Raw genomic sequence first — 57,671 nt, 5'->3', positions numbered from 1 at the left:
CCTTGTACCAGTTGCCGACAGCGAATGCGCTAGACGTGATGGAGCGGGTGAAAGAGGCCATGAAAGAGTACGAGAAATCGTTCCCAGATGATTTGGTCTACGACATCGCGTATGACTCTACCGAATACGTAGAGACGTCTATTGATGAAGTGTACGAGACACTGGTGATTGCGGTACTTCTTGTCACCTTCGTTGTGTACGTTTTCTTGCAGAACTGGCGAGCGACCATCATTCCAACCTTAGCGATTCCGGTTTCCATCATTGCGACGTTCGCAATCATGGGCGTGATGGGCATGACCATTAACACCATCTCGTTGTTTGGCTTGATCCTCGCCATCGGTATCGTGGTGGACGATGCGATCATCGTGGTGGAGAACGTGGAGCGGGTTATCCATGAAGAGCATTTAGACCCGATTCCGGCCACGATCCAAGCCATGAAAGAAGTGACGGGTCCTGTATTGGCAACAACGCTTATTTTGTTGGCGGTGTTCGTACCGGTTGCGCTATTGCCGGGTATTTCTGGTCGAATGTTCAACCAGTTCGCGGTCACCATCTGTGTGTCGGTGCTGATCTCTGCGATCAACGCATTAACGTTAACGCCAGCGCTTTGTGCGTTGATGTTGAAATCAACTCACTCACAACCTATTGCGCCTTTGCGTGCGTTTAACCGAGGTTTTGAAGCAATAACGCGCAAATACCAAGGTTTAGTTGGCTTCTTGAGCCGTCGCATTGTGCTGAGTATCGGTGTTTATGGCGCGCTTATTGCGGTGCTGGCATTTGCGTTCATGACCGTACCTTCCTCTTTCGTACCGAACGAAGATAAAGGCGTGTTCATGGTCGAAATGCGTTTGCCAGACGCAGCAGCATTGCAGCGTACTGCACCATTAATGAAGCAGTACGTTGATGAGCTAAAACAGATGGAAGGTGTGGAGAACGTGGTTTCGGTTGCGGGCTTCTCGGTAATTAACATGGCGTCGATTCCAAACTCGGGCATGTTGATCATCAAACTGGATAACTGGAGCAAACGTAAAGACCCTGAGCTACACCAACGCGCATTGATGAATAAAGTTAACCAAATGCTGAACTCAACGCCAGATGCCGCTTCGTTCGTTTTCGCGACACCGGCAATCAAAGGTATGGGTGCGGTGGATGGTTTCAACCTTGTGCTGCAGGACAACTTGGGCCGTTCTCCACAAGAGTTGGCAAAAACAACCGCTGATTTTGTTGCCCAAATCAACCAACTGCCTGAAGTGGCACGTGCGTTCTCGATTTTCCGTGCGAATATTCCGCAACGTTACATCGATATTGATCGCGATAAAGCGATTTCGATGGGCGTACCGTTGAATGAAATCTTCAGCACACTGCAAGCACAGTTGGGCGGCGCCTACATTTCTGACTTCAACTTGTTTGGTCGTTCGTACCAAGTGAAAGTGCAAGCAGAAGAGCAATACCGTGACAATATCGACGACATCAACCATCTGTTTGTTCGCTCAAGCTCTGGAAAAATGGTGTCACTGGCAACGCTAGTGAAAGTGAAGCCGATCTTCGGCCCAGATACCTTGTCGAACTACAACATGTTCAGTTCTGCAACCGTGAACGGTGCGCCAGCGCCAGGTTACAGCTCGGGTGATGTTGTAAAAGCCATTGAAAAACTGGCTGCGGAATCTTTGCCAAGTGGTTACTCATACGAGTGGTCAGGCATGACTTACCAAGAGATGAAAGCAGGCAACATGGCGCCGATCGCGTTCGCATTGTCTTTGCTGTTCACATACTTGTTCTTGGTGGCTCAGTACGAAAGTTGGACCATTCCTGCAGCGGTAATGATGGCGGTTCCAGTCGCGATTCTCGGCGCAATGGGCACGCTACTGCTGGTGGGACAACCGTTCGACTTGTACGTGCAGATTGGTGTGGTCATCTTGATCGGTATGTCCGCCAAAGTGGCGATTCTTATCGTGGAATTTGCCAAAGTTCTGCGAGAAGAAAAGGGCTTATCCATCATTGATGCTGCCAAAGAAGCTGCTCGAATCCGTTTCCGTGCAGTACAGATGACCGCATTTGCCTTCATCTGGGGGGTATTCCCGTTGGTGATTGCATCGGGTGCCGGTGCGGCATCTCGTCACTCACTGGGCTTTGCAGTATTCGGCGGCATGATTCTCTCTACGTTTGTAGGCACGTTACTGACGCCAGTGTTCTTCGTGATGATGCAATCTCTGCGCGAGAAGTTTAAGCGAAAGAAACCCACTGAACTTGAGGTGAGCGAGCAATAACGCTGATTTCAACTGACTGACTCCACAACACCCCCACGCTGTGTGCGATTGGCCAATGCCTTTCATTGATATACAACCACCGTCGCAGCGTGGGTTCCCCTAACAATAATAGGTTTTAGCATGAAAAATCTTTCAAAAATCGTCGTAGCGAGCTCTCTACTGACGTGTGCTGCTGCGCAAGCGGGTGGGTTATACCTTTATGAAACTACAGCATCGGATATTGGTTTGGCATCCGCTGGTATGGCGGCTCGTGCGCAAGATGCCTCAGTAATGGCAGCAAACCCGGCTGGTCTGGCGAATGTTTCTGGTAAATCTTTCTCTGGTAACCTGATTGGCCTTTACGGTGACGCGCAACTAGACACGATGACTAGCGATGCGGGCAACGTGATTGGTTTTGTTCCTATGGCGTCGGCATTTTACAGCCAACAAGTGAACGACAAATGGACGCTGGGTATTGGTCTGTATGGCAACTACGGCCTTGGCCTCGAGTACGAAGGTCTTTTGAATAATCATTTAGATATTCCTACAGCAACGACACAAGCGTTGACCATTCAACCTTCCGCTTCTTACCGCATCAATGATCACTGGTCTGTGGGTGCGGCGCTTGGCATTCAGTACGGTATGTATGAAGTGGAAACGAAGGGAGCCCTGAACTTCAATGACGAAGACCAAGATACTCAGGTCAACGGTCGAGTAGGTGTGCTTTATGAGGCAACACCAGGCACTCGTCTTGGCCTGTCTTACTCTTCTGAAACCGAATTTGAATTCGACAAGAGTAACTCCATTGCTCCACAACAACTGATCTTCAGTGCTTACCATGAAGTGAATGATGACCTAGCGGTGATGTGGAACGTGAACTGGCAAGACTGGAGCGAATACACAACCACGCTGGGCGTAGAGACACAAGACACTTACCAAATCGCATTGGGTACTCAGTACAAACTGAATGAAAAAATGATGTGGAATGCAGGTTTTGCATTCGATACCAGCATGTATGAAAGCCAATCAAACGGTGACATTACCGTTCCTACTGGCAAGGCGTACCGCATTGGTACAGGCATTGATTACAAATTGGATTCAGAAAACTCAATTGGTTTCGCGTTTGAAGCGATCTTGATGGAATCGTCAGAAACGCCACGCTTCCAAGCGGGCTTTGATGAGCCTGCACTGTACTTCATGAGCATGAGCTACAACTGGAAAAACTAATCATTCCTAATCGCTAAACGCCTTCCTTACAGGCCATTCTACCCTAACTACCTGCACTGGATGCTGTCACGCCATCTAAGGTAGTTAGGGCGCTTTTGTCACATCCAGTGAGTGATGATTCAAAAAATATCTGCGCAGCTAAGTGCGGGTATTCAACATCTCAAAGGACTAAAAAATGAAAAATAAACTAGCGTTAGTGTGTATAACTTTGTTGGTTAGTACGCTGGCTCATGGTGCCGAGCATCGAGTAAAAGACAATAAAAACAAGTTGGCGGATGACCCAACAAAAGTCATCACGAAATTTGGCGCGTCTTACGCAAACAACTACGATTTTGATGATCAAAACATCTCATTCTCGGGCTCACTTGCGCTTGACCAAGCGCGCAAAATTAACCTGCGTATCAATGATGATGCGAGCGAGTGGCGTATTGGTGGCTCGTGGTTGTTTCCGGTCGGTATCGTGAACTTCAACTTCGGTAAAAATGAATACGTAAACGGCGCGGATCAAACCAACTACAGCGTTGGTACCTTTATGCCGCTAAGCTATTTCGGGATTGAGCCAGCAGGCTTCCAAATTTTCCCAATGGCAGGCTATACGTACAACACTGGTGATGTTCCTGTTTGTGACGGTGCAGAAAGTAGCCACTGTAGCGAGCCTAACTTTACGGGCACTCCAAGTGCAGAGAATGGCTTCAATATGATGAGCTCTTCAGGCAGCAGCGGTTACGTTGGTGCATTTGCGCTGAAATCGTTTACCAAAGAACTGACGTTAATCAGCTTCGCAGCAGGCACTTACGGCTCAGAAAACAGTGAAGGAGAGAACTACAAAGGCTTCTTTGGTGGTATCGGCCTTGGTTACCTCGTGAGCAAACGCCACTCGTTTAACGTAATGACGTTTGTCATGGACAACAACACCTATTTGGATGAAGCAGACAAGCGCATCGTATTATCATATCAATATCAATTCGAATAAATAAAAACGCAGCTCAAATAGCTGCGTTTTTACTTTGATAGAATGAACTAGTGAATTGAGTTGTTTTCTTCGATCTTTTTCTGGTATTGGTGTTTTAATATATACATGCGCTTAACATCGCTGTAAGCGCCGTTAATAAAGTATTCTTCTACAAGGTGACCTTCTTCGATAAAGCCGCATTTTTTGTATAAGTGAATAGCGACTTCGTTATCCACTGCGACTAATAAGTAGATTTTACGTAGATTAAGAATTGAGAATGAGTAATCTAACGCACGATTAATCATCTCTGTCGCATAACCTCGGCCTTGATGCTCTGGGGCGATGATTATCTGAAATTCCGCGCTGCGGTGAATGTAGTTAATCTCGATCAGCTCAACTAAGCCAATTACGATGCCGTCTTCATCTTCGACGACAAAACGCCTTTCAGCGTCATCATGTATATGTTTTCGATAAAGTTCTTCGAGCTCGTCATAAGACTCGTAAGGTTCTTCGAACCAGTAGGCCATGATATTTCGGTTGTTATTCAGTTCATGAATAAAGCGCAAATCAGAACGCTCTAATGCACGCATTTTTAGGCCTTTCTTCATCATTTTTCTCCAATGAGGGCGGAGAATACCTCCGCACTTGATGCTAGAAAATATTACCGTATTTCACAAGAATAGCGCATCTTTTTTTGGAAAATATCCTGTGATTTTCAATGTGGAAACTTAGAGTTCACGACAAATATAAATTAATCTTTACGATAAAAAACTCGATTAGGTGCTTTGCCTAATATCGTATTAAATACCGCGCAACGACTTAGTGTCTTAATCTAAACAAACAAGGTATTCAATATGTTTTCAATCGGTGACGTAGTAGTAGCGACTAAAGGTATCGATCTTGGCGAAATGGTTGTTACAGGTTTAAGCAGTGGCGGTTTTTACACACATGTAAAAGCAGGCGAAAAAACACTAACTTACCCAGCTAAAGATCTTAAGAAAGCATAATTAAATTTGCTCATTCTTATTTTTAACTCGCTTAAAGTTCGTATTAGTTATTTTAAGCGGGTTAGAATCGATAAAAGGTAGCACAATGAGTCGCTACCTTTTTTTATTTTTTCTACCTTTCTTCACCAATATGAAACTCAACGCGATTTCTTCCGGTTTCTTTTGCCTTGTAAAGTGCTAAGTCGGCGCGTTTAACGAGTGGTTCAAATGAGTCGTCGAGACGACAGACTTGAGTTACCCCAATACTCGCGGTGAAGCTCATATCACAACCTGAATGTTGAACGGTCGTCGTTTCTAGTGCATTACGAATCGTTTCTAATGTGTCTAGAGCTTGCTGTGATGAGCGACTTCTTAATACGATGGCAAACTCTTCACCACCAACTCTGGCAAGTAAGTCACAATCAAGTAGATGACTTTTAATAGTATTAACTGCATGGATCAGTGATTTATCGCCTGCGTCATGACCAAATCGGTCATTGAGGCTTTTAAAATTGTCGAGATCTAAAATAGCAACATGGAAGTCAATGCCCTGGGTTCGGTATTCATTTAGGCGGCTTTCGATTTGTCGTATGAACTCTCTGCGGTTTGGAATACCTGTTAGATCATCCGTCGTGGCGAGGTGCTCCATTTTCATTATCTGTATATGAAGGGCAATGTTTAAAGCAATCCAATTAGCGATGCACTGAAGCTGTGCCGCTTGTTCGTTTGTGTAAATGTGCGTTTGATGATGCGCAACATTAAGCGTTCCTAGGCAGACTTTACCGTGCATTAAAGGCGCGTCCATACACGTACCCATACCATTGGATGCGAGCATCACACAATCAATCTCATCAGATTGTGTAACATCATCGCAGATCATCAGTTGTTGCTTTTTGAACACTCGGCCAACAAACGCTTGATGAATGGGCACTAAAAATTCAGCGGGAATAGCTTTACTACCAGAGAAAGAGTAGACCTTTAGATGATCATTGTTTTCATAAAGTGTGATACTCGCACGGTCAGAATTAAATATACGATTTATCCATTCTGCCACCGTATCAAGTACTTGCTGTAGTGTTTCCGATTGAGCTAAAAAGTGAACAAACCCTATCGGCATACATATCGGACTTTCCATGTTTTGCATCGATAAGTCATCAGGGTTAAAAGTTCTTTCAAGTCTCAATAGACATCTCCTTGGCAATGTTGCAAATACCAACAATAAATTACGTGAAGCTATTTTGTAGAAAATGTGCTTCTTGGTAAGAGTATGGTTTAATTATCGCCATTTGTGTGTGTTTGGTTGCTCAATGTGGGCGTTAACTCACCCTAAATAAGTAAATCTTATACCTATTTATAAGTAAGTCATTACTCAATAAGTGGTGTTTTAAGATGGAAGTACAGAATGAGCCCTTCTGGAAGAGAAGGGCTAGAAAAGGATAAAAATGGGGTCAGGTGAGTAGAGACTTAATTGTCTTTGTACTTTTGTAAAATCAACTGACTTATCTGCGCAACGAGTTGGTCCCTAGCTTGAAGTGAGAGCTCGGTTTCTGTGACATAAATACTAATGTAAACAGGTCGATGATTTTCCTTCCATATAATCGCGTTAATGCCACGCGAACCATGACCTCCCGCACCAGAACGGTCTGCAATAGACCAACCTGTTGGTAATACAGAACGCATTAACGAGTCTGAAACTTTGTTGTCCTGCATCCAGATTTTTAATTGTACACGAGACTCATAAGACAACGTTTCGCCTTCGACCAAAGTTCGAAGAGTGTTTAGTATGGCGTTAGGTGTGGTTGTGTCGCGGCTGTCGCCTGGTGTGGCTTCGTTCAAGCGAGGTTCTATTCTGTCTAGGCGCGTTGCTTTATCTCCAATTGTTCGCAGAAACATTGTTACGGCCTTAGGGCCGCCAATTTCATTTAATACTAAGTTGGCTGCGGTATTATCACTCATTAACATAGCGGCTTCACACGCGTGCTCTATGCGTGTGTTTTGGCCTGCGAGCTTATCCATCACTGGAGACCATACAACGATACTGCGCTCATCGACTTTTGCGGTCGCATTTTTACTTAGCTTACCGCTGTCCATATCACTTAGCATTTTGGCACAAGCTAGGGTTTTGAATGTGCTCATGAGTGGGAAGCGTTCATCGCCACGGTAATCCCAACGCTCGTCTGCTTGGGTATCCCAAACTGACACCCCAATTCTGCTTGAGGTTTGTTGCTCGAGGAGAGAAATGTCCTCATTCAGTTGGGACGCGTAACTTAGGGTTGAGCAAACCATTAGCCCAGCCAACAAAAATAACTTTTTCATGGATCGTGTTCTTCAATTTTAGTTTTAGTTCGCACGGTAGCGATGTCACGTAAACTATAACGAGCCAATACTCTAAACACTGTTAAATCTATGTCTATTTTATGTAGGATTCTTTGCAATACGCTTAAACGGTCTCAATATGGGGAGAAGAGTGTTGCTATCAAGGCCTGTAGTTTGGCTTATATATTACGTCGGTGATTCGGTCACAAAAATATCTTAGCGAGAGACACTGGCTCAGAATTTCTTATCATGAGCTAACGAATAGTTTGATCCAGAAATAAAAGGAGCTGAATCATCAGCTCCTTTGTCTATTTGGATAATTACTTACAGTTCAATCTTTTTAACCATGCCTGCTTCTGCATGGCCCGGGATGTTACAAGCGAACTCAACCTTGTTGTCTCCGTGGAAATGCCACAACAACTGCTTCGCTTTACCCGGTTCTACCGTCACAGAGTTGCCCGAGTCGTGCATGTGATCACCACTCATTGTCTTCATCATTTCGCGATGTTCTAGCTGCTCTTTAGCCGAACCAATCGTAAACTCGTGGTTGATCTTACCTGTGTTCATGACTACAAACTGCACCACATCGTTTGGCTCAATCTTAACGTCTTTTTTGAACTTGATGGTCATGTCATCACCCAAGATAACGTGTACCACCTTGTCTGGCTTTGCCCCTTTTGCTGGCATACCTACTGCCGACATGCCCGGCATATCCATCATGTTTGAATGGTCCATTTTACTGTGGTCCATCTTCATGCTGCCGTGGTCCATGTTTGAATGATCCATTTGGGCAAACGCAGTCGTTGTTGTTAGGGCTAGAGCAAGAGTGATTAGTGTCTTTTTCATTTTTATATCCTTGTTTTAATTCATTAATAACTTGGTTGCTTCCCCCCAAACGAATTGATTGAGGGGAAGGTAGGGATTAAGCCTTGTTGCCAGTGCGATCTGTGCTGTCGGCGTTTTCGATTTGGTTGCCAGTTTGCGTGCTTGTTTGGCTCGGAGTTGAGTTGTTTGGGCGCAACTCACGTTGTTTCCACAGCTTGAAGATGGCTGGAAGTACCAACAGCGTCAGCAGCAGTGCCGATGCCATACCGCCAATCATTGGTGCGGCGATGCGTTGCATTACTTCTGATCCTGTACCTTCGCCGTACATGATCGGAATCAGACCAATAATGACCGTCAGTACCGTCATCATTACTGGGCGGACACGCAGGCCTGCACCTTCACGAATGGCATCGGTTAGGTCTTTCGCCTCAAGCTTCTGTTGGCTCTCTTCCGCATCCAGCTTTTTGAAGTGCCATGCTTGGTTGAGGTAGACGAGCATGATGACCCCAATCTCAACCGCGACACCTGCTAGGGCAATAAAGCCGACCCCAACGGCAATCGAGAAGTTGTAGTTGAGGATATGCATGAGCCACAAACCACCAACCATAGCGAGTGGTAGGGTAAGCATGATGATCATTACTTCGCCGACACGACGGAAGCTGAAGTAAAGCAGCAGCATAATGATGGCGATGGTGATTGGTACCACGACACTCAAGCGGTCTTTCGCACGTTCCATGTATTCGTATTGACCAGACCAAGCCAACGAGTAACCCGCAGGAAGCTCCAACTGATCGGCCACGACTTGCTGTGCTTCCACGACGTAAGAGCCAAGGTCACGACCATCGATGTCGACAAACACCCAGCCGTTCGGGCGTGCGTTCTCTGTCTTGATCATTGGAGGGCCGTCTTCATAACGAATGTCCGCGACATCAGCCAGTGCGATACGAGCGCCATTTGGAGTCACTAACGGCAGGTTTTGCAGTTTTACTACCGAGTCACGGTAGTCTTGTGGGTAACGAACGTTGATTGGGTAACGCTCCAAGCCTTCAATGGTTTCACCCACATTCATGCCGCCCACCGCAGTAGAGATCACTTGCTGAACGTCTTTGATGCTCAGGCCATAACGCGCTGCGGCACGACGTTTAATGTCGATCGTGACATAACGACCACCTGCTACACGTTCCGCATAAACCGATGCTGTACCTTGTACGCCATTAAGAATTGGCTCCAACTGAGAACCGATCTTCTCAATCACTTTCAGATCAGGGCCCGCGATTTTAATGCCGATAGGGGTTTTGATGCCCGTTGCCAGCATGTCGATACGCGTTTTGATAGGCATTACCCAAGCGTTAGTAAGACTAGGGAACTGAACCAACTTGTCGAACTCTTTGCGCAGTGACTCGGTTGTTACGCCTTCACGCCATTGATCGCGTGGCTTCAACTGAATCACGGTTTCAATCATGGTGAGTGGCGCTGGATCGGTTGCGGTCTCAGCTCGACCAATCTTGCCCCATACGGTTTTCACTTCAGGAACGGTTTTGATCAGCTTGTTGGTCTGTTGTAGAAGCTCGCGCGCTTTACCAATCGAGATACCCGGATAGGTCGTTGGCATGTACATCAAGTCGCCTTCATCCAGCGGAGGGATGAACTCGCTACCCAGTTTACTGGTTGGGTAGTAAGCCGATGCCATCAGACCTAATGCGATAACAATCATGGCCTTAGGGTATTTTAAGCTAGTGTTCAACAACGGACGGTACAACGCGACCAAGCCACGGTTAACTGGGTTTTTGTGTTCCGGTAACACCTTACCGCGAATGAAGTAGCCCATAAGAACAGGGACGAGTGTGATTGCCAAACCTGCTGCCGCTGCCATGGCGTACGTCTTAGTGAACGCAAGCGGCGAGAACATCTTGCCTTCCTGACCTTCTAAGGCAAACACCGGTACGAAGCTAAGAGTAATGATCAGCAACGAGAAGAACAGCGGTGCGCCAACTTCTTCTGCGGCTTTGCCAATTATTTGCCAGCGGTTTTTGTCGGTCAGTGGCGTTCGTTCAATGTGCTTATGAACGTTTTCAATCATCACGATTGCACCATCCACCATGGCTCCGATGGCTATCGCAATACCGCCCAAGGACATGATGTTGGCGTTGATGCCTTGCCAATGCATCACGATAAACGCAGTGAGAATGCCAACCGGTAGGCTCAGAGCGATAACCAACGAAGAACGAATGTGGAACAGGAACAACGCACACACAATCGCAACGACGATGAACTCTTCTGCAAGCTTCTTCCATAGGTTTTCTACCGCTGAATCGATAAGGGTAGAGCGGTCGTAGGTTGCAACAATTTCCACGCCTTCTGGCAGGCTGCGTTGTAGGTCTGCGAGTTTGTCTTTGACTTTTGCAATCACTTCACTGGCGTTTTCACCATAGCGCATCACGATAACGCCGCCGACCGCTTCACCTTCGCCATTCAGCTCTGAGATACCACGGCGCATTTGTGGACCAAGGTTAATGTCTGCGATGTCTCCTAAGAGCAACGGCGTGCCTTTCTCGGTGACTTTTAGCGGCAGTGATTTGATGTCTTCGATGCTGGTTAAGTAACCCGTGGTTCGAACCATGTGCTCGGCTTCCGCCACTTCGATAACGGACGCGCCAGTTTCTTGGTTACCGTTTTGGATTGCCATGTTCACTTGTTGCAGAGTGAGGTTGTAAGCACGCAGCTTGGCAGGATCAATCTGCACTTGATACTGCTTCACCATACCGCCCACGGTAGCGACTTCAGAAACGCCATCAACGGTTTGCAATTCGTACTTCAAGAACCAGTCTTGCAGGCTGCGAAGATCGGCCAAATCATGCTTGCCGGTTTTGTCTTGTAATACGTAGCTGTAAACCCAGCCCACGCCCGTTGCATCAGGACCTAAGGTTGGTTTTGCGTTCGGTGGCAGCTTTGGTGCTACTTGGCTTAAGTACTCCAACACGCGTGAACGTGCCCAGTACATGTCGGTATCATCGTTGAAAATGATATAAACGTAAGAGTCACCAAAGAAAGAGTAGCCACGAACCGTCTCAGCACCCGGCACGGCAAGCATGGCGGTGGTGAGAGGGTAAGTAACTTGATCCTCGACGACTTGAGGAGCTTGACCCGGATAGCTTGTCTTAATGATCACTTGCACATCAGAAAGATCCGGAATCGCATCAACAGGCGTATTCTTTACACTGTAAAGTCCGCCTAATACAAGGGCTAAGGTCGCGACCAACACTAGGAATCGGTTGCTCAGTGACCAACGAATAATAGCATTGATCATAATTAACCCTCGACGGCTGTTGTTGCAGGAACTAGCTGTTTAAGAACGTAGTCAGATCCTTGTTTTTCAACTAGAAACCGAACTTTCTGTCCTTCTTCAAAACCCGATAGATCAACGTCTTCTCCCACAGAGAAGTTCATCTCACCTGCATCCCAGTTCCATTCTGCAACCGGTAGGTGGTTTAAGGTGATCATGCCAAAATCAGCCATCAGCATGCTAATGTCACCAGTTAGCCAAACTTCTGCTGCAATGACGCTGTTGTCTGCCTTATAGTCAACGATTTGGTACTGACCGGACTCCGTCTTTTGCATTTCAAATTCGATAGCCTGACCTTTTTTCAAGTCACCCATTTCAACGCCATCTGCGAAAGTGAAGTTCATTACCATGCCCGGCCAATCCCATTCTGGTACAGGTTGGTGGTTGATGGTCAGCATGCGGTGATCTTTCATCACATCCGTGATCTCACCTTTGGCCCATGCCGTTTCTACCGCTGCTTCTACACCATTGATGCGAGACAGATCCGCCGACTGACTTGATTCAGAATCGAGCATGAAGTGAGATGACGTAACGATCTTATCGCCTTGTTTAAGTCCTTGTAATACTTCGATTTGTTCGCCAGCTTCGCGGCCAACTTCAATTCGAGCAGAACGGTATTTGCCATCACCTTCCGCCAGAACAACGCGAGTCATACCGCCAGAGCGGATAACAGATGATTTAGGAATCGTTAATACTGCGTCATCAGTGACAGGCTGAAGGGCAATGTTGGCGAACATGTTTGGCTTCAATGCGCCATCTGGGTTAGGGAATTTAAGGCGCACACGCAACGTACGTGTTTTCGGATCGAGGATTGGGTACACGTAATCGACAACACCTTGCCATTCATTGCCCGGAATCGCGTCAAGGGTCATCGTGGCTTGAGAACCCGCTTTCATCCAGTGCGCTTGACGCTCAAAGACTTCTGCATCAACCCAAACATTGTCCAAAGGTCCTGCACTGATCACCGCTTGAGCAGGGGACAAATAGCCACCTTCACGCACGTTTAAGCTCGCGATAACGCCATCAGCAGGCGCTTTGATTTCAATGGTTTGCGATGCTTTACCACTACGAGTAATGGATTTGATTTGAGCACGGTCAACCCCAAGCGTTACCAAGCGTTCGGTTGCGCCTTTTACAAGACCTTTGCGGCCAGTGCGGTACGCATTCAGCAATTCTTCTTGTGCTTTAACCAGTTCAGGAGAGTAGAGAGTGAAAAGCACATCGCCTTTCTTCACTTTCTCACCCACGGCATTGATGTAGAGTTTTTCTACCCAACCCGCCACACGAACGTTGGTTTGCCATAACAGACTTTCATCAAAGGCAATATAGCCAACCGTTTCGATGCGTGGTGATAGCTGTTGTAGTGTCGCGTTTGCGGTTTTAACCCCGAGGTTGTTCTCTACTGAAGGGTCAATAGTCACTGTACCCGGTGCGTCTTGTTCACCGGATAGGTCTTCTGCGTAAACAGGAATCAAATCCATGCCCATTGGGGACTTACCCGGCTTGTCGCGTTTGTAATTCGGATCCATTGGGGCAACCCAGTAAAGCGGATCATTAGAGCTTGCAGCAGATTCGCCACCCATCGCACTCATGTCGTGAGTCGAGCCCGTAAGAAAATGATTAGCACCAAACCCTAAAGCACCACCAACAATCAGCGCGATGGTTGCAACTTGTAATGTTTTCATTCTTATACCTTATTTTCCCGTTTGCGCATGACGCTACAGCGTTGTTGACTGCTCTATATCGGTCACATACCTGTAGCCCCAACGTTTTTGGGAATCACAAATTAATATGTCGAGATAGAGCGAGCTTCTGGAGAAGCCACTTGATAATCGAAACCACCGAGTAGGGTGGCTAAATTGCTGTTTGCGATGTTGAGATCGGTCAGCAGACGTTGTTGCTCTAATTGCAGAGCCAACTCGTCAGTCGTGGCAGAAATCACATCGTTAAACTGCGCTGTGTTGTTTTGATAACCCCGCTCAACGGCTTGAATGCGCGCTTTCGCTTGAGGCAATAAGGTGGATTGATAACGTTCTAAACGCTGGGTTAAGTTGCCGTGATCAACCAGCAAAGTGTTCACCTTGGCATTCATCTGCGTTAGTAAGGTGTCTTTTTGTGATTGTGCCGCGCCAACTTGGTATTGAGCGGCAGCAAGATTGCGATCTTGGCGGTCACCCGTAAACAACGGAATGTCCATGGTTAGGTAAGCGCTGACCAAATCGGAGGCGGGCTCACCCATCATGTTGTCGGCTTGGCGGTAGGCGTACATTACTTCGACGCCAAATTGTGGGTTGTAGGCTTGCTCAGCAATTTCCACCTGAGTTTTATTGGCAGAAATACTTACGTCGGCCATCCTAACCATCGGGTGTTGGCTGAGTTGCTGATAATGCTTGGTGGAACCCTGACTGGCAGCAAGTTTGCTGTTCAGTGTGTCCCAATTAAGTTGATTGCTCGCGTGCAGAGCCTCTTCGTTTGCCAACCAATCTGACCCCAACCATTCGGAGAGTTGAGACATAAGACGACGTTGCATTTGTGCGTTGGCTTGCAGTTTCTCATCCAACTTGCTGACTTGAAGCTGGGCATTGAGCAGATCTTGCGCTTCACTCTTACCAATCGAATAGTTGGTTTGAATAAAGCTTTCCATCTCCTTCATCAACTTGCGATTCTCAAGCATGATTTGTTCAGCGCGTTGCTGGTAACCAAGTTCTAACCAAAGTTGAGTCATGCTGTTGGCTACTTCAAGCTCACGAGCATGGACTTGAAGCCCAAGGCCGTCGGCTTGTTGATTGGCTTTCTTCTGCTGTAAATCAAGCGTCGAGCCACGCTCAAACTGTTGCATTAAACCAACGGAGATGTTGGTCATTGGGTCTTCATCGAATTTGAAGCTGTCGACAGGCAAGCCACCAAAACCCACTTTCAGTTTTGGGTCCATCAAGGTCGCACTCGCGACGCCCGTTTCACGCATGGCAGCAGATTGCGCAGAGTATTGCTTACGATTGCCATCGTTACTCAAAGCGACGTTGATCAGTTGGGCAAGCTTGGTCGTTGAAGCTCGCTCACTTGATGCGGAATTTTGCGCTGCGTGCGTCTCTTTTCCTGCGGCGTTAACCAAGGTAGGCGCAGCGACCAGAGCCACCATAAAAATAGGTGCAGCTAAGCGGTATGGTTTGATATCCATAATCTAAATCCAGTGTTCGCCGGATCGATGGAGGTGCGGATTTTATTGCGGGAACAGTAAAGCCTTGTTACCTCATCGTTCAGGCGCATTAAAACAACCTGCGATACACGCGCAGGGTCGAATGCTAGGACGGATTTAGGCTATTGGAGGTCGGTATAGGTCGCGGCTGACGTGTACGACTGGGGAAGCAACTTCAGGAGTAATAGTTGCGCGATAGATGACGGGCATTGGGCTATTGGTAGGATTCGGTAGGGGGACGAAAACTATCGTACACGCGGCAGTACAGCAGGTATGAACCATGCCGGAGCCTCCACCACAGTTCATGCTGGTTTCTCTTGCATCGCCATCTTCGGACATAGAAGCGTCAGTCATGGAGACGTCCATCATACCAGGCATACCGCAGTGCTCGCTGTCACTCATCATAGAAGGATGGTGAGCCATGCCAGTAGACATCATTTGAATATTCATCAACGGCTCACTGTTCGCCACACTAGATACCAATAGCACTAGTGTCGTGAAGAGAGTTAACCAGATTGTATGCAGCGATTTTAAGTGCATACCCTTTCCCATGTGTTTGATGAAAATGATGAAAACCCTTCGATTCTAAAGGTTAACCTAAGGGTAAGGTCAATCATTTATTACTCTTATTATCAAAATAGTCCAACCCTTCTGTTTTCGCACTTTCGAGGGAGTAAAACGTTTGTTAAACACCGAGTGTTGAAAGTTAGCGAAAGAAGCCCTCGCTTTTTATGACACGTGAAAAATGTGGTTTATAAGTTTTACATCACACTAACTTGTCTTACAAATGATTATCCTTATAGAATGCATGGTTTTACTTGTGCAGATTTGGATTTGCTTTGCTGCGGGGGTTGCATGATAGAAATTGTCATCGATGGAAAATATAGAATTGTAGAAGAGGGTCTAACCCTTTTAGAAGCAGCAAAAGTGTGTGGGGTCGAGATCCCATCGCTGTGCGGAATGAACAAAAGTAATGAAAAAGTACCGTGTGACTTGTGTGTGGTTGAAGTCGAAAGCGGCGGTACTAAGCGTGCGTGTGAACTTGAAGTTTACCGGGGCCTTAATGTGGTCACGCAATCAGAACAATTAAGCGAGCACCGCAGAAAAGCACTCAACCGCATCATGACGGACCATTACGCCGATTGTGAAGCGCCATGTAAAACCGCGTGTCCAGCGGGCGTTGATATCCAATCGTACCTTTATCACATCGCACAGAACGATCATCAAAAAGCGATTGAAGTGATTAAGCGTACGCTTCCTATGCCGCTATCGATTGGTCGTGTGTGCCCGGCATTTTGTGAGAGTGAATGTCGCCGCTCGTTAGTCGATGAGCCTATTGCAATTCGTCAGCTAAAACGTCATGCCGCGGATGCGGATTTGTCTGCGCATGAAGCCTATGTACCAGAAAAGAAACCAAGCAAAGGTTTGAACATTGCCGTCGTCGGCAGTGGTCCTGGTGGTCTGACAGCTGGCTACTACCTATCGAACGAAGGCTACGACGTTACGGTCTTTGAATCCATGCCAAAAGCGGGTGGTTGGTTGCGTTATGGCATTCCAGAATACCGTTTACCAAAAGACATTCTCGATAAAGAAATCGAACTGATGTGCCGCAATGGCATGCAAGTTCACACCAATCAAAAGCTGGGTGTGGATTTCACGCTTTCTCAATTGAGCGAAGAATACGACGCAGTGTGTTTGGCTGTCGGCGCGTCTCAAGCGGTTGAAATGCATTACACAGGCAGTGACCTTGAAGGTTGCTACTTAGGCGTTGATTACCTAAAAGATTACGTTACCGAGCAAAACTATGTAACGGGTCAGAAAGTCGCGGTGATCGGTGGTGGTAACACGGCAATTGACTGTGCTCGTACTGCGCGTCGTGCTGGTGCAGACACCACGTTGATTTACCGTCGTACCCGTGACGAAATGCCGGCAGAAGACTACGAGATTGTCGAAGCGGAACACGAAGGGGTGAAATTCCACTTCTTGACCAACCCGGCAGAAAACCTTGCCGATGAAACTGGACGCGTGAGTGCGATTCGCCTAGAGCGCATGGCGTTGGGTGAGCCGGATGCATCTGGTCGTCGAAGCCCTAAACCAACTGGCGAGTTCTTCACCGAAGAGTTCGACACCGTGATTGCAGCAGTATCGCAAAAGCCAGACCTGAGCTTCCTCGAAGGTGAAGATTTGTCGATTCCGCTTACGCGTTGGAACACCTCAGATGCAGATGAAAAGACCATGCACACTGGCACGGGCAACATCTTCAGTATTGGTGATTTCCGCCGCGGCCCAGCAACGGCAGTTGAAGCGGTGGGTGATGGTCGCGTTGCGGCAAAAGCCATTGACCTGTTTTTGAATGGTGATATGGCAGACATGCCAAAGGCGGCGTTCAACTCGCGCAAAGAGAAGAAGCTCTCTCAAGTCGATCCGCTTCACTTCGAGAACATCCAGAAAGTTGCTCGATCTATCATGCCTGAGCTGACTCCAGCACAACGCGAGCAAAGCTTCGCTGAAGTGGAGTTGGGCTTTGATAACGAAGAAGCAATGAAGGAAGCTGCGCGCTGTCTAGAATGTGGCTGTCAGGCAAATACTGATTGTGCGCTGCGTGATTACTCCATCGAATATGAGGCTGAGCAAAGCTTTGACTTCTCTTTGCAGATTAAATCGCATCAAGATTGGTTAGATCTTCGTGCGAAAGACTTGCGTCATAAGTACGAAGTTGACCGCAGCTCTGAGTTTATTGAGTTTGATGCTAACCGCTGTATTAGCTGTGGTCAGTGCATCCAAGCGTGCCGCGACAAAGCCGTACACGGTGTACTGAACTTCGTGTGCGATAAACAAGGTCGTCCGGCATTACGTCCTGACGATCGTCCACACTTTGGAAGTAACAAGAATGGCTTAACCCTAATGGGTGATTCGAACTGCGTGCAATGTGGCGCGTGCGTTCAAGTGTGTCCAACGGGCGCAATGGTCGATAGTCGTGACCGTTCGCAAGGCCGTACTGAAGATCTGAAAGCGGTCGACACCATTTGTACGTACTGTGGTGTGGGTTGTAAGTTGACTATGTTCGTGGACGAAGCAACCAATACGATTCGTTACGTGAAGGGCGGTGACTCGCCAGTGAACCAAGGCATGCTGTGTGTGAAAGGGCGCTTTGGTTTTGATTTCATCGGCAGTGAAGAGCGTCTTACCACGCCTTTGATTCGTAAAGACGGTTGGTTGCAGCCTGCGAGTTGGGAAGAGGCGATTCAACTGATTGCAAGCAAGTTCTCTGGCATCAAGCAAGATTTTGGCAGCAACGCATTGGCGGGTTTCTCTTCAGCGAAAACCACCAACGAAGACAACTACGCGTTCCAAAAATTTGTCCGTCGTGAACTAGGCACCAATAACGTCGATCACTGTGCGCGCTTGTGTCACGCATCGAGTGTAACCGGTCTTGAGGCATCACTCGGTAGTGGTGCAATGACCAACGACATTCCAAGCATTAAGCACTCGGATGTGATCTTTATTATCGGTTCGGATACCACATCGGCGCACCCGATCATCGCTTCACACATCAAACAAGCAATTCGTCACCACGGCGCTCGCTTGATTGTGGCTGACCCGAAACGTGTCGATATGGCAGAGCATGCTGAGCTGTATATGGCGCATCGTCCGGGTACGGATGTGATGCTCCTAAACGGTGTCATGCAGCAGATCATTAAGAACGGCTGGTACGATCAAGAGTACATCGAAGAACGTGTCGACGGCTTTGATACCTTACTGCAAGAAGTGATGTCACCAGCTTATAACCTCGATAAAGTGGAGTTGGTTACGGGCGTAAAAGCCGAAGACATTCAAGCAATGGCGCGCATGATCGGTACAGCAGATCGTACGGCTGTTTACTACTCGATGGGGATTACTCAGCACACGACAGGTCATGACAACGTGCGTTCTATCGCTAACCTGCAATTGCTGTGTGGCAACATCGGTATTGAAGGTGGTGGTATTAACCCGCTACGTGGTCAATCTAACGTGCAAGGCGCGTGTGATATGGGCGCTTTGCCAAACAGCTTCCCGGGCTATCAAAAGGTATACAACCCAATTGTGCGACAGAAGTTTGCTATTGAATGGAACGCACCAAATCTGCCTTCTGAGCAAGGTTTAACCCTGACAGAAATCATTGACGCGGCTTGCCATCGTGACGTTCGTGGTATGTACATCATGGGTGAGAACCCAGTATTGAGTGACCCGAACCAAGCGCATGTGATTGAAGGTTTAGAAGCGCTCGACTTCTTGGTTGTTCAAGACATCTTCCTAACGGAAACCGCTCAATACGCGGATGTGGTTCTGCCTTCTTGCTCGTTTGCAGAGAAAGCGGGGCACTTCACCAATACGGAGCGTCGTGTTCAGCGTGTGAATCCGGTTGTCACGGCACCGGGTGAGGCAAAAGAAGATTGGTGGATTATTCAAGAAATCGCCAATGCCATGGGCAGTGATTGGGACTACCACTGTGTGTCTGATATCACTAACGAAATTGCACGAGTGACACCTCAATACGCGGGTCTTCGTTGGGACGCCATTACGCCAAACGGTGTGCAATGGCCGAGCAATAAGAACAACCCTGCGGGTACTCGCATCATGCACCAAACCCAGTTTACTCGTGGTAAAGGGCAAATGGTGGGCGTACCGTTCCGTTATGCGGCTGAGCTGCCAGATGAAGAGTATCCACTGGTGCTTACTACAGGTCGTGTACTTGAGCAATTCCACACTGGCACCATGACGCGTAAGACCAAAGGGTTGGATAATCTTGCTGGCCCTCGCGCGATGGTGAGCGTGGAAGACGCAGAAACGCTTGGCATCAGTAATGGTCAGCGTCTGACGGTGTCTACACGTCGCGGCAGCATTGAGATTGATGCTTTTGTGACTAAGCGTATTCAAAAAGGAGTGGTGTTCATTCCATTCCACTTTGTTGAATCGCCAGTCAACCGCCTAACGACAACGGCAACTGACCCGCATGCGAAGATCCCTGAGTTCAAGGTCGCTGCGGTTAAAGTGGAAGTGAGCGAAAAGACAACGCAGACAGAGTCTCTCGAAGATAGTTACCAACACGTTTAAATTCGGCGAGTCACGTTGTTGTGGGCACTGACAATTTGAGCCTAGTTGATGGGCGGATAATCTAATCTTGATTTCCGCTCTCACTACATTCACTCGATTGTCTTTTTCTTCCAACTCCTTTTACTTTTCTGTTATCACCGCGCTCCGGTTAGTTTTCCCTTCTTACTTCTTGCTGTCTCTGTGGCGTATTTTTGTTCAAGCCCATGATGAGAGTGCAATAAAGTTTGTTGTTGAGCTTGTCATAGAATTGACTGTCTCTGACTGTCCTCTGTTATTTGGGCAAGTTCTATAACCTAAACTTTGCTCGCTTCCTATACTGAATTAACGAAGCAAGATTTTTATAACAACAAGAGGAAGCTTGTATGACAAGAACAACCTCATTTGCACTCGTTTTATTACTTATGTGCGCATACTTTGGTTACAACCGTTATTATGTATACCCCCAGCAGTTGGAAACACAGGCGAAGTCCATGCTAATACAAATGGCAAATCGCGAAGAGTGGGTAGATGTGTTTGAGATGATGAATCGCGTAGACGCGCATAAGGGCCATTTGGAACTTGTTGCTGACGTGACATCCTCTGATGGTCAGCGTGCGTACAGTGAAGGTATTATCACGTACACGGATCGCGAAGGCGTTGTCTGTAAACAGGTAGTGTTCAACTTTAAAATAAACTCTTTGAAAAACTACAATATTTCCGATTTACGAGATTGTTCCTACGGTGAGTACTATTAATATTGTCTGAGAGTTGAGCTCGATAGCGCAGTGTATGAATACAGAAACAAAAAATAGCCCTTCGTTGGGGCTATTTTTGTTTTTAAGGAATAAACGCAATATCGTGGAATTAGTCGAGTGATTTTTTGAAGCGAAATGAAGCGACAATAAGGCCGATAACGGTGAATCCAAGTAACCAAACTGTATCTCGCCATAGCTCCATTAGGTCTGCACCACGCAGCACCACACCACGAATAATTCGCATAAAGTGGGTGGCAGGCAGCGCTTCGGATATCCATTGTGCCGCGATGGGCATTCCTTCATAAGGGAACATAAATCCGGATAGAAGAATCGATGGCAAAAGAATAAACACCGTCATCTGCATTGCTTGAAGCTGCGTCGTCGCAATGGTGGATATCACCAAACCTAAGGTTAAACTCGCGGCGATAAACAACAGCGTGCCAAACAGTATCTGACTAATGGCGCCGTTTATCGGTACACCAAATATCCAATGACCCAAGCCTAAAATGATAAACACCTGTATCAGACCAACAAAGATGTAGGGAATGATCTTCGCTACCATGAGTTCGATGGAGTGGATTGGCGTAGTAATCAGTAACTCTAAATTGCCACGTTCCCGTTCTCGAACAATGGCTGCGCTGGTGAACAAGATCATCGTCATGGTTAGAATCACGCCCAATAAACCGGGGACAATGTTCACCGCCGAGCGCCGACTCGGGTTGTAATACAGCGCAACTTCAAAGGTTTTGGTTGGGGCAGGGCGTATCTCAAAATCAAAATCCGTTAACGGCATGGTTTGCAGTGAGAGAATCGCTGAGCTGATCATGGTGTCTGAACCATCCACAATCCACTGGCCAAGCTCTCTACCTTGCACCATGCGTTGGGTTAGGTCGCTAGGTAGAATTAAAGCCGCTCGCACCAAACCGTCTTGAATGGCTTGCTCGGCTTCAGAAGCGGTAGCGAAGGTTTCGACCACATCGACCACTTGTGTGACTTTGACGGACTCAGTGATCACGCGCCCGGCAGTGCTGCCACTTTGATCGACGACGCCAACGGGAATGTTGCGAATATCCGTATTAATGGCAAAGCCAAATAGCAGAAGTTGAATCAGGGGGATCATTACGACCATGCCAAAGGTAATGCGGTCACGTGAAAGCTGACGGATCTCTTTGATCATCACCGCTTTCATGCGGGCAATAGATTTCATCATTGGCGACCTTCTCCCGTAACGCTGACAAACACATCTTCCAAGCTAGGACGAGCAATGTTCATCTCGCAGCCATCAAGCGCAGGAAAGGTTTGGGTTAACCATTCGAGCGGTTGTTCGATGTGCTGGTGGATCAAAATGCGTAAGCGAATGCCGAGCTGTGCGGCCGAGCGCACCTCTTCGCGTCGAATGACTTTCTCTTTTAGCTCGCGTAAGTTATCCGCTTTGACTTCAACGATGTTAACGCCCATTTGGGCCATGAGTTCTTCTGGCTCACCATCGGCGCGGATTTCCCCAGCTTCCATAATCGCCAGACGATGACAGCGCTCTGCTTCGTCCATGTAGTGCGTTGTGACCAAAATCGTCGTGCCTTGGTCAGAGAGATCAAACAACTGCTCCCAGAAATCGCGTCGGTTCTCTGGGTCAACCGCAGATGTGGGCTCATCGAGAAACAACAGTTCTGGTTTGTGCATAGTGGCTGCGGCGAGAGACAAGCGTTGTTTCTGGCCGCCACTCATTCCGCCGACGCGCTGTTTACGCAGCTGGTCGAGACCGTAGGTGGATAGTTGTTCTTCGATGCGAGCTTTCAGAGCCTTGGTTTCCATACCAAAGATTTGTCCAATAAACTCAAGATTCTCTTGAACTGTCAGGTCATCATAGAGGGAGAACTTTTGTGTCATGTAGCCAATCTTGAGGCGCAGAAGCTCAGATTGTTTTGGGATCTCTAGCCCAAGCACATCCACGTTGCCCTCACTTGGGCTAAGCAAGCCAGTCAGCACACGAATGGTTGTTGATTTACCGCAGCCGTTGGGACCAAGAAAACCATAAATACTGCCTTTGGGTACATTGAGCGTGATGTTGTTGATGGCGGTGAAGTCACCAAACTTCTTCACTACATTTTCAGCTTGAATCGCGTATTCGGTCATTGGCTTACTCCACCAAATCCACTTGCGCTGGAATGCCCGAAGGCAAGGATTGTGCTGAGTCTTGTAGGTCGACTTCTGCAAGGTACATCAAACGCGAGCGTTCTTCCTCGGTAAGCGCGAAATAAGGCGTAAATGAAGGCTCAGTCGCAACCCAACGAACGGTGCCGCTATATGGTTGCTCAACGCCATCTACATGCACGTTAACCGTTTTACCCGGCACAAAATCGACTCGGTAGTTGGCAGGAACGTAAACGCGAGCGTATGGGACGCGGCTGGCTTGTATTACAGCAACTACACCATTCACAGGAACGCGTTCGCCAAGGTTAAACGGTAGGTTATCTAACAAGCCATCTCGCGTGGCGGTGATGGTGAGTTCTGCCAGTTTCTGTTCTTGTAGTGCCACATCGGCTTTTGCTGCCATGAGTGCGGCTTTTGCTTGTTCAATATCTTCAGGACGAGAGCCAGCGGTCAGTTTGCTGAACTCTTCTTGTGAGGAGTCTAGCTCTGCACGGGCAGAATCTCTGGCTGCTAAAGCGGTGTCTTTTTCTGATTGGCTGATGAGTTTTTTACGAACTAACTCCGCCTTACGTTGGTAGTTCTTTTGCGCTTCAACCAATTGAGCTTCCGCTCTGGCAACGCGTGCTTGCGCTGCGGCAATGTCTTCTGGTCGCTCACCATTGGTCAATTTCAAAAGATAGGCGTCAGCCTTGGCTTGTTCGGCTACGGCGTGAGCTAAAACGGCTTCTTGGTTCTTTGTATCGAGCTGAACCAGCACTTCTCCTTCGGTGACTTGGCTGCCTTCCTTGATGGGTAGGGCACGAATTATCTCGCTAGAGGTTGCAGTAAAGGTTACGCGGTCACGTTCTAGTGTGCCAAGGGCTTGCTGTCCGTCATCTTTGGAACAGGCAGTTAAAAGAGTCAGGGCTAGGGTGCCAAGAATGATTCGCTTCATCATGCGACGCTTCCTCTAAGAAGGTGAGCTCGAATTCGTATCAAGCTATAGAAGAGTGTGGGACTGCATTCAGTGTAACGTGAGTCAGTTTTGTCCGGCTAGGAAGTTAATTCCTTCAATATTCATCAATTGATTAATTATTGAAACTGGCTTTATCCTGCTGAAGCCGTGCTTTACTTGGCTCTTTTAAGTTGATTACATGAATATCATTTAAACAAAAATCTGGCCTTTCATGTAGAGCACGCCGTCGCCAGATACTCTTACTTGTTCGCCAGTAACTTCACAGTGCAAAATACCTCCGCGCTGAGAAGCTTGGTAAGCGACCAGTGATGCTTTGCCTAACGCTTCTGCCCAGAACGGTGCTAACCCAGCGTGAATCGAGCCAGTTACGGGGTCTTCGTCACCACCATTTGCAGGCCAAAAGTAACGCGATACAAAGTCTTGTTGATCACCTTTCGCGGTAACGACCACATCGTAAGGAGCGAGTGTCTTGAGGTGCTCTGAACGGTATTGAACCTCAAGTACCTCCTGCTGGTTGCCGACCACCACGAAATACGCTTGAGGGCTAAGCAGTACGCGTTCCACATCGCAACTTAGGCCATCAATCAATGCCGAGGGAATATCAGAAACGGCTTTTGGAGGACGAGCAGGGAACGTCATCTCGATCTTACCTTGCGCATTCTTCTCTACGGTGAGGGTTCCTACTTCCAGAGTATGAAATTCAATCGTGCCATTAATGCCAAACTCATCAAACAGCACTAACGAAGAGGCCAGTGTTGCGTGTCCACAGAAATCGATTTCAGTAATCGGAGAGAACCAACGAATCTCATATCGGTTTGCGCCAATGGATTTTAGAAAAGCCGTTTCCGACAAGTTGTTTTCTGTCGCGATATTTTGCATCAATTCTGGGGCTAGCCATTCCTCTAACGGTACGACCGCTGCTGAGTTGCCTTTGAATTGCGTATCGGTGAAGGCGTCCACCACGTAGATATCCAATTCCATTTTCCTTCCTTGTTCCGTGAGCGATTAATTAGCATAAACCAAGTGCAATTAAGAGAGTAAGAAATTTGTGTTAGAATCTTAAAGTGTCAAAATTATAGATTATTTTGTGTTTTTTGATACTTACTGACAAGGATTCGGACTGCTGGGTACTTACACTAGTGTTGAATTCATTGAAAGGAAGAAAAACATGAAAGCGATCTACAAATCAGTTTTGGCATTGAGTGTTTTTGCGGTCGGTTCTGCCCATGCATTTGAACTCGTGAGTAGAGATATTCAAGAAGGCCACCCGATGGCGAAGACGTTTGAATACTCTGGTTGGGGATGTGATGGCGGGAATCAATCACCACAATTGATGTGGAAAGAAGCTCCAAAGGGCACAAAAAGTTTTGCGATCACCGTGTATGACCCCGATGCACCAACAGGCAGTGGTTTTTGGCATTGGATAGCGTTTAATATTCCATCCACCGTTAGCGAACTGCCTCGAGGCATTGATATGAACAAGTTAGGCGGCAAAGAATCTCGTATTGACTACGGCACAACGGGGTTCGGCGGCGCGTGTCCTCCAAAGAATGATGGGATGCATCGTTACCAGTTTACGGTGTGGGCATTGCCAACTGAAGAACTGAAATTGGATGAAAACACGCCACCAGCCATTGTAGGGTTTACTTTGAATAGTGTTGCTTTGGGTAAAACGACATTAACCACGACTTACACGCGATAATTGAATATAAGGGGAGAGAATGGGTCACCAATATCAGGTTACGCTGTTTCGTGCGGAGCAGCAGCAGAAGCTTCGTAATGTCAGGATTCACTCCCCAAGCCTTATTCAGATTGTTAAGGGGAGTAAACATCTTTTCTGGAAAGATGGAGTACTCGACATCCATCATCCAAATATCATGCTTTGTGAAGCAAATGCATCCCTAAATTTTGAAAATCTTCCTCTACAAGGGCGATTTCTTTCTCGAATGTTCAGTTTTCACTGTGTGCCTAGCGATGAAATGTTGGAGCTAAGCATGAGCAACGCATTAGGAAACTATGTACCCGTTGTTGAGACAGATAAAGCATTGCAAGCGACGTTAAATGCTTTGTTTTCGTTTGAGCGGGAAAGCTTAAGTGAAGCGACACAACGCTATTGGATTATGGGCCTATATCAGCAGCTAGCTGAGAGAGGGTTATTGCATCGGTTGTTCTCGAGTTCACATATCTCTTTTAGTCAGAAACTTAGTCGTTACTTATCGCGCTCTCCAGGGGAGGAGCATCCATTAGATATGGTCGCGGGGCACTTTGCTATGAGCCGAGCAACATTGATACGAAAACTGAAACAAGAAGGTACTCAGTATCGTGAAGTATTGGCAGAAGTGCGCTTAAATCACGCACTTTACTTGATGCAAAATGGCTCGTATAACGTTGCTATTCTCGCACAGTTGTGTGGTTATCAGTCAGAGGGGCGTTTTAGCCAACGCTTTAAAAGTAAGTTCGGCCTAACGCCCAGCGAGTATATTAAAACGGTAGTGAGTTAATGTTTTACCGCTTTTGTATTTTTTGTGCTTTTTAGGTTAGTCATAATATTTGGCCTTCATTCGCAATGCTACATTCACCAAAGCAATCAACACAGGCACTTCGATCAGCGGGCCAATGACACCAGCAAAAGCTTGGTCTGAGTTTAGGCCAAACACCGCGATAGAAACCGCAATTGCCAATTCAAAGTTGTTGCCTGTTGCCGTGAAAGCAATCGATGCGTTTTTGTCGTAGTCGATGCCCATTTTCTTACCAACGAAGAAGCTGACAAAGAACATCAACACAAAGTAGATAGCCAGTGGAATTGCTACACGGAATACATCCATTGGCAGTTCAAGAATCATTTCACCTTTCAAGCTGAACATCAGTACGATGGTCGCAAGTAGGGCGATAAGCGTAATTGGTGAAATGCGTGGGATGAACACGTCGTTGTACCATTGTTCACCTTTCGCAGCGACTAGCCATTTACGGCTTAGGAAGCCCGCTAGGAATGGGATACCAAGGTAAATCAGAACACTTTCCGCGATGTCCATCATCGAGATATCAACCACGAAACCTTCGTAACCAAAGACTGGTGGTAATACAGTGATGAATAACCATGCCATCACACTGTAAGTCACGATTTGGAAAGCGCTGTTTAGTGCAACTAGGGCTGCACCGTATTCTTTGTTACCGCCACCGATATCGTTCCATACCAATACCATGGCAATACAACGAGCAAGACCGATCAGAATGATACCAACCATGTAACCCGGATGATCACCTAGGAAAGTCAATGCAAGGATGAACATTAAAATAGGGCCGACAATCCAGTTCATGACTAAAGACAGCGTGATCGCTTTTTTATCTTTCGTCACTGTACCTAGCAGGTTGTAGTTCACCTTTGCTAGCGGCGGGTACATCATCAAAATCAAACCAATCGCGAGCGGTACGTTCGTGCTGCCGACTGACATTGACTCATTCCACTCAGCAACTTGAGGGAACGCTGCGCCAATACCTACACCGATTGCCATTGCAACAAAAATCCACACCGTTAGGTAACGGTCCAAGAAGCTCATTTTGTCGCTGGCACTATTTAAAACTTGAGTAGTCATAGTGTTCTCTTATTCGTTTATCGTCGAAAGGCGATAGTTGAAGGTATAGTTTATCTCTGCACGCCTGACCAGCGTGCAAAGGGAATTAATCAAAGAACTTGGAAAAGCCTAGATTGAACTGATCAAACGCGTCGCGTTGAATGCGGTAACACACCTTAGGTGGGTTTGGCTCGGCGCTGATAAAGCCTGCTTGCTTGAGAATACGCAAGTGCTCGGAAACAGTAGATTGCGCAAGACCCAGTTCAGAAACCAAATCACTGTTCAAACAACCGCCCATGGTATCGAGCGTGTGCAGGATATGCAGAATGCGCAAACGTGCTGGATGCGACAAAGCTTTTGCTTGCGCTGCGAGAGTTTGTTCTTTCTCGAGCTGTTGTTGCGTTGTCTGAAAAACAACTTCGCACGTGTCCTTGCACTTATCACTCATTCGCTGGCCTTAATAGTTAATCGTCGAATTGCGATAAAGTGTACGCCTGCTCTGTGGAAGATGCAACAACTCGATGAAAAAATTAATCGTAAAATAACGATGAATAAAAAATTGAAAAAATATATGTTTTAAAAACAGTGATATAATAAAAAATTAAGTAGGTTACTAAAAGTTAACTAATTGCACTATATTTCTAGGTTACCATAATAAACCACACCCGACGCACAATGGTTACTGCGTCATCTTGTGAACTTATTTAAAGGTAATCCCATGAGCAACGTACTGATCATCAATGCACACGAACCATCACCATATTCAGAAGGTCGTCTAAATGCTTCTCTTGTCGACAAAGCACAGACGCTTCTGCAAGCAAAAGGCCATGAGGTTCGCGTTGTGACAATGCAAGATGAGATCAACGTAGATGAGCAACTCGCACACTTTGAGTGGGCTGATCGCGTGATCATCCAAAGCCCAATCAACTGGATGTCTGTGCCTTGGTCATTCAAAAAATACATGGACGACGTGTTTACTGCGGGTATGGGCGGCGCACTATGTGCATTCGATGGCCGTAGCGCAGAAGAACCAAAGAAAAACTATGGTACAGGCGGCACTCAAACCAACAGCAAATACATGCTGTCACTGACATTCAACGCGCCAGAAGAATCGTTTGATGATGAGAACGAATACCTATTCCAAGGTAAAGGCGTGGACGATTTGATGTTCCACATGCACGCTAACTTCCGCTTCTTTGGTATGTCAGCACTGCCTACATTTGCTTGTTACGACGTGATGAAGAACGCAGATATCGAAAACGATTTTGTTCGTTTCGAAGCGCACATTAACGAAAACTTCTAATCCTTTTAGAAAGATAGTGCGAACTGAATGATGAATTGAGATGGACTGCTACATGCGGTCCATTTTTATTTGTTTGCGGCGAGGTGACGTTTTTATTACTCTAAAGCACTAAATGTATCTAGCTTACTTTTCATTACCTAGATTAGGTGCGTATCTTGAGGTGTATTGTGGAAAGCAGAATCAGTGTAGATAGCAAAGGTCGTAAGTCAGTGGCGAACGTATGTGCGGAGCCATGTGCTATCGAGAAAGGGATGCGTCTAATTGGTGGTAAATGGAAAGGTTCTCTGATTTATCATTTGAAAGACGGCCCAGTTCGTTTCAATGACTTAGCACGCATGCTAGGCGGTGCAAGTAAAAAGATGATCGACCAACGTCTTAAAGAGCTAGAAGCGGAAGGTATGGTGGTGCGTAAAGTGATCAGCGACCGCCCAATTGCAGTCAGCTATGAACTAACAGAGTTCGGCCGTACCGCACTTAAGATTCTTGATGATTTGCGAATTTGGTCTGAAAAGCATCAAATTGAGCTTCGTTAAGACCAAAGTAGTTAATCGCAAACGTCACTCTCTTTTGAAAGCTGATTAACAATACATCGCCGTTTATACCCAAGTAACTTAGATGTGCTTCATTAAAATCGTAATTTGTTTCGTAAAACAACGTACTCTTTCGAGTCAGGCATATCGAAGCTACTTGAGCATAATCGTACTTTTTAAGTTTTTGATTTTTAGTTATTATTTTATCATACTTAATAAGTTGTAGAATAAATCACTCACTTCAGTTGAATTTAAAAAAGCACTATTTAATTCCAGTTTCTTTTCAAAATCGGAATATTTATCGAATTCCTCTTTCTCAACTAAACCTATTGGTGAGTTGTCGTTAACGTGGCTTTCATATTTTTTGATGGTATATAATTTAGACTTTTCGTCAAAATATTGAATTATCTTAATGTTAACGTCAGGTCTCTCCGTATTATACGTGATCGTAATTTTTTCATAATCTTTATTAATCGGAGTCGTAAGTCCTGTAGGGTAGATGATTTTAAACCCATTAATGTCATTCTTCTTCGTGCTTTTATAATGTTTTGAGTATGAAAAGTTTTCAATTGCACTTTTAGTGACGATAATTGACTCACCTTTCTTTAAACCGTATTCGGTACATTCATAATCGTCAACAACCGTAGAATTTCTTTTCTTTTCAATCAGGTAGGACATGCTTGCAGATGTCCCTCCGTGTTCCAGTTTTTGTTGGTTTACAGAACAATAGAAATGACCTTTTTCCACCGTCATTGCGTTGATTTGTTCCGGATTTGAAATGGTGGGATGTATATCTTTTGCTGGATCGTTGTCGCTTCCTCCTGAACCGCATCCAACTAATCCGATACAAACGGCCATATAAAGCAAAGAGATTTTATTCATACTGTATTTCTCAATTAAGATGTGTGATTGCAAATAACGATTAATTATATTTATATAAAGTGAAAATTTTTATTTTTAATTGAACGGTGTTTTATTTGTAATTTAATCGTTTGCTTTTATTTTGTCTCTTACGGTATCTATGTTTTCATTTATGGTATGAATTATTAGAATTGCACAATTGTGGGCTGCAATAGGATAATAATCGCTAGCCAACTACTTGTGTAGATACCGTTATGATTTATATATCCGTTAAGTCTAAGTTTTTAGTCTTAATTTCATGTATTTATCGTGAAAGTGACTTAGAAGTAAATACTTAACGTCGTTTGAGGGGAGCCTGAGCTTCACTGATCTCGTTTTTCATCAAGGCGTTGTATAATGAACAAGGACTCTATTTCCAACTTGTTGATACATATCAGATCTCACGGATCTGATATGCATTCCAAGTTATTCTCACTGAGGCAAGAATCCTAGCTTATTTAAGGATAGAAAGTTTACTTGGGTGTAGAAGATATTAGTAATCCAATGTGCCACGGATAGGGTAGTTATTGTTTGGATCGCGAATCCATGCCAATCCGCGTGATAGCGCGCCAAGCTCAGGGCGAACAAACGGGTTGTTTGAAATATCCACCACGTGTAAGTCGCCGTGTTCATTCACCACAAACAGACCTGGTTCTGCGAAATTATGATCGGTTTCCTGTTCAGATCGAGGAATAGATACATACAAGCCTAGCGTTTTCATTTGTTCTTCGGTCAGGCCGTAAGCGATAGGGAAGCTGATTTCGAGTTTCTCTAGATGCCCCTCTAGCTGTGCTTTTGAGTCGCCAGAAACGGCAAGAATATCGACGCCAGCATCAGCGAAAGCCTGTTTGTAACTCTCAAGCTCGTTGAGGTACTTAGTACAAAGAGGGCAGTGTTTACCACGATAAACGAATACTGCTTGCCAAGTCGCATCACCTTGCGGCTGACCCAACGTCACGCTTGAACCATCTAGCAAAGTGGCTTGAAGATGAGGGAAGCTGTCGCCCGCTTTAAGTTTCACTGAAGTTGCCATATTGACTCCCGAATTGGTGGTGTATATCCATGAATGCCCCTTTCTCAACAAAGCGATTGGGGGATGAGACTTCAATGTAGACTCTGTTTTGCGGTGTTTCAACTAGTTAACTTTTAGTAACCTGAAATAAGGTAGTAGAGTGCAAAAGATGAAAAAGCAGAACTTAAGATACAACGAAGTGGGGGTGTAGTATCAGGAGCTAAGTTCTGCTTGAGGTTAGGCTATGACCACTGGAACATATCGTTAAGATAAACCAGAGTCATCACTTCTATTTTATTACTCGATTGAGCTAGGCGTTGGCGAAAAAAGTACGCCATCATTGGCTTCTTCATTTTTTCCTCCTTTAGCTGACGAGTAAATTATGTGTATAAAAGGGGATATAAAAAAGAGAGTGCTTTTGTTGGCTTTTTTCCTAATAACGTAAATATATGGGGCTTTAAAGCCGAATTTGGAGGTTAATTGTGGAAAAGGGGAACAGATAATTAGGAAGTTTTCTTATTTTATTACCGCCAACTTAAGTAAACTATTCCTATCCACAAACTTCACAGATCTAAGGTTGATTCAGTGTCTGATCTCAATTTGTTTCGCTATTACCAACGATTACTCTCGTTTAGCGTTGGTGATGAAACAAAAACCACGTTACAGGACATTGCCGACATCATGTTCACTTCTTCTCGGCATGCTCGTAGCCTGCTAACGCAGATGCAGCAGAAGGCGTGGTTGAGCTGGCACCCGAAAGCTGGGCGGAACCAACGATCGACTCTTATTCTGAATATGGAGTTAGACGTTTTAAAAGAGAGCTTGGCTCTTGAACGTATCAAGTTAGGCAAGTATGAAAAAGCACTGGCGATATTAGATGAAGACGAAATGGCATTTGGCCGTTTGTTAAAAACAACGTCTGGTGCTTCTGTTCAAGAAGGACAGCTCAATATTCAATTAACCTATAAGCGAATGTTTGAGCGCGTCGTTCCACATCAACTTCAGCGTAGCAGCGAACGTTTCTTATTAAGGCAAATCTATTGTTGCTTAGTTTCGAGTGATAACAATGGGAAAGTGCAACCAGAACTCGCACATCACTGGCGTTATGACGAAGACACCTACGAATGGACTTTCTACCTTCGTCCAGGTCTGACTTTTCATAATGGTAATTCCATTGATGCAGAAACAGTGGTTAGCTTGTTTGCAAAGTTGAGTTCACTACAGTACTACGAAAAAGAGTTGGCACATGTTGCTAACATTACTGCGCCAACGCCATTGAAAGTTGTTTTTAAGCTTAATCGAGCTGACTTGGGCTTTGCTGGACTTATTTCTGGAGTGAAATACGGCATTCAACCAGTAAGCCAAGTTAACGTAGCGAATAACAAGCTGGTGGTCGGAAGTGGCCCATTCTCTGTTGTCGAGCACAATGAAAGTCGTTTAAAACTGCAAGCATTTAATGGTTACTATGCATGTAGAGTTCTAACGGATTTGGTGACTATCTGGATTGTTAATGACGAGCAGATGGAGAACCCGTCATTGGCAGCAAATACGTTGCAAAGGGATGCGTCGCCCGCGGAGGATTTGTGTGGACACTATATGTCGACGCAAAACCGAGAAAACTCATCGGCGAGCAAGCGTAGCCGAGTAGAAGATGGTTGTTTATTCGCCTTATTTAATCAGCACGCTAAGCACAAACTCTCTTTAGCGCAGCGCCGTTATATTAGTGAGCTAATTCAACCTGAGCACTTGGCCGAAGTGATGCGCCGCGAGAATATTGTGTTTGGGAGTATACCCGCTTATAACCTGCTACCAGGTTGGAAGCCAGTGCTCCGTCCGTTCAGTGAGCCGCTTAAGTTACCTAAACACATTACGATAGCAGGATATAACTATACCGCATTGCGTCGCTGTGCGCGGGCTATTTCTAATCGTTTGGCGAGTGTTGGCAGTAAAGTAGAAATTGTTATGTATTCCTACCGTGAGCTGAACGAGAAGGCTAAGAACGGTGAGCTAAATGAGACAATGGTCGTAACGAACATAAACCTAGATGATAATCGTCATGCCTCAGCGTTCACGAACTTCTTCAGCAACGCTGTGCTATTCCACACTTTGGGAGAAAAGAACGCACAATGGTTAGATGAACAACTACAGAGAGTCAGATCTTTCGTTCCACTTGAGGACTACCTTAATGCATTGGAGCCAATTGCATCGACGTTGATCAGCGAATACTGGATTGCACCCATGTTCCACCATACACAAACTTTGCGTTTCCAAGGCGTTTTAGAAGACGTCGCTCTTACTAACTGGGGTTGGCCAGATATTCGCTCGGTGTGGTCGGCGGATTAACTGCTTTAGTTATTGAGCAAAGTGCTGCTTCACAAATTCAATGAAGGCTCTGGTTTTCGCCGATTGATAGATGAGCTGCGGATACACCAAGTAAACCGCGTTGTGCTGGTGGTCGGTTTCTTCCGATAGAACCTGCACTAGACGGCCGTGCTCAACGTCTTGTTCGACAAAGTAACTTGCTAACCGAGCAATGCCATTGCCAGACAGGGCTGATTCTTTGAGTAAGCGGTTTTCATTGCTTGAAAGCCAACCTTGGGTTTGAACTGTTCCCGTTTTTAACGGCCACTCTTTTTGATGCAATGTGGTTAAGCATTGATGCTCTTGTAAATCATCTAATGTCTCCGGCGTACCTTCTTCTTGCAGATACTGAGGAGAGGCAACCAGCCAGTGGTGGTAGTCCAAAAGGTGATGAGCAATCATATTCTCTGGCGGCGTTCTTGTCGCTCGAAACGCAAAATCAACGCTGGTTTCCGTCAGATTAAACGCTTGATAGCTAGAAAGAATCTCGAACTCTACGTTTGGATGTAAAGCGCGAAACGCTACGCACAAATCATGCAGCACCGCTTCAGCAAACATCTTGGGAGCGGTAAGACGAATCAGACCGTCTATTTGTTCAGATCGCTGACTTAAACTCTTTTCCATTTCCATTACGCGGCGTTTGAGATCTTCCGCTTGTGCAAAGATCGATTCACCTTCTGCTGTTAGTCTCACGCTGCGTGTGGTTCGAACAATCAAAGGCGTGGCGAGTTCCGATTCCAAACGCTTGATTTGTTCCGACAGGTAACTTTTAGAAATGCCAAGTTGCTCTGCTGCTCTAGAAAAGTTGAGTGTTTGAGCCACTTCAGCAAACAGCATCAGTTTTTCGATTCTCTTATAATCTGCCATCTTTATTGCTCGCTTTAATTGTTCGGTAACGAGGAAAATGAATTCGATTTTACGGTATTAAACTAATTTTTACGAACGGTAAGATGGTTCGAGTTAATTTAAGAAATTGAAGATGCAGAAATCGGAAAAGTGAGAATAACGATGAACAATCCAACACTACCGCTCGCCAAAACCTTACCTAACGTTAGCCGCTTGGTCTTCGGCTGTATGGGACTTGGAGGGGAGTGGAATCGCAACCCATTAACCGCCCAAGATGAAAACCAAGCTTATGCCGCTGTAGAGGCAGCATTAGAGGTTGGCATCAATCTCTTTGATCATGCGGATATCTACAAATTCGGTAAGGCTGAAGAAGTGTTTGGGCGCATCTTAGCCAATGACTCAACCTTACGAGAACGAATGTATCTGCAATCAAAGTGCGGCATCCGTCTAGGAGATGAGCAAGGTGTTAAGCAGTATGACTTCTCTGCCAAATGGGTGACGGCTTCTGTTGAGGGCATTCTTGAACGCCTTGGCGTGGAAAATCTTGATGTTTTGATGCTGCATCGTCCTGATCCTTTGGTTGAATTTGAAGAACTGGGCACAACGCTAAAAGCCCTGAAACAAGCTGGCAAAGTTAACCACTTCGGTGTTTCTAACATGAACAGTGCTCAAATTGACCTTCTTCAACAAGCAACGGGCGAAGTTGTTGTGGCGAACCAGTTGGAAATGAGTCTGGCTAAGTCTGACTTTATTAAGCAAGGCATGGGGCTTCCTTCGTCGGAATCTGACTACGTTGCGGGAACACTGGAACATGCCCGTAAGCATAATATCCAGCTGCAAGCGTGGGGCAGTATGGCGCAAGGAAGATTCTCAGAGCGTGGTTTACATTCTGATGATCACAACACCAGACAGACGGCGGAGATGGTAATGGCGCTAGCAGCTGAATATGGCGTGTCGTCTGAGGCGATTGTTTTAGCCTTCCTGACGCGTCATCCAAACCAAATTCAGCCTGTTATTGGTACTGCAAACCCACAGCGTATTCGCGCTTGTGCTCAAGTAGAGAACGTCACGCTATCACGTAGCCATTGGTATGGCTTGTTCGAGAAAACCCTTGGTCATGAGATCCCGTAGGAGAGAAAAATGAAATACGTACAAGTTCAAACTCTGATTCAAACGGCATTGGAAATTGCGACTGCTCGCAAGCAAAACATTGCGGTTGCCGTGGTTGATACACATGGAGAATTGCTCGGTTTTGCCCGAATGGATGATGTGAGTGTGCAAGCAGGTTTGTTGGCACAGAACAAAGCTTACACCTCGGCTAGAGACCGTCAGCCTAGTGGCAATCTGGGCGCTTGGGCTCGTGAGACAGGTAAGCAGTTGAGTTATTGGACTGACCCGAAGATCACAGGCTTTATGGGTGGTGTGCCTATAGAACAAGAGGAGAAAGTCGTCGGTGCAATTGGCATTAGCGGTTTGGCTGAGCAAGATGATGAAGCACTTGCGATGGAAGTATTAAACGCGCGTTGAGTATAATGTTTATCAGTAGGTGTGATGCTTTGTCCAGCTTTGTACTCACTGTAGGGACTCAAGTTCACAGGCTTCGTCGAGTCACAATGCTATCTAATAGCCTGAAGTAAGCAGAAGTTGAAATCGCGAACTATGATTAATTTATTTGAAAGCTTTGAGGCCTAAATATGTTTCATAAGGTATTCGTTTCGCTATTTTTTGTTCTCCTCTCAGGCTGTGGTACGAGTGACAGCGCGTTAAAAGAGAGCGGTTATGATGAAGCTTATATCCAAGGCTTTCATGACGGTCGGCATAGTGGTATGCAAGAGGCAGGGAATGATTTTGAACACTATATTAAGGATGAAACAAGGTATCAAACCGACTCAGATTATCGGCAAGGCTGGGATGCTGGTGAGGTAGAGGGTAACAAGTTACAAAAGCAGGCGACCGCGATAGGACAAGGCATGATTGATAATTCATATGAAGAACGTGATGTCTTTGATCCTGATAAAGTGGCGAAAGATGCAATAAAAGGCGTTGATACATCGGAACTGAAAAGCCTAGAGTAACGGACTGATATAAAGAATAAAACTCGTCATTTGACGAGTTTTATTTTTGTCTAAACGATTCATGTTTCAACGCTCAACAGGGCATTCATCGTTTGGGTATGAGTAATGTGGTTAATCACCTTTCTTGTTCTTTTGTTCAAGGATTAACGATAACAGGCGAACGAGCAGGGACTGAGCTTCCGGTGAGAGCAATCGCGCCACGGCCGTTAAGTCATTTGCTGTGACATGCTGAACATCACGTACATCTAAAGCAATATCTAGGTCAGTCAAATGAAGCGAACGCAATATGGCACGATATTGTGAGAGTTTAAGATCGGACTCTCCGCGCTCGATCCTTTGATATGTTTTTACGCTCATTCCAGCGATGTTTGCCATTTGCTCACGGGAGAGGCCATTCGATTTTCGTCTTGCGATCAGTGCTTGAATTATAGGGTCTACCTGCATGTGCTCTCCTGAAAGGACAGTTTTGACCTAAACGGAGCAAGAAGTGGACCAGTTTAACCACTACATATTTACCTGCTTTGCAATCAGTATAAAAATAACTGTCTTATAAAAACGTAAATATTTTAGTCAGTTATTAACTCAATGGAAAAGTATCAATCATACAAATCAATAGAAACGAAAGCTTCTATTCGCAAAATGCAACGCATTTTAGATCATTTATTTAGTGAAATTGATCAGCAACATCGTGAGACTAAAGAGAATGTTGTGACACTGATTCAACAGTCACAACAGCGATTGATGAACTACAAAGAGCTTTACCTTCACAAAGAATCGATAAGTGAAGTAGAGCTGCGGATGGCGCATGAAAATATGAGTGAGACTGAGAAGCAGGTCGCCGATATGGGTATTCCAGTGTTAACTTATATCATTGGCGCGCTAGATAAAGCGTATTAACACAGTCGTAAAGTCGGGCGATACAAGATTTATGCAATTTCGATCAATTGATGACATCTAAAAGAAAGGATGCAAATGCTGGGGAACCACACCCAGCATTCGGACACTCATTTACCTATATTTTCGAACCGTAAATCAGTGTTTAGAGGTATGTGAACCGAACAGTGTCGGTACGCAGCGAATAATAGCGATATTGTCCGATCTAGGCTACGTCCTTGGAATCTAACACCTTCACTTAAACTGTAAATTAATCTGTACACCCAGCCAAATTGAGCCATTGAGCACGTTCTTCCTTCTCTTTAAGCGATAAAAGACTAATTAGTGACGAAAAAAACAACACATCTTAGGTAAAAGATAAGAGTTGTTAAAATATATCGCTATAAGATTGACCTTTTGCTTTTCAATCGTCCTGCTTATGCCTTACAATCTTTTCGAACCAAATCCATTCATAACGAATGGGGTTGATGAATTAAGATGAACAATTTTGCTTCGAACCCAAAGTTGCGCACATTTCATCAACGATGACATCGCCAAAAATGACTCTCAAGTGTTCATGTGCAAATGATTAACCACCTTTTGTTGCATGTTTTCTTAGCCATACAGGGCTCTTGTAACATAGTGCTCTTGTAACCAAATTTTGACTAAGTCGGAGCGTTTTGTTGTGTGCTTTAGATAAAGCACAACTGGCGAGAAATTAACGGATTGAATTTAGAGGTATTAACCGTGAACCTAAAACTTGTCGGCAGCTCCCTGATCGTTGCAGGTACTGCTCTTGGCGCTGGTATGCTTGCTATACCAATGGTGCTTGCTCAATTTGGCCTCCTTTGGGGCACTCTTCTTATGTTGTTCATCTGGGCTGGAACGACTTATGCTGCGCTGCTCCTTCTTGAAGCCAGTTGCAAAGTAGGTGGTGGTGTGAGCATGAATGCAATTGCTCGCGAAACGCTTGGTAAAGGAGGTCAGTTGGTAACCAACAGCTTGCTTTACGCCCTGTTAGTTTGTCTATTAATGGCTTACATCATTGGTGCGGGTGATCTGGTACAAAAAGTAACAGCCTCAATTGGGCTTCCAACATCTACGATCTCAAGCCAAGTCGGTTTTACTCTTTTAGTTGGTATCATTGTTTCGGCAGGTACAGGGGTAGTAGATAAGCTGAATCGCGGTTTGTTCCTAGGCATGATCGTAGCGCTGATCCTGACACTTTTTGCGCTTGCACCAAGCGTCTCGTTTGAAGGACTTGATGAGGTTGTGAGCGACGATAAAATGGCACTTATCAAAACCAGTTCGGTGCTTTTCACCAGTTTCGGTTTTATGGTCGTGATCCCATCGCTTGTAACTTACAACAAAGAAGCGAGTAAAACACAGCTGCGTAATATGATTATCGTGGGCTCAACTATTCCGCTTGTTTGTTACCTATTATGGTTGTTAGCGGTTGTCGGCAACCTACCACCTCATGAGCTTGTTCAATACTCCAACGTAACAGAGTTGATATCGGTACTAGGTCAGCAATACGAGGGCTTAGAGTTCATCCTATCCATGTTTACTGGTTTGGCACTACTAACGTCGTTCTTAGGTGTTGCAATGGCGCTATACGATCAAAATGCAGACCTACTGAAAGCAAGTAAGCCAGTGATTTTTGTTACTACTTTTGTGCTACCACTATTAGGTGCTGTATTTGCGCCAGAACACTTCCTAGCTATTCTCAGCTACGCGGGGATTATTCTCGTGTTTCTCGCGGTCTTTGTCCCATTATCAATGACCATGAAAGTGCGCCAAGTGCCGGTAGAAGATGACAATATTTATGAAGCTGGTGGCGGCGCAATGGGAATGAGCATGATCTTCCTATTCGGCTGTTTCTTGCTGTTTGCCCAAGCAGTATAAAATCACGCTAGCTTATTTAAAAACTGAGCCGCTCGTAGTCAAACGGGCGGCTTTTTTGTATTCATAGCCGAACCCAGGCCACTCAAAGTCATCAGCATTTGTGATGTTTGACGTTTCTCTGATAATCACGGTTAGCGCTGACTTTTTAGTAAAACTCCTTAGCGAAAGGCTGACATGTACAGTGATTCACCCTTCTATTATATCGATGTTGATATGAATAAGAGGCTCTGTTGTGTCAAAGCAATTATCTTTTGCCATGGTTGGCGTTATGTTGTCTTTAGGTGTGTTGAGTACAGAAGCGGTGGCTGACCCGAAGCATAAGCATGGACATCGGTACGATCACCATCATGCGCATCACCACCATCATAAACACAAGCGCAAGCACAAGCACAAGCATAAACATAAACACAAACATCGTGACGTTATTTATGTGGAGACCCGACGACCAAGGCGCAGTTACTATTACCATGACCGAATTCCTCGGAATAGTACCTACATAAAGATTGGAGATTTCACTTATCTAAAAGTGGACGACCGCTATTATCGTCGTTCTAATGATCGCTATATCCATGTCGAGTTCAATTAAACTTGAAAGGACACATAGTCGGCGTTCTTGTAATGTTGAGCTTAATAGCACCAACATGGCACATGTAACATCGACCAATACTAGGGTAGAGGGTTAAAAACAAAAACAGCGAGCCGGTGCTCGCTGTTTTCGCTTAAATGAGTGTTAGACAGTAAATCTATTTAAGATTTGATCTTGTTTATGTACATCTTCTTGTTGCGCCTGCATCGCGTCGTTGGTTCGATTTGCCGATTCGGCGACTTGAGTCGATAGGTCTTTAATATTCACCGTATTGTTGTTGATCTCTTCAGCGACAAGGCTTTGCTCTTCCGCTGCTGAGGCAATTTGCAAGTTCATATCGGAAATACGCTGAATCGCATCACGAATGCGTTGTAACGCACTATTTGCTAAACCCGCTTTTTCAACGGCCTCTATAGCACTACCTTTGCTTTGATGCATGGCATTTGCCACAGATGAAGCGCCAGATTGTAGTTGCTCAATCATAGTACGAATCTCTGTTGTCGACTCTTGAGTTCGTTGTGCCAGTGTACGTACTTCATCTGCAACAACGGCGAAGCCTCGGCCAGACTCTCCCGCACGTGCAGCCTCGATTGCGGCATTCAACGCGAGTAAGTTCGTTTGGTCCGCAATATCGTTGATGACTTTTAGAATCGTTTCGATATTGGCGGTAGCAGATTCCAACACTTGTACTTCTTCGACTGCAAGGTCAATGCTATCGGAAAGCATGTTTATCGTTTGTGTCGATTCACCAACGATAGAAGACCCCTCAACCGTTGCTTGGTCGGCTTCTTTGGCTGCACTTGCCGCACCTTGCGCATTATTAGCAACCTCTGTCGCGGTGACAGACATCTCATGCATCGCGGTAGCAAGTTGTTCTAGCTCTTGCAGCTGAGTGTGAATTGCGCCTGCCGAGTCTTTTGCGCCCTCAGCGGTGATTTGAGTTCCGTTTAAAATTTGATCAGAAATACGTTTCGACTCAATGATTTGCTGTTGTAAGTTCTCCATGAACGTATTGAAGTTTGTGGCAAGCTCAGAAAACTCTTGGTCAGTATCTGTTTCGAGGCGTTGTGTAAGGTCGCCTTTCCCTGATGCTACATCTTTAATCGCATTGTTTAGCGTGTCCAAAGGACGCATGAGAGTGCGAATCAACAGAGTTAGGGCGATAATAGATGCAATCACGGCAATGATTGAATAAATAATAGCGTTGTTACGAAGCTCTCCTACGGCAGAATAGGCAACAGCTTCATCGATCACCGAACCTACGTACCAGTTCTCGCCAGGAATGTGAGTCAGGTTAACCATGTAGCGGTTGCCATCAATCTCAACATGTTGTGCTGATTGCGTAAGTTCGATTTGCGGGAGGTAGCTACCGACCTTCTCGCCGTTATACTTACTTTGAGGGTGAGCAATGGTTGTGCCATCAGCGGTGATCAGAAATAAGTAACCAGCATCAAACAGATTCACTTGGTTGACCAGATCAGAAAGGGTAGTTAATTCGAGGTCATAAAACATACCGGCTAAAAACTGGCCATTTTCTTTTACTGGCGTACCAACAGAGATGATAACGTTTTTCGAGGACGCATCGACGTACGGATCGGTTACGACCAAATCGCCTTTGCTCTTAGCTGCAATAAACCAAGGACGCTGACGTGGGTCGTAGTCTGGACCCGCATCCCAGCCGTCGTCATTTTCAATCACAAAGCCATTACTTTCATAACCAAAACCGATGGCAAGGAAGCTGCTTTTTGGCGTCGGTCTTTCAAGTATGTTTTGAACATAGCTATGTGAACTGGGATCAAGCTCAATCACTTCAGTAATGGAGCGAGCGAGATCCTTCTTTGCATTCATTTCTGATTGCACAGTGTTACCAACACTGGTCAATATCTCGTTTACACTTGAGTCGATTTGCTCCTGAGTTTGGGAGCGGATGGTCATAACTTGTTGTGTCGACAATAACGACACGGTAATTAGCAGCAAAAATGAAGAGGCTGTGACAACCTTATGTCTGAATTTCATGAGCTTTCCTCTGATTCTCCCGGTTGGTTCCACTTTGCTTTCGCCTCTTTTAAACCGAGCGAATTGGGCATAAAGAGAAACCTATTGTGTTTGGTTATATTTTTATCGACATCTTTGTCAAAAACATGAACTCATTTGTCGTCTTTTTTAACTAAATTTAAACAAACCGACAATTTACGTTAAAACTTGTGAGTGTGATCATGTTTGCGAGCTCAATTAATGAAATCGTCATAATGAAAAGAATTGCTTAACAAATAGTGGCATTAACTGGCTTTACAGGTGAGGTGATGAAAATTTTGTTGGTGCTGACAGGTGTTTTGTTGAAGTTTTGTCTTTGTAAATTATGAGTTTTTTACTAAAAGCATAATGTGGACGGAGTTTTAGGTATAAAAAAGGCCCCGACGATGCGGAGCCTTTGTTAATTGACGTCTCGATTTTAGAAAATAAGATGAGCAACGCCAGCAATCACAGGTAACGTGATTAACGTACGTAAAATGAAAATTACGAAGAGCTCTACAATGTTTACTGGAATTTTGCTGCCTAACAGTAGGGCACCTACTTCCGACATGTAGATAAGCTGAGTTACTGACATTGCTGCAATAACAAAACGTGTCATTTCGTTATCGATTGAGGCCGCTAAAATTGCTGGAATAAACATATCTGCAAAGCCAACAACGATTGTCTGTGATGCTGCAACAGCTTCAGGGACTTGCAGTAGCTCTAGGTATGGGATAAACGGTTGACCCAGAATTGCAAATACAGGCGTGTATTCTGCAATCACCAATGCAACGGTACCAAGACCCATAACTACAGGTAGTACGCCAAATACCATGTCGACTGCGTTGTGTACGCCTTCTTTAAATACAGACTGAACTGATGTGACTTGACCAGCACGCTTAAGAGCTAGATCCATACCCCAAGAGAATGTGGTGTGGCCTTCTGGCACTGCATCTGCGTCTTTATCTGGGTTGCTGCCGTCAATGTAGCGATCTTTCTTCAGACTAAGCGGAGGCAGGCGAGGAATGATAATCGCAGCTACGATACCAGCTAGACAGATAGCGCCGTAGAAAGGCAAAAATAAGTGCTCTAGTTTTACCTGAGCGATAACAACTAAGCTAAACGTGATCGATACTGCTGAGAAAGTGGTCCCGACAACAGCCGCTTCACGCTGAGTATAAAACTTATTTTCGTATTGCTTGCTGGTTAGCAAGATACCAACACTTCCGTCGCCCAACCAAGATGCCATACAGTCAATTGCACTGCGGCCAGGTAGGTTGAATACCGGACGCATTATTTTACTGAGTAACGCACCAAATAGCTCCAGAAGACCGAAGTTCAAAAGAAGCGGAAGCAGTAAACCCGCGAAAATGAAAACGGCAAACAGAGTAGGTAGAAGACCAGTAAGAACAAGCCCGCCAGTGTTCTCTTCCCAAATTGCTTTTGGACCCACTTGGAAGAACGTCATTAACACGGCAGCGCCGCCGATTAAACGAACAACGAGCCAAAGTGGAGATGGGTTGAAGAGACCGTTTAAAAAACCATTACGTAAAATTGCAGCTGGCTTAAAAATTTTGCAAAGAACAGAAGCAACGGCCATGAAAGCGATGATACTGGTGACGATAGCAATCAAGGTATCGCCTAACACCGCTGGGATGACTTTTGCCATCACGGCAACGGGAATGGTTAGGCCACCATCGTAAGAGATCGGAGCCATAAAGAGTAGAAGACCAATTAGGGAAGGGATGAAAAACATCCAAAAGTTGCCCTTAGGAGCTTCAGTAGCATTAGTGGTGTTATGCATAGTTGTCTCGTGTTACTACTAGTCAATACTTGCCATTTCCATGACATAAATATTCACTAAACATCCGTATTTAATCACAGTTTTGCGGAGGGTACCCGCAAACTGCATCCATTGCAATACTATTCATTAAATACATCTAGTTATTCAGCCGATTTGTCGGGTAATTGGTCAAATAACATCTAAGTGTATGCGAATATGTTGCTTGTGTTAGAAAATTGTAGCACGAGAGGCGAATTGCGCAGTGAATTATGGGGCGCATTGTGACTGGAATAATAAAATGGTAAACAAATGTGATTTTGATCTAACTAACTTCTTTGCCAGAAATTCAGTTAGCCTTATCTATTCTAAGGTTTTTAGTGGTGTCAAAATACCGTTCAGCGTTTCTTGTACCGTTGCAGTGTGAACCTATTGAGCCAAATCCGATTGAAGCATGTCGCTTCAATCGGATCGAAATTTTATGCTTTTTGTTGACGGCTAAGTATGTATAGGTAACTCCAGTAAATCAGAGCCGTAGAAAAAGCCAATATTGCTGGGAAAACCAGCGTATATAAACCATATACCATAAATAGAGCCGCTCCCGCGACGCCGCCAAACAAAAAGCCAAAGAAAATGAATAGGAATAATTTTGCTTTACGTCGGTCAAATTGACGACCTCTCAAGCTCTCTCCAATCATAATCCCTAGATCGGTGATGATTCCGGTCATATGTGTGGTTCTGACTACTGCGCCGCTAAACGTGGTGATCATGGCGTTTTGTAATCCACATGCTGCTGATGCTAGATATTGGCCGTACAAATCCCCTTGCACCAAAAAGCCCAAGCTGAGTAAGAGCAAGCTCCCTTCTATGCACAGTGCAACACCATATCTTCGCCCTAGTTTTAACGCACTGCTTTCAATAAAAAAGCCGCTAAAGGCAGCGCCAATCAAAAAGCTAAATACGATGAAGAGCAGGTGAATGGAGCTATCCACACCTGTTAGCAAGCTGTTCCCTAGCTGAGTTACGGTTCCCGAAAGATGAGTTATCGCTTGGTGTTGAAAGCCGAGAAGACCAACGGCGTTGACGCAGCCCGCGAGAAGAGCTAGTAGAAACGCGCCATATTCCACCCAACGAGGAAGTCTGGAAATCACAATAAACCCCCACCAAATATTAGGAGCCGATTATAGCGCTCACACCGAGTTACGAAACCCTTTACAGTAAAACTCGATTGATCATTCTCAAAAAAATCTCACTTATAGGGCGGTTGTCCGAGCCAAAGTAAATACGTGAACGCGGATTGCTCGCTAGCAGATGTGTTCCGTTGTGCATTCGAAACTCACCCACCCGTGTTTCATTTGTTCATAGACTGAAACCGTAGGTTGGTGGAACTCTTTATCGGTAAATAGACCGACGGGAATGATCATGATTTCTGGGTATGCAGAAACGAACAACCTCATTGTCGTGCCGCAGGATGGACAAAAGTCATACTGAACCTCACTGCCATCATCGCCAATTCGGGTATAGCTAGTGACTTCACCGTTTAAAGTGACGTGCTCTTTTTCAAAGCGAGCTTGTACCCCAAAAACACTGCCAGTTCGTTTTTGGCATTCGAAGCAATGGCAGACAGACGTGTGGGTGGGCTCTCCCTTACAACGGATCTCAACTAAACCGCAGGCGCACTCGCATGTATGAATGGTTTTTGTCATCGTGATTACCTATTTGTCCCAATACACCAATAGACCTAGAGCACAGAGCTTGTGTCACTAGCTCGTTATGAGCTCTGGACTTGAAACTATTTGGATACAATCAGTTTAGTTTAATTTTGAAACACTTGAAGAGGTGAAATCATTTGGGTATACAATGGTATACTCGCTTTTCGTTTATACCTTGAAACAAGGAAGTCTTCATGACTCACAAAAAAATCCTGCCGATACCACTTATTCTACTTATTCCAATCGTTTTATTGGTTGTGGTTGTGATCGCAGGTGTTTATCGTTTTAGTTTGTCTGATGACGAGATCATGGCTAAGTTTCCTCAAACAGAAGTAGAAACTAACGTTATTGTGCAAGAGACGCTTGGGATCACTGCACGTAACCCTTGGACGATCCAAGTACCCGAGCAGGGTGCGGTCACTTTTCTTGATGAGTGGGATAAAGAAAACGGCTATTTGATCGGTGACTATGATTCAGGTACGACAAAAGGTCAGGTACTTGTTCCAACTGCGTCGATTAGCCAGCGTGAGATTGAAGGTGTTTCATGGGTTGTTGCACCGATGATTGTAACGACACAAGGTAGCGGTTCGTTTAACTATGTTGGCTTGTTCAAGTTTGACCCCGTGCCGAGCCGAGTTGTCCTTTTAGACAGTATTTTTGTTGGTGACCGCGTGAAATTTACTCAGCTCGAATGGAAAAGTGATACAACTATCACGCTTTCATATTTAGCGCACGGTGATGATCAAGCAATGGCAGACACGCCAAATCAATTCAATTCATCCACATTACAGCGTGTAGGGAATAACTTACATATGCAACAGTGATGAATTTTTTTTGAGTTCTGTAAAAATTCAGTATTTTCTGCGCTAGATCTCGAAATTTCCTAGTGATTTCTTATTCGGGAATGCATAAGCTATGAGCCTTGTTTGAAAGGAGATAGTAATTCCCGTGTCTACAAATGAAATTACAAGACGGTTGCCGAATCTGACAAGTCGTAGAGCGCTGCTGTTATACTCCTTGCCAGTTTTAGTTGCGATTGGTGTTTCTCACTCTCTCAAAGAGTCATCTTTAACCAAAACCATCGCATTGAACCTACCTGAATCTCAGGTCGTTGAAAAAATTCTTGATGCGACAACTGCCGAAGTTGTCACTCCCCCGAACTTCGAATATCAAATCCAAGCAGGTGACAACCTAAGCACTATTTTTAGTCAGCTCGGTTTCGGTTACAGCTCGTTAATGAAAGTAATGGAAACGGATTTGAACTACTTGGCACTTGATACACTTAAGCCGGGCAATACGCTCCGTTTCTGGCGTGATGATGCGACAGGCGAGTTAGCGAAAATGGAACTGCAATTTTCTATTGCAGATAAAGTGGTCTACAAGCTGAATAGTGATGGTAGCTATGACTTTACTGATATTTCCATTCCTGGCGTGTGGAGCCAAGAACCTTTAGTTGGCGTTATTCAAGGCAGTTTTTCTTCTTCTGCGAGTCGTTTAGGTTTAACGTCGGCGGAAGTGAGTCAAGTCGTAAGCTTACTCAAAGAACAACTTAACTTTGGACGTGATCTTCGTGCAGGTGATCGATTTGAAGTTGTTCGTCGCTCACAAAGCATCAATGGTGTACCAACAGGTAAGAACGAAATTGAGGCGATTAAGATTTATAATCGCGGCCGCGAGATCACCGCTTACCTTCATACTGATGGTCAATTCTACAATGCCAAAGGTGAAAGCTTACAGCGCGCATTCCAGCGTTACCCTGTAAGTAGCCGTTGGCGTATCAGTTCTGGCTTTAATCCTAATCGTTTACATCCAGTAACGGGGCGTGTTGCGCCGCACAACGGCACTGACTTTGCTGTACCAACCGGTACACCAGTCGTTTCTACTGGTGATGGTACAGTGATCATGACTCGTAAACACCCTTATGCGGGTAACTACGTGGTTGTTGAGCACGGCAGCAAATACAAAACCCGTTACTTACACCTAAGTAAGATTTTGGTGAAGAAAGGGCAAAAGGTTTCTCGAGGCCAGCGTATCGGTCTTTCTGGTAAAACAGGTCGAGTGACTGGGCCACACCTTCACTATGAGTTGATTGAATACGGCCGTCCAGTTAACGCTATGCGAGCAAATATCCCAATGGCGAGTTCTGTTCCTAAGAAAGAGATGGCTACTTTTGTCGCGAACAGAGATGAAATGGATAGACTATTACGCGATAAAGAGAAAGCAGTGCTGTAATAAAGTACTTCGCTTAAAAAACAAAAAGAGACTAAGCATAGCTTGGTCTCTTTTACTTTGTGCATTAACTAGATTTGAATTCTATGACAGCAGTCTGTTCAGTACGTTAGGCACTCCGCACTTCACGTTCATTTATCAGGTGTACGATCTCTTCAACACTGTGTGGACGAGAGTAAAAATAACCTTGGATGTAGTGGCAGCCCATTTCAATTAACTTTTGTAGTGCTCTATCGTCTTCTACGCCTTCGGCAATCAAATCCACATCAAGCAGCTCTGCCAATTGCGCTATCAAAAACACTACTTGTTCAGAGGTTGTATTTGAGAGCATGTTCTGCACAAAGGTAGCATCGATTTTGATGCTATCAATCGGATAATTGTGTATATAGTTCAAGCTTGAGTATCCCGTACCAAAATCATCCAGTGCGACTTTAAAACCCAAGTATCGCAACGAGTTAAGTACCATCTGTTCACGGCCACTTTGTGAGAGTAAGACGGTCTCGGTGAGCTCTATAACAAAGTCTTTTGCTTCGTGCTGATACTTTTCAACCATGTTGGTTAAGTGATTAATATAACGGTTGGAATCAACCAGCTCATACGCTGAGCAATTGATGGAGAGTTTGACTTTATAGCCTAGGTTCGCTTCGAGTTCTTGCTTTGCGATACACGCGAGTTCAATAATCCGTTCACCTAACTCGATAATCAGGCCTGATTGTTCGGCAGCTTCAATGAACTCCGCTGGAGAGATATTTCCATAGATATTGCTATTCCAACGAGTCAAAATTTCAAAGTAATTCCAGCGGTCGCTCGTGATATCGACGATCGGTTGAACCACTACATACAACTCATCGCTGTCTTGTATATCAGTACTTAGCTGGATTCGCATTGCCTCAATAAGCTGCGTCCTACGGTGGTATAAAGCACTAAGGTGTGTGTCGTAATGCTGAATCCGTGTATCGCGGTGTTTTTTACAATCTTTGAGAGCGAGACTGGCATTCAAAATCAGCTCATCGCTGTTCAACATATGTACTGGGGCACGTGCAATACCAATACTAACGGTGAAAGAAATCCGGTTAGATTTGTCGCTGTAGCCGCTTTCAATTTTGTCGAGTACTTCCTGACACACGGCGACAGGATCTTCGTCGTACGTGATGAAGGCGAATTCATCTCCTGCAACACGGAACGCATTGTTTGGCGACGACAAGCTCTGTTGAATGGCGTTAGCTGTGAACTTAATGATTTGGTCGCCGATATAGTTTCCGTTGATATCATTGATCGATTTGAAATTATCGATATCAAGATACGCCAAACTGAATGGGCGAGTCGCCTGCTGCGTTAATGTCTCCAAGGTATCAGCTAAACAGCTACGGTTGAGCAGTCCAGTTAGGTTATCATGCGATACCTCATAGCTAAGCTGATTAAGAAGCTTATCTGAACGTTCACTGACCCACTTTTCACGTAAGCTATGAATAATGACATTGGCATAAAATCGGTGGCAGTCGAGGATATCTTGCGCTTCTTTCGCGTGGATGCTTCGGGTAAAGGTAGACAGTAAAATTCCCAGAACTTCGCCATTTTGTGTCTTCAATGGCAGGCCAATGTAAGCTTGAATGCCATCTTCTTGAAACATCTTATCTTCAGGAAAACGCTTGTATACCTGGTCTTGATAGAAAATATGTTCGCCAATGTCTTTCGCCACTTTTTCACAGGGGGTGCCTGAAAGGTGGTAGCTTAGGTTGTCTGTAATTTTTCCATTGCTGGCGAAGGAAATGGTATGAGCCGAATGCTGAAGATGCGCAACTTCTACAACGCAAGTGCAATGGCTCTGCAAGTGTTGATGAATATCTAGCGTGACTCGGTTTAGCTGAGCCGTGCCGTTTAGCTTCAATATCTCATCAATTTTGTGGAAACTGATTTGTACCTGACCCATTGAGCATTTCACCTAGCGTTGTTATTAACATATCGTGTAAGACACGACGAATTATTATTTGATATGCATCAAATAAACTATCGGTTACTAAGGCAGATTTTTCAAATTTTGTGAACGAACAAATCATTATTTTCATGTTTTTATGCTTGAACCTTTTAAAGCTAGAGCGATAAAAACGCTAAGCTAGGCTCGCTTCTCCTCTTCTAATCGTGATTTGAGATAATCGAGGAATAGCTTAGTTCGGGTATGCTGATAATCCAGCTTTGGATAGTAGGCATATACAGTGGCTTTATCCGCTGTGATATCGGGCAGGATAGGGACTAACGCGCCGGATTTGAGATCATCTTTGATCATGACGTTGTTCGTCATCAAAATACCCATGCCTCTTTTGGCACCATGAAACAGCGCTTCTGGGTTGGTCGTGGCAAAGTTACCGGACAAGCTGATACGCTTACCTCGATTTGTTTTGATTTCTCGTGAGGGCTTTTCACCCCAAATCAGGACATTATGCTCTGTCAGATCCTCAACGCATTGTGGTGTGCCATATTTCTTTAGGTAACTAGGTGCGGCGTAAAACTGGGCTTTATGTTCGAAAAGCGCAGTGGCTTTGAAACTTAGAGAGTTCAGTTGCTCTAATTCCCGGCTAATAAACAGGTCTAAGCTTAGCTCTGGCAATTGGCCTGGTAGCGTTGTTGTTAATTGAAGTGTGATGTCTGGATATTTCTCAAGAAAATCATCAAGATAATGAACTAGAAACTTGGAACCAACGGCCAGCGTTGCCCCAATTTTTAATAGCCCTGCTGGTGATTGGTTGACTGAGCGAGTCTCATCTAATACCGATTGCCATGAATCAAGCTGACTTTTTGCTCGTTGATAAAACAGAGCACCAGCTTCAGTTTGGCTAATTGAGCGGGTTGTACGTTTGAGTAGTTGAACGCCAATTTTATCTTCTAGCCATTGAACTCGCTTACTGATAGCTGAGCTGGTGGTATTGAGTTTCCGCGCTGCTGCATTAAAGCTACCTTCTTCGACCACACGAATATAACTCTTCACGCTTTGAATCCAGTCCATTGTATCTCCTTGGGAATTAATTCCTTTCCAACTTAGCTGATTATCATCTTTGAGTATCAAATATACACTGTTTGCCATCAATCTGTCACAAAGTAGGAGGAACGTTTGCGTAAAACACCATTGTTATTAGCGATGATGATCATTGCCACAGGCCAAGTTGGCGTTAGTATTTATCTTCCTTCTTTGCCATTGATTGGTCATGACTTGAATTTGCCGCAACATTCGATTCAGAATCTCGTCACGCTATTTCTCGTTGGCTTCGGTATCTCTCAGCTTTTTTACGGCCCATTGTCTGATGCGATTGGTCGTCGGCCGGTGTTTATTCTGGGGCAAAGTGTATATCTAGTTGGTACGGTTATTTGCATCGCGTTTTCGGACAACATTGTTGCCCTTGAAGCGGGACGGTTACTGCAAGGTCTAGGAGCGGGCAGCGCTTCGGTACTTGGTCGGTCAGTACTGCGTGACAGTTATGACGGTATGCAATTAACCAAAGCGCTATCTTATATTTCAGTCACGGCATCTGTGATGCCAATCATTGCTCCGCTGTTTGGTGGTTGGATTGCTTTTCACCTGAGCTGGCATGCTGTCTTTGTGTTTGTGCTGATTTACTTAATGGCAATTTTTACGCTTGGTTTATTGGTGCTGCCAGAAACGCTGCCTTACCCGAAGCGAAAATTTAAAGTAGGCGAAGTAAGCGCGAACTATTTGCGTCTGTTAACGAATACACAAGTGATTGGTAGTGCGAGCTACAACTGGCTTAGTTATTTATCGGCTCTGGTTACGCTCTCCTTGTATCCATTTTTAATGCAACAAGAGTTAGGATTAACGGCGGCGGATTATGGCTCGTTGATGATCATACCGTCAGTTGGTTTGCTGACGGGTAGCTTGGTGCTCAATTTGATTAACGCTCGTTACAAAGCTCAGCAAATCTTGCTGATGAGTTTCGCGATTGTTGCTGTTGCTGGCTTCATGTTGTTGGTTACCCCCTTCAGTGTATTTTCATTGCTGACGGCATTCACGTGTTTAAGTTTTGCTCAAGGAATGTCATTCCCGGTCTCGATCAGTTTGCTACTTTCACCACATAAGCAACAGGCAGGCGCGGTTTCTGCGCTATCTGGTTCTATTCAAATGTGTTTAGCAGGTTTGTTTGGTGGGTACTTAGTAGACTCATGGGTTACGAATCAGCAGCAGCTTGGGGTGTTTTATTTGTTTATTGCGTTACTTTCTTGCTTTGTTCTTGTACTAAGCCAATTTCGTAAAGTGCCAGAAGGGACGGTTCAAGCAGAAACTTCCATCTGAATATACTTGCAACCAGAAGGTCGGCTTTCTAAAATGCGCTGTTAAATTAAGTCAGGATCATTGTGCATATTGAATGACTCAGTTTGAGAGGAAGAGGGCAATGCCTGATGCTCCTCTCAAGCTTGGGGATACATTTCTGCCCAAATGACTATCCGATCTCTAATCGTTAGGTGAAAGAATGCAACAAAACGAATTTGAAACACTGGTAAAAGAAATTACTCAGCAAGAAAGCATGCCAAAGGCACTCGAAGTCTTGAAGGCGTGTGAGGAAGAAGAAGTTGCACAAGCGGCACAATCCCTAACGGGTCAGTTTGGTCTTGCAGAAGTTGATGGCGAGAAACGTATTTACCATATTACCACTCAAGAAGACGAGTCCGGAGAAGAGCAAGAATACGTGGAGCACGTCATGAATGAAGGCGATCACTTGATCAAATTTGCTGCGTGGTTCTTTGAAACATTCTTTGAAATCAAACAGAAAGATACGTACGTCGCAGCGGGTAAAACATACCAGCAACCTAAGCGATAGGCGCCCGTTTAGAAAAAGTAATCAGAACCAATCTGAAAGTTAATTACAAAATAAATGTGACCCTGGTCTTGTTTTTATCTAGTTGTGGTGTAAAATTACAACATAGTTAAGTCAATACATTCAGGAGAAGGTCATGGGTAACGAACTTGGTGGTGCTTATATTGGCCAGATGATTGCAAAAGACGCGATGCACAAAGCGCTTTACGGTAAAGCGAAGAAGAAAAAAGCTTCTGTTTTTGCTCGTGTTATTAAAAAACTGGCGAAATAATTTAAAAAGCCCTGATTGAAAAATCAGGGCTTTTTGCTTTTCTCTGTTTTGTTGTTAGTAAGTAGCCAACATATTGCACAACATTGGCAAAACGCTACTCAAAGACTGATGACATTTAAATCTAGAATTACGCGGATTGGCTTGGTATCTCCACAACATTGTTAGGCACTTTATCTAGCCCCTTTGCTGATAACCACTTTTCTAAATCGTCAGCGCCTCCAATATATGTTCCATCTAACCAGATTTGCGGCACTGTTACCGGTGTTTTTTCGCCAATGATGGCTTTTACTTCAGGAATCATGCGGTATAAGGCGGCGCTGTCTTTAACTACATCATGGTACTCATACTGAACGCCAGCCTCGTCAAGTAATTGTTTGGCTTTGACACAGTAAGGGCAAGTTGCTTTACCATAAACAATGTTACCTTTTAGCTCATCGCGTTTTACCCACTCAGCAATAACAGACTGTACAAGCACACCCCGATTCAATGCTTCTCCTTGACTGATAACTTTCCCTTCGACAAGAAGAATGGGTGCATGCCAAGCACCAGCTTTTAATGGTTCCCACCAGTGCGATAACCAATCTTTTACTTCAAGTTCAACGGGCACATCGGCTAGTTCGTTTTCAAAAGTATCCTTTAAAATATCTTTGGTTAATGTACATTCACCACAAGGAATATTGACTTTGAATGGGCCCCAACTACCAGCCCAGCGATACAGTGTAATTTTGATTGGTTGACTCATATGGGTTCCTCATTTCCTTTCCTGAAAATATAGAACTTTTAAATTAGATTTTTCTTTCAACTAACTTTGTCTTTTTCGCTTCCCAATGCGTAATAAACGCAATAGATGCAATAATAATCGCAGCACCTAACCATAAACGACCAGGTGGCACCCAACCAAACACCAACCAACCAGCAACAACATTCAAAGGCAGTTTGGCGTGATCAAATGGTTGCACAAATGAGGCGTCTGCTACTGCATATGCTTTAACGATAGCCCATTGAGCGAGTGCTGTAAGTGCACCTGCGGCTAAAAGCACACCCCATATCGTCCACGTATCTGGCATAGTAAACGTCGGTATCGCTAACAAGATATTAAATGGTGTTATCAGCAGCAATAAATAGACAACCATGGTTGAAGGCGGATCGTTTACCGACATTTTTTTTACCATTAATGAATACGCTGCCCAGAAAAATGCGGCGCCAACAGGGAGCAGGGTCGCCCATGTAAATGAGTCTGCCCAAGGCTCAAGAATGATCATGGCACCAACAAACCCCGTCAATGTAGCGAGCCAGCGTGCAGTACCTACTTTCTCTTTGAGTAACAAGCCAGAACCAACTGTGGCAAATAACGGAGAGGTCATGAGAAGTGCAATGCCTTGCCAAATTGGAACTGGGTAAGCGAGAGCCCATAACCAAAGTTGAATCCCGATAACAGAGAGAAAAATGCGGAATGCATGCCAGCCAAAGTGTTGGGTTCTTAAAGAACGTCTAATCCCAAGTGTACGTAGGTAGGGCAGAATAACAAATAAGGCGATTGCATATTGGAATAACGCAAATGTGGTGGAAGAGACACCAAAGTTGATGCTAGCAATTTGGGCGAAGCTGTTCACTATGGCGAATGCCAAGCCAGCTGTTAGCATCCAGGACGCACCTTGAACAGGATGATGATTCAATTGAAAAATTCCAGTTTGATAGAGGTGGCGGGATCATACGTCCTATTGTTTTTCGCGCCAATAAAAAAATGCCTCCCAGAGGGAGGCGACATTACCAATTCAAAGGACGTGCCTGTTATAACAGGTACAAAGAACGAGAAGCACAAACGCTGCCATGCATTTGCATAAATAATATTGCAGAACACGTGCCAACTTTTATATGTTTGATTTTAAATGGTTTTTTTTGTTTTTCTATGTTGTCGATTAGGTGAAATGCACTAACTTAGTGATCAATCGCATTAAAAGAGGGCAGAAGTAGGCGTCGTTACGCTCGTTTTTCATTGCTGAGCGATGCTTGGATAGTGTGAAAACTTATCGAGTTGTGTTGGGTTAAATAAAAAATGGCCAGCAAAGGTGCTGGCCAAGTGGACTCGCTCTTAGGACAAGAGTGAATTAGAAATCGTAACGTACGCCTAGGCGCAGTGTATCTTCGCCTTCTGTTACTAGACCTGTTGTTGCATCTTTTGCTTCATCAAGTTGGTTGATGTAGTAAGACAGGTAAGTACGGAAGTTGCTGTTTAGTTTGTAGTAACCAACAAGCTCGATACCTTCAACGGTGTCGTACTTTGAACCGTTGTCTGGATCATTCTCTTGAGCTGTGTATAGAGCTGCAAGTGTCACTTTGCTTGCTACTTTGTAGCTTGCGACTAGCTCGTAAGCCGTAAAGTCTTCAGAGTCAGTCAGGGAACCTTGAGAATAAGTACCTGCTAGGTAAAGGTTGTCCATCGAGTAAGCGATACCACCTAGAATTTGATCTTCAGAGTTATCTTTATCTACATCGCCACCAGAGTATGCAAGACCAAAGTCGAGGCCCATTGGTAGTGAGTACATTCCAGAGATGCCGTATTTATCTTCGTTATCGCTAGAGTTTGCTTGGTAGGTTGCTTGAAGTTGTAGTGCATCAAACGCACCACGGTATGCGAAAACGCTGTCTTGCTTATCAGACGACGAATCAATAACTTGCTGAACACCAGAGAATTCAGTGATATCCGTCATGTCAGAGATGATGACGGCAGCCATGTCTTGACGACCTACAGAGAAAGCACCGATATCAGAGTCGACGCCTGCATACATGTAGCGGTTTTTGAATTCACTCTTGCCCGTTTTTTGTTCGGCTTCGTAAACACCGAAAGCAGAAAGGCCGTTGCCGATGTCTGTTTTACCTTTTAGGTTAAGACGAGCACGGCTTTTATCTTCCATGGAACCTTCAACTTCAGCACCGTCTGAACCGATGAAGTCACCACGAAACTCAACGCGGCCGCCAACTTTTAATTCAGTACCGTCGTTTTTGTATACAGTTGCTGCGAATGATGGTGCTGATACCAATGCTGTAAGAATTGCAGTAGTTAGTGCTGCCTTTTTCATTTTCTTATTACCCTAGTTGTAATCGATGGGCTTTCTTGCCCGATGTGTTGATGACGCTAAGGTAAAGGCTGAAAATGAAAGATAGATTTCTGTTAAGTTATGATTTGATTGCACTTTTATTGCTGGAAAGAATAAGTGCCCCTTCTCATACCACTTATAAAAAGAAAGGTTTATCTTTTTTGAGGTTTTTTCCTCTCCGTTAAAGACTGTGTTTTTTTCAAAAAGTTCCTGAATTGTTTCTTGACCCTAAATGTAAGTAAACATTTCAATTTGGCAGGGAAGTTTGGCCTAAAAATAGCGAATCATCAGCTATTTGTGAGCTAACTCTCTCTAAAGCATTTCTTATTGTAAGGTTTTTATTTCTCGATTTTTTGAAGGCTAAGTAAACGATTGCTTTTTAGGTTTTGTCTGAGATCTTTTCACTCGGTTGTCAGGAACTAATCAAATAAAGTGTCGGCAGTTGTTACACAAAGGTAAAACTAATCTGGTGGAAACGATGCCTCGGATAGCCTTTGTATTCCTCTCTTTGTTCATCATTTCGTTTTTACGAAAGTGAACCAAAGCCGGGTCTAAAACTGACTAACCAACTAATAAGTAATGGATTTAGAAATGAATAAAAAATTATTAGCAGCGGCAATCGCGGCAGCAACCTTCGGTACTCAAGCAGTTGCAGTGGAACTATATAATAACGATGGCACAACATTTTCGATGGGCGGCCACGTTTCTGTTAATTTAAATGGATCAGAGCAAGGTGACACGGATGTGGGTACTAACTCTCCTCGTATCAATATCTCTGCGACACAGGATTTGGGTAATGGCTTCACCGCAGACGCACGTGGTGAATGGGCGCTAAACTACTTAGACGGTGGTGAAGAGTCGTTTAAAACTCGTCTAGGTTACTTAGGTATAACGCATGAGGTTTATGGTCGTGCAGTAGGTGGTACGCAATGGTCACCTTACTACGATGTCGCAGGTATTGCAGATATGCCAATCGCGTTTGCCAACGACTTCATCTATGACGATCATGGAAACCTTGGCACTGGCCGTGCGGATAAAATGCTTTCTTACCGTAATGCCATCGAGCTGGGTGAAGCGGGTGTGATCAACTTTGGTCTTGGTTGGCAGGGTGCAAACGATGATTACACGCGCAACGATGCTGGAGTTATAACTGGCGGTGCTAAATACGATGACCGTGTGCAAGCTGCGCTTTCTTACTCAATCATGGGCGCTAAAATCGGTTACTCTTACAATGGCGGCGATTTCCAGCACCCTGCATATGCAGGTAAGCACACGGCGGAATCACACGTTGTATCAGCATCTTACGGTGCGTACGGCCAAGGCCTATTCCTTGCTGCGGTTTATGGTTCAAACGAAAACATGAACTTCAGTGCAAAAGGCGACCGTTTAGAAGAAAGTGATGCGTACGAGGCGATCATCGCATACGCTCTAGCAAACAGCCTAAACTTGAGTGTTAACTATGAGATGGTGGAAGGTAAAGAGTTTAAGAGCTCTAAAACAGAAACTGCTCGTGAAGAAATGGCACTACAAGCAGAATACAACTTCACGCCTAAATTTGTTGGTTACGCGGGTTACCAGTTTGACCTAAATGACGACAATGGTCGTGAAACTGATGACAAATGGGCGTTAGGTGCTCGTTACTACCTATAATAGGATTTAGCGAGAACTATTATTCAGCTCATTGATCTAAAGCCAGCCTCGTGCTGGCTTTTTTGTCTATTTGTTTTACAAATACTTTGCTGTTTCAATTAGATGAT

General features: G+C 45.0%; 50 protein-coding genes (1 of these 50 only partly in view). 23 read left to right on the top strand and 27 right to left on the bottom strand.

Translation table 11 applies throughout. The annotated features are described in order from the left end of the window. The 3 genes from vmeQ to NL626_RS07415 all read left to right on the top strand — a co-directional run. Positions 1 to 2,267, top strand: partial view of an efflux RND transporter permease subunit VmeQ gene (gene vmeQ, locus NL626_RS07425; protein WP_238967091.1) — the 3' portion only. Its footprint begins 874 nt before the window's first position; 2,267 of the gene's 3,141 nt are visible here — the last part of the coding sequence; its start codon lies off the left edge, out of view; its stop codon occupies positions 2,265 to 2,267. 120 nt (positions 2,268 to 2,387) lie between these two features. Further along, positions 2,388 to 3,473 carry an OmpP1/FadL family transporter gene (locus NL626_RS07420; RefSeq protein WP_213879478.1) on the top strand — a complete coding sequence of 362 codons (1,086 nt, stop codon included), beginning with the start codon at positions 2,388 to 2,390 and terminating at the stop codon, positions 3,471 to 3,473. Between the two features lie 175 nt (positions 3,474 to 3,648). Continuing rightward, a complete protein-coding gene (locus tag NL626_RS07415) occupies positions 3,649 to 4,446 on the top strand; it encodes a hypothetical protein (RefSeq protein WP_213970908.1) in 798 nt (265 codons plus the stop codon). A gap of 47 nt (positions 4,447 to 4,493) precedes the next feature. On the opposite strand, the gene speG is transcribed toward NL626_RS07415, so the two are convergent. After that, positions 4,494 to 5,033 (bottom strand): spermidine N1-acetyltransferase, encoded by a 540-nt coding sequence (speG, locus tag NL626_RS07410; protein ID WP_005375417.1) that lies wholly within the window; start codon positions 5,031 to 5,033, stop codon positions 4,494 to 4,496. A 246-nt stretch (positions 5,034 to 5,279) separates the two neighbouring features. Here speG and NL626_RS07405 point away from each other — a divergent pair, with 246 nt between their 5' ends. Continuing rightward, the gene (locus NL626_RS07405; protein WP_005375418.1) at positions 5,280 to 5,432 is read left to right on the top strand and encodes a hypothetical protein; all 153 of its coding nucleotides are present in this window, start codon (positions 5,280 to 5,282) and stop codon (positions 5,430 to 5,432) included. A gap of 112 nt (positions 5,433 to 5,544) precedes the next feature. Here NL626_RS07405 and NL626_RS07400 read toward each other — a convergent pair whose 3' ends face one another. The 7 genes from NL626_RS07400 to NL626_RS07370 form a co-directional block, all read right to left on the bottom strand. Further along, on the bottom strand, positions 5,545 to 6,594 hold the full coding sequence (locus NL626_RS07400; protein WP_213970909.1) for a sensor domain-containing diguanylate cyclase: 1,050 nt from the start codon (positions 6,592 to 6,594) through the stop codon (positions 5,545 to 5,547). A 281-nt stretch (positions 6,595 to 6,875) separates the two neighbouring features. After that, positions 6,876 to 7,727, bottom strand: coding sequence for a carbenicillin-hydrolyzing class A beta-lactamase CARB-42 (locus tag NL626_RS07395; protein WP_005375420.1), 852 nt, complete (start codon positions 7,725 to 7,727; stop codon positions 6,876 to 6,878). Between the two features lie 324 nt (positions 7,728 to 8,051). Then, positions 8,052 to 8,573: a cupredoxin family protein gene (locus NL626_RS07390; RefSeq protein ID WP_253657177.1), complete on the bottom strand. Its 522-nt coding sequence runs from the start codon at positions 8,571 to 8,573 to the stop codon at positions 8,052 to 8,054. Positions 8,574 to 8,649: 76 nt separating this feature from the next. Continuing rightward, positions 8,650 to 11,859 (bottom strand): efflux RND transporter permease subunit, encoded by a 3,210-nt coding sequence (locus NL626_RS07385; RefSeq protein ID WP_253657176.1) that lies wholly within the window; start codon positions 11,857 to 11,859, stop codon positions 8,650 to 8,652. Between the two features lie 2 nt (positions 11,860 to 11,861). Beyond that, complete coding sequence (locus tag NL626_RS07380; protein WP_170890021.1) at positions 11,862 to 13,580, bottom strand: efflux RND transporter periplasmic adaptor subunit; 1,719 nt, start codon at positions 13,578 to 13,580, stop codon at positions 11,862 to 11,864. Positions 13,581 to 13,681: 101 nt separating this feature from the next. Further along, on the bottom strand, positions 13,682 to 15,073 hold the full coding sequence (locus NL626_RS07375) for a TolC family protein (protein ID WP_253657175.1): 1,392 nt from the start codon (positions 15,071 to 15,073) through the stop codon (positions 13,682 to 13,684). Positions 15,074 to 15,208: 135 nt separating this feature from the next. Beyond that, the gene (locus NL626_RS07370) at positions 15,209 to 15,631 is read right to left on the bottom strand and encodes a hypothetical protein (protein WP_170890022.1); all 423 of its coding nucleotides are present in this window, start codon (positions 15,629 to 15,631) and stop codon (positions 15,209 to 15,211) included. 315 nt (positions 15,632 to 15,946) lie between these two features. Here NL626_RS07370 and fdhF point away from each other — a divergent pair, with 315 nt between their 5' ends. Both fdhF and NL626_RS07360 read left to right on the top strand, forming a co-directional pair. After that, positions 15,947 to 20,185 (top strand): formate dehydrogenase subunit alpha, encoded by a 4,239-nt coding sequence (gene fdhF, locus NL626_RS07365; RefSeq protein ID WP_253657174.1) that lies wholly within the window; start codon positions 15,947 to 15,949, stop codon positions 20,183 to 20,185. Between the two features lie 362 nt (positions 20,186 to 20,547). Further along, entirely contained in the window at positions 20,548 to 20,919 is a 372-nt protein-coding gene (locus tag NL626_RS07360; RefSeq protein WP_005375433.1) for a hypothetical protein, read from the top strand. A 109-nt stretch (positions 20,920 to 21,028) separates the two neighbouring features. Here the strand turns inward: NL626_RS07360 and NL626_RS07355 are convergent, their stop codons facing one another. The 4 genes from NL626_RS07355 to NL626_RS07340 form a co-directional block, all read right to left on the bottom strand. Further along, on the bottom strand, positions 21,029 to 22,126 hold the full coding sequence (locus NL626_RS07355; protein WP_031778897.1) for an ABC transporter permease: 1,098 nt from the start codon (positions 22,124 to 22,126) through the stop codon (positions 21,029 to 21,031). Beyond that, positions 22,126 to 23,052, bottom strand: coding sequence for an ABC transporter ATP-binding protein (locus tag NL626_RS07350; protein ID WP_253657173.1), 927 nt, complete (start codon positions 23,050 to 23,052; stop codon positions 22,126 to 22,128). The genes NL626_RS07355 and NL626_RS07350 overlap by 1 nt, the downstream gene beginning before the upstream one ends. A 4-nt stretch (positions 23,053 to 23,056) precedes the next feature. After that, positions 23,057 to 24,004, bottom strand: a complete 948-nt coding sequence (locus tag NL626_RS07345) for an HlyD family secretion protein (protein WP_029561139.1) — start codon at positions 24,002 to 24,004, stop codon at positions 23,057 to 23,059. A gap of 210 nt (positions 24,005 to 24,214) precedes the next feature. Then, positions 24,215 to 25,006: a PhzF family phenazine biosynthesis protein gene (locus tag NL626_RS07340; protein ID WP_213873907.1), complete on the bottom strand. Its 792-nt coding sequence runs from the start codon at positions 25,004 to 25,006 to the stop codon at positions 24,215 to 24,217. 187 nt (positions 25,007 to 25,193) lie between these two features. On the opposite strand from NL626_RS07340, the gene NL626_RS07335 reads away from it, so the two are divergent. Both NL626_RS07335 and NL626_RS07330 read left to right on the top strand, forming a co-directional pair. After that, positions 25,194 to 25,727: a YbhB/YbcL family Raf kinase inhibitor-like protein gene (locus tag NL626_RS07335; protein WP_253657172.1), complete on the top strand. Its 534-nt coding sequence runs from the start codon at positions 25,194 to 25,196 to the stop codon at positions 25,725 to 25,727. A 19-nt stretch (positions 25,728 to 25,746) separates the two neighbouring features. Further along, complete coding sequence (locus tag NL626_RS07330; RefSeq protein ID WP_253657171.1) at positions 25,747 to 26,526, top strand: helix-turn-helix domain-containing protein; 780 nt, start codon at positions 25,747 to 25,749, stop codon at positions 26,524 to 26,526. A 36-nt stretch (positions 26,527 to 26,562) separates the two neighbouring features. On the opposite strand, the gene arsB is transcribed toward NL626_RS07330, so the two are convergent. Together arsB and NL626_RS07320 are read right to left on the bottom strand one after the other, a co-directional pair. Next, on the bottom strand, positions 26,563 to 27,618 hold the full coding sequence (gene arsB, locus NL626_RS07325) for an ACR3 family arsenite efflux transporter (RefSeq protein ID WP_042521522.1): 1,056 nt from the start codon (positions 27,616 to 27,618) through the stop codon (positions 26,563 to 26,565). Between the two features lie 85 nt (positions 27,619 to 27,703). Continuing rightward, positions 27,704 to 28,045 carry a helix-turn-helix transcriptional regulator gene (locus NL626_RS07320; RefSeq protein WP_064354579.1) on the bottom strand — a complete coding sequence of 114 codons (342 nt, stop codon included), beginning with the start codon at positions 28,043 to 28,045 and terminating at the stop codon, positions 27,704 to 27,706. A 270-nt stretch (positions 28,046 to 28,315) separates the two neighbouring features. Between NL626_RS07320 and NL626_RS07315 the strand changes: the two genes are divergently transcribed. After that, entirely contained in the window at positions 28,316 to 28,900 is a 585-nt protein-coding gene (locus tag NL626_RS07315) for an NAD(P)H-dependent oxidoreductase (protein ID WP_005375454.1), read from the top strand. Positions 28,901 to 29,067: 167 nt separating this feature from the next. Then, positions 29,068 to 29,433 (top strand): helix-turn-helix domain-containing protein, encoded by a 366-nt coding sequence (locus NL626_RS07310; protein WP_005375456.1) that lies wholly within the window; start codon positions 29,068 to 29,070, stop codon positions 29,431 to 29,433. Between the two features lie 195 nt (positions 29,434 to 29,628). Here the strand turns inward: NL626_RS07310 and NL626_RS07305 are convergent, their stop codons facing one another. Then, complete coding sequence (locus NL626_RS07305) at positions 29,629 to 30,312, bottom strand: hypothetical protein (protein ID WP_005385150.1); 684 nt, start codon at positions 30,310 to 30,312, stop codon at positions 29,629 to 29,631. A 511-nt stretch (positions 30,313 to 30,823) separates the two neighbouring features. Next, the gene (locus tag NL626_RS07300; RefSeq protein WP_005385152.1) at positions 30,824 to 31,363 is read right to left on the bottom strand and encodes a redoxin domain-containing protein; all 540 of its coding nucleotides are present in this window, start codon (positions 31,361 to 31,363) and stop codon (positions 30,824 to 30,826) included. A gap of 564 nt (positions 31,364 to 31,927) precedes the next feature. Between NL626_RS07300 and NL626_RS07295 the strand changes: the two genes are divergently transcribed. Next, positions 31,928 to 33,685 carry an SgrR family transcriptional regulator gene (locus NL626_RS07295; RefSeq protein WP_136976485.1) on the top strand — a complete coding sequence of 586 codons (1,758 nt, stop codon included), beginning with the start codon at positions 31,928 to 31,930 and terminating at the stop codon, positions 33,683 to 33,685. A 9-nt stretch (positions 33,686 to 33,694) separates the two neighbouring features. On the opposite strand, the gene NL626_RS07290 is transcribed toward NL626_RS07295, so the two are convergent. Further along, positions 33,695 to 34,570, bottom strand: coding sequence for a LysR family transcriptional regulator (locus tag NL626_RS07290; protein ID WP_136976484.1), 876 nt, complete (start codon positions 34,568 to 34,570; stop codon positions 33,695 to 33,697). Between the two features lie 141 nt (positions 34,571 to 34,711). On the opposite strand from NL626_RS07290, the gene NL626_RS07285 reads away from it, so the two are divergent. From NL626_RS07285 to NL626_RS07275, 3 genes are all read left to right on the top strand, one after another. Beyond that, entirely contained in the window at positions 34,712 to 35,680 is a 969-nt protein-coding gene (locus NL626_RS07285) for an aldo/keto reductase family oxidoreductase (RefSeq protein ID WP_033906813.1), read from the top strand. Positions 35,681 to 35,689: 9 nt separating this feature from the next. Next, a complete protein-coding gene (locus NL626_RS07280) occupies positions 35,690 to 36,076 on the top strand; it encodes a heme-binding protein (RefSeq protein ID WP_064369145.1) in 387 nt (128 codons plus the stop codon). A 167-nt stretch (positions 36,077 to 36,243) separates the two neighbouring features. Then, on the top strand, positions 36,244 to 36,624 hold the full coding sequence (locus NL626_RS07275; RefSeq protein ID WP_005375467.1) for a hypothetical protein: 381 nt from the start codon (positions 36,244 to 36,246) through the stop codon (positions 36,622 to 36,624). Positions 36,625 to 36,735: 111 nt separating this feature from the next. Here the strand turns inward: NL626_RS07275 and NL626_RS07270 are convergent, their stop codons facing one another. After that, on the bottom strand, positions 36,736 to 37,068 hold the full coding sequence (locus NL626_RS07270) for a helix-turn-helix transcriptional regulator (RefSeq protein ID WP_005375470.1): 333 nt from the start codon (positions 37,066 to 37,068) through the stop codon (positions 36,736 to 36,738). 141 nt (positions 37,069 to 37,209) lie between these two features. On the opposite strand from NL626_RS07270, the gene NL626_RS07265 reads away from it, so the two are divergent. The 3 genes from NL626_RS07265 (at position 37,210) to NL626_RS07255 (ending at position 39,988) form a co-directional block, all read left to right on the top strand. After that, on the top strand, positions 37,210 to 37,521 hold the full coding sequence (locus NL626_RS07265; RefSeq protein ID WP_005375472.1) for a hypothetical protein: 312 nt from the start codon (positions 37,210 to 37,212) through the stop codon (positions 37,519 to 37,521). A gap of 723 nt (positions 37,522 to 38,244) precedes the next feature. Further along, positions 38,245 to 39,402 carry an amino acid permease gene (locus NL626_RS07260; protein ID WP_017821614.1) on the top strand — a complete coding sequence of 386 codons (1,158 nt, stop codon included), beginning with the start codon at positions 38,245 to 38,247 and terminating at the stop codon, positions 39,400 to 39,402. A 232-nt stretch (positions 39,403 to 39,634) separates the two neighbouring features. Beyond that, a complete protein-coding gene (locus tag NL626_RS07255) occupies positions 39,635 to 39,988 on the top strand; it encodes a hypothetical protein (RefSeq protein ID WP_253657170.1) in 354 nt (117 codons plus the stop codon). Between the two features lie 144 nt (positions 39,989 to 40,132). Here the strand turns inward: NL626_RS07255 and NL626_RS07250 are convergent, their stop codons facing one another. The 4 genes from NL626_RS07250 to NL626_RS07235 form a co-directional block, all read right to left on the bottom strand. Continuing rightward, positions 40,133 to 42,004 carry a methyl-accepting chemotaxis protein gene (locus NL626_RS07250; RefSeq protein ID WP_025768473.1) on the bottom strand — a complete coding sequence of 624 codons (1,872 nt, stop codon included), beginning with the start codon at positions 42,002 to 42,004 and terminating at the stop codon, positions 40,133 to 40,135. A gap of 436 nt (positions 42,005 to 42,440) precedes the next feature. Beyond that, positions 42,441 to 43,805: a YjiH family protein gene (locus NL626_RS07245; RefSeq protein ID WP_017635848.1), complete on the bottom strand. Its 1,365-nt coding sequence runs from the start codon at positions 43,803 to 43,805 to the stop codon at positions 42,441 to 42,443. A 455-nt stretch (positions 43,806 to 44,260) separates the two neighbouring features. Further along, positions 44,261 to 44,932: a YoaK family protein gene (locus NL626_RS07240; protein ID WP_054574422.1), complete on the bottom strand. Its 672-nt coding sequence runs from the start codon at positions 44,930 to 44,932 to the stop codon at positions 44,261 to 44,263. A 153-nt stretch (positions 44,933 to 45,085) separates the two neighbouring features. Further along, on the bottom strand, positions 45,086 to 45,487 hold the full coding sequence (locus tag NL626_RS07235; RefSeq protein ID WP_017635849.1) for a GFA family protein: 402 nt from the start codon (positions 45,485 to 45,487) through the stop codon (positions 45,086 to 45,088). 200 nt (positions 45,488 to 45,687) lie between these two features. Here NL626_RS07235 and NL626_RS07230 point away from each other — a divergent pair, with 200 nt between their 5' ends. Further along, positions 45,688 to 46,317, top strand: a complete 630-nt coding sequence (locus NL626_RS07230; RefSeq protein WP_054865857.1) for a hypothetical protein — start codon at positions 45,688 to 45,690, stop codon at positions 46,315 to 46,317. Positions 46,318 to 46,441: 124 nt separating this feature from the next. Further along, positions 46,442 to 47,725 carry a peptidoglycan DD-metalloendopeptidase family protein gene (locus NL626_RS07225; RefSeq protein WP_025768471.1) on the top strand — a complete coding sequence of 428 codons (1,284 nt, stop codon included), beginning with the start codon at positions 46,442 to 46,444 and terminating at the stop codon, positions 47,723 to 47,725. Between the two features lie 106 nt (positions 47,726 to 47,831). Here NL626_RS07225 and NL626_RS07220 read toward each other — a convergent pair whose 3' ends face one another. Both NL626_RS07220 and NL626_RS07215 read right to left on the bottom strand, forming a co-directional pair. Further along, positions 47,832 to 49,652 (bottom strand): bifunctional diguanylate cyclase/phosphodiesterase, encoded by a 1,821-nt coding sequence (locus NL626_RS07220; protein ID WP_205461312.1) that lies wholly within the window; start codon positions 49,650 to 49,652, stop codon positions 47,832 to 47,834. A gap of 183 nt (positions 49,653 to 49,835) precedes the next feature. Then, the gene (locus NL626_RS07215; RefSeq protein WP_017635852.1) at positions 49,836 to 50,723 is read right to left on the bottom strand and encodes a LysR family transcriptional regulator; all 888 of its coding nucleotides are present in this window, start codon (positions 50,721 to 50,723) and stop codon (positions 49,836 to 49,838) included. Between the two features lie 105 nt (positions 50,724 to 50,828). Here NL626_RS07215 and NL626_RS07210 point away from each other — a divergent pair, with 105 nt between their 5' ends. From NL626_RS07210 to NL626_RS22940, 3 genes are all read left to right on the top strand, one after another. After that, a complete protein-coding gene (locus NL626_RS07210) occupies positions 50,829 to 52,022 on the top strand; it encodes a multidrug effflux MFS transporter (protein ID WP_017821607.1) in 1,194 nt (397 codons plus the stop codon). A 178-nt stretch (positions 52,023 to 52,200) separates the two neighbouring features. After that, a complete protein-coding gene (locus tag NL626_RS07205) occupies positions 52,201 to 52,548 on the top strand; it encodes a hypothetical protein (protein ID WP_005391198.1) in 348 nt (115 codons plus the stop codon). 133 nt (positions 52,549 to 52,681) lie between these two features. Beyond that, the gene (locus NL626_RS22940) at positions 52,682 to 52,816 is read left to right on the top strand and encodes a hypothetical protein (RefSeq protein WP_017635854.1); all 135 of its coding nucleotides are present in this window, start codon (positions 52,682 to 52,684) and stop codon (positions 52,814 to 52,816) included. A gap of 127 nt (positions 52,817 to 52,943) precedes the next feature. Here the strand turns inward: NL626_RS22940 and NL626_RS07200 are convergent, their stop codons facing one another. The 3 genes from NL626_RS07200 to NL626_RS07190 all read right to left on the bottom strand — a co-directional run bounded on the left by NL626_RS07200 (position 52,944) and on the right by NL626_RS07190 (position 55,896). Beyond that, positions 52,944 to 53,558 carry a glutaredoxin gene (locus NL626_RS07200; RefSeq protein WP_253657169.1) on the bottom strand — a complete coding sequence of 205 codons (615 nt, stop codon included), beginning with the start codon at positions 53,556 to 53,558 and terminating at the stop codon, positions 52,944 to 52,946. Positions 53,559 to 53,601: 43 nt separating this feature from the next. After that, entirely contained in the window at positions 53,602 to 54,459 is an 858-nt protein-coding gene (locus tag NL626_RS07195; protein WP_005375542.1) for a DMT family transporter, read from the bottom strand. A gap of 465 nt (positions 54,460 to 54,924) precedes the next feature. Beyond that, on the bottom strand, positions 54,925 to 55,896 hold the full coding sequence (locus tag NL626_RS07190) for a porin (protein ID WP_005375535.1): 972 nt from the start codon (positions 55,894 to 55,896) through the stop codon (positions 54,925 to 54,927). A 609-nt stretch (positions 55,897 to 56,505) separates the two neighbouring features. Here NL626_RS07190 and NL626_RS07185 point away from each other — a divergent pair. Next, positions 56,506 to 57,564, top strand: coding sequence for a porin (locus tag NL626_RS07185; RefSeq protein ID WP_042521502.1), 1,059 nt, complete (start codon positions 56,506 to 56,508; stop codon positions 57,562 to 57,564). Positions 57,565 to 57,671 lie beyond the last annotated feature (107 nt).

The organism is Vibrio sp. Y58_MX_L22, from assembly GCF_024181865.1.
GTDB lineage: Bacteria > Pseudomonadota > Gammaproteobacteria > Enterobacterales > Vibrionaceae > Vibrio > Vibrio alginolyticus.
Note: the sequence above shows the minus strand (reverse complement) of the source record. Positions and strands in the feature narration are given on the sequence as shown.

Bases quoted from the DNA above. Each gene is read 5' to 3' on its own strand.
- NL626_RS07420 (WP_213879478.1), top strand. From the start codon at position 2,388: ATGAAAAATCTTTCAAAAATCGTCGTAGCGAGCTCTCTACTGACGTGT.
- NL626_RS07415 (WP_213970908.1), top strand. From the start codon at position 3,649: ATGAAAAATAAACTAGCGTTAGTGTGTATAACTTTGTTGGTTAGTACG.
- speG (WP_005375417.1), bottom strand. From the start codon at position 5,033: ATGAAGAAAGGCCTAAAAATGCGTGCATTAGAGCGTTCTGATTTGCGC.
- NL626_RS07405 (WP_005375418.1), top strand. From the start codon at position 5,280: ATGTTTTCAATCGGTGACGTAGTAGTAGCGACTAAAGGTATCGATCTT.
- NL626_RS07395 (WP_005375420.1), bottom strand. From the start codon at position 7,727: ATGAAAAAGTTATTTTTGTTGGCTGGGCTAATGGTTTGCTCAACCCTA.
- NL626_RS07390 (WP_253657177.1), bottom strand. From the start codon at position 8,573: ATGAAAAAGACACTAATCACTCTTGCTCTAGCCCTAACAACAACGACT.
- NL626_RS07385 (WP_253657176.1), bottom strand. From the start codon at position 11,859: ATGATCAATGCTATTATTCGTTGGTCACTGAGCAACCGATTCCTAGTG.
- NL626_RS07380 (WP_170890021.1), bottom strand. From the start codon at position 13,580: ATGAAAACATTACAAGTTGCAACCATCGCGCTGATTGTTGGTGGTGCT.
- NL626_RS07375 (WP_253657175.1), bottom strand. From the start codon at position 15,073: ATGGATATCAAACCATACCGCTTAGCTGCACCTATTTTTATGGTGGCT.
- NL626_RS07370 (WP_170890022.1), bottom strand. From the start codon at position 15,631: ATGCACTTAAAATCGCTGCATACAATCTGGTTAACTCTCTTCACGACA.
- fdhF (WP_253657174.1), top strand. From the start codon at position 15,947: ATGATAGAAATTGTCATCGATGGAAAATATAGAATTGTAGAAGAGGGT.
- NL626_RS07360 (WP_005375433.1), top strand. From the start codon at position 20,548: ATGACAAGAACAACCTCATTTGCACTCGTTTTATTACTTATGTGCGCA.
- NL626_RS07355 (WP_031778897.1), bottom strand. From the start codon at position 22,126: ATGAAATCTATTGCCCGCATGAAAGCGGTGATGATCAAAGAGATCCGT.
- NL626_RS07350 (WP_253657173.1), bottom strand. From the start codon at position 23,052: ATGACCGAATACGCGATTCAAGCTGAAAATGTAGTGAAGAAGTTTGGT.
- NL626_RS07345 (WP_029561139.1), bottom strand. From the start codon at position 24,004: ATGAAGCGAATCATTCTTGGCACCCTAGCCCTGACTCTTTTAACTGCC.
- NL626_RS07340 (WP_213873907.1), bottom strand. From the start codon at position 25,006: ATGGAATTGGATATCTACGTGGTGGACGCCTTCACCGATACGCAATTC.
- NL626_RS07335 (WP_253657172.1), top strand. From the start codon at position 25,194: ATGAAAGCGATCTACAAATCAGTTTTGGCATTGAGTGTTTTTGCGGTC.
- NL626_RS07330 (WP_253657171.1), top strand. From the start codon at position 25,747: ATGGGTCACCAATATCAGGTTACGCTGTTTCGTGCGGAGCAGCAGCAG.
- arsB (WP_042521522.1), bottom strand. From the start codon at position 27,618: ATGACTACTCAAGTTTTAAATAGTGCCAGCGACAAAATGAGCTTCTTG.
- NL626_RS07320 (WP_064354579.1), bottom strand. From the start codon at position 28,045: ATGAGTGATAAGTGCAAGGACACGTGCGAAGTTGTTTTTCAGACAACG.
- NL626_RS07315 (WP_005375454.1), top strand. From the start codon at position 28,316: ATGAGCAACGTACTGATCATCAATGCACACGAACCATCACCATATTCA.
- NL626_RS07305 (WP_005385150.1), bottom strand. From the start codon at position 30,312: ATGAATAAAATCTCTTTGCTTTATATGGCCGTTTGTATCGGATTAGTT.
- NL626_RS07300 (WP_005385152.1), bottom strand. From the start codon at position 31,363: ATGGCAACTTCAGTGAAACTTAAAGCGGGCGACAGCTTCCCTCATCTT.
- NL626_RS07290 (WP_136976484.1), bottom strand. From the start codon at position 34,570: ATGGCAGATTATAAGAGAATCGAAAAACTGATGCTGTTTGCTGAAGTG.
- NL626_RS07285 (WP_033906813.1), top strand. From the start codon at position 34,712: ATGAACAATCCAACACTACCGCTCGCCAAAACCTTACCTAACGTTAGC.
- NL626_RS07280 (WP_064369145.1), top strand. From the start codon at position 35,690: ATGAAATACGTACAAGTTCAAACTCTGATTCAAACGGCATTGGAAATT.
- NL626_RS07275 (WP_005375467.1), top strand. From the start codon at position 36,244: ATGTTTCATAAGGTATTCGTTTCGCTATTTTTTGTTCTCCTCTCAGGC.
- NL626_RS07270 (WP_005375470.1), bottom strand. From the start codon at position 37,068: ATGCAGGTAGACCCTATAATTCAAGCACTGATCGCAAGACGAAAATCG.
- NL626_RS07265 (WP_005375472.1), top strand. From the start codon at position 37,210: ATGGAAAAGTATCAATCATACAAATCAATAGAAACGAAAGCTTCTATT.
- NL626_RS07250 (WP_025768473.1), bottom strand. From the start codon at position 42,004: ATGAAATTCAGACATAAGGTTGTCACAGCCTCTTCATTTTTGCTGCTA.
- NL626_RS07245 (WP_017635848.1), bottom strand. From the start codon at position 43,805: ATGCATAACACCACTAATGCTACTGAAGCTCCTAAGGGCAACTTTTGG.
- NL626_RS07235 (WP_017635849.1), bottom strand. From the start codon at position 45,487: ATGACAAAAACCATTCATACATGCGAGTGCGCCTGCGGTTTAGTTGAG.
- NL626_RS07230 (WP_054865857.1), top strand. From the start codon at position 45,688: ATGACTCACAAAAAAATCCTGCCGATACCACTTATTCTACTTATTCCA.
- NL626_RS07220 (WP_205461312.1), bottom strand. From the start codon at position 49,652: ATGGGTCAGGTACAAATCAGTTTCCACAAAATTGATGAGATATTGAAG.
- NL626_RS07215 (WP_017635852.1), bottom strand. From the start codon at position 50,723: ATGGACTGGATTCAAAGCGTGAAGAGTTATATTCGTGTGGTCGAAGAA.
- NL626_RS07205 (WP_005391198.1), top strand. From the start codon at position 52,201: ATGCAACAAAACGAATTTGAAACACTGGTAAAAGAAATTACTCAGCAA.
- NL626_RS22940 (WP_017635854.1), top strand. From the start codon at position 52,682: ATGGGTAACGAACTTGGTGGTGCTTATATTGGCCAGATGATTGCAAAA.
- NL626_RS07200 (WP_253657169.1), bottom strand. From the start codon at position 53,558: ATGAGTCAACCAATCAAAATTACACTGTATCGCTGGGCTGGTAGTTGG.
- NL626_RS07195 (WP_005375542.1), bottom strand. From the start codon at position 54,459: ATGCTAACAGCTGGCTTGGCATTCGCCATAGTGAACAGCTTCGCCCAA.
- NL626_RS07190 (WP_005375535.1), bottom strand. From the start codon at position 55,896: ATGAAAAAGGCAGCACTAACTACTGCAATTCTTACAGCATTGGTATCA.
- NL626_RS07185 (WP_042521502.1), top strand. From the start codon at position 56,506: ATGAATAAAAAATTATTAGCAGCGGCAATCGCGGCAGCAACCTTCGGT.